Genomic DNA, 57671 nt, shown 5'->3' with positions numbered 1-57671 from the left:
AATCGGTCGCGCGCCTGTGCGCCGACGAGTCCTGCCATGTCAGCGCCGACCTGCCGCGCCTGCGTTCGCGCTACCAGGTGGTCAACATCAAGCTCGACAAGACCGGTGGTCTGACCGAAGCGCTGGCGCTGCTGGACGCCGCGCGCGCGCAGGACTTCGACATCATGGTCGGCTGCATGATCTGCACGTCGCTGGGGATCGCCCCGGCGCTGCATGTCGCGCGCCATGCGTCCTTCATCGACCTCGACGGCCCGCTGTGGCTGAAGCAGGACCATGTCGGCGGCGTGGCCCTGGTCGACGGCCTGCTGCAACCGACGACCGCCGCGCTATGGGGCGGTGGTCCGCGTACGTCCGACACGCGTGCACTGGCCGGCACCGCCGCGTGACCGCGCGTCGCCTGCGCAAAGCCGGTCTGCATAAAGTGGGGCTGAGCAAGACCGGCCTACGCACGGCGGGCTTGCTCGCCGCGCTGCTGACCGCCGCCTGCGCGCAGACGCGCACGGCGGCAGATACATTGCGGGCCGATGTGTTGCAGGCCGACGCCACGCAGGTCGACGTGTTGATCACCGGCGGGCTGGTGTTCGACGGCAGCGACAGTCCCGGTCGCATCGCCGATGTCGCGATCGCCGGCGACCGCATCGTCGCGGTCGGTGCGGATCTGGACCGGCGCTATCACGCCACACGCACGCTGGCCGCCGACGGCCGCATCGTCGCACCGGGCTTCATCGATCCGCATACGCATCCCGAGACCTACATCCGCGCCGACGATGCCGGGGCGCGACGCAATGCGCCGTGGTTGTTCCAGGGCGTGACCACGATCTTCATCGGCATCGATGGCGGCGGCACGCCGGAGATCGCGCAGGACCGTGCCTGGTTCGAGGCGCAGGGCGTGGGCACCAACATCGCCAGCTACGTCGGCCTGGGCCCGGTGCGCATGCGCGTGCTCGGCCAGGATGCGCGTGCCCCCGATGCCGGCGAGCTGCGGCAGATGCAGCAGCTGGTGGCCAAGGCGATGTGCGAGGGCGCGTTCGGTCTGTCGACCGGCCTGTTCTACGCGCCGCAGAGTTTCACCAGCACCGACGAGGTGGTCGCGCTGGCCACCGAGGCGGCCAGGCGCGGCGGACGCTACGACACCCACCAGCGCGACGAGTCCTCGTATTCGCTGGGCCTGATGGGCTCGATCGACGAAGTGCTGGACATCGGCCGGCGCGCCGGCATGCCGGTGCACATTGCACACATCAAGGCGCTGGGCGTCGACGTGCATGGCCAGGCCGGCGCGATCGTCGCGCGGATCGAACAGGCACGTGCCGCCGGCCAGCAGGTCACCGCCGACCAGTATCCGTGGCTGGCCTCGGGCACCAGCCTGGGTGCGTCGCTGCTGCCGCACTGGGCCGTCGATGGCGGCCGCAAAGCGCTGTTCGCGCACCTGGACACGCCGGCCGATGCCGCAAAGATCCGCAGCGCGATGCGCGAGAACCTGCGTCGCCGTGGCGGCGCCGACGCGCTGCTGCTGACCGGGGCCGGCTGGCCCTGGACCGGGCAGACCTTGCAGGCGGTCGCCGACGGCTGGGCCATCGATCCGATCGAAGCCGCGCTGCGCATCATCGGCGAGGGCGGCATCGACAACGTGGGATCGCAGTCCGCAGCGAATCTGGCCTCGTTCAATATGGCGCGCGCCGACGTCGACCTGCTGATGCAGCAGCCCTGGGTGGTCACCGCCTCCGATGGCGGCGACGGCCATCCGCGCCAGTACGCGACGTTCCCGGAGAAGTACGCGCGCTTCGTGCGGCAGGACAAGATCATCGACCTACAGGCCTTCATCCACCGCTCCAGCGGGCTCACCGCCACGACGATGGGGTTGCAGGACCGCGGCTTCCTGCGCGCGGGCCAATTTGCCGATGTTGTCGTGTTCGACCCGGAACGCTTCGCAGCCAGGGCCGACTACGTCCATCCCAAGGTATTGTCCGAAGGCGTGGTGCATCTGTTCGTCAACGGCACGCAGATGATCGATGATGGGCAGCTGGCGCAGGCCCTGCCCGGACGCGTGCTGCAGCATCGTCCTCCGGCGGGCACCTGCCCCTGAGCACCTGTTCAAGGTCTTGCTGCGCTTGCCATCCGGCGCGCGTGCGACAGACGTCGAGCAGGTGCTGACCACCCGGCCGAGATCCGGTCGCGACCCCGAGGCGCTTGTCCGCTGGCGTACATGGGGATCCGCGACGGATCCTGAGCAGGTGCCGAGCCAGGCCCGCGCTTGTCGTTGTACGTGGGACCGGGTCTTCTGCTACACATGACCGCGACACAGGATCGCGATACAGGACACTCCAATCCCATGCTGCAACTCGACGCCGTACAAACCCTCGCGTTCGCCGGCCTGGCGCTGTTCCTGGGCTATGCCCTGTGCCGGGCGATCCCGGTACTGGGCCGCTACAACCTGCCGCCACCGGTCATCGGTGGACTGGTGTTCGCACTGGCGGCCTGGGCCGCGCACAGCCGCGACACCACGCTGTTCACGCTCGACACCGGGCTGCAGAGCCCGCTGATGATCGCGTTTTTCACCACCATCGGCGTCAATGCCAGCCTGAAGCTGCTGCGGATCAGCGGCAAGCAGGTCATCGTCTTCCTGGCGCTGGCGACGGCCTTCGCGGTCGCGCAGAACCTGCTGGGCATGGCGGTCGCGATCGGCTTCGACCTGCATCCGCTGTTCGGCGTGCTGGCCGGCTCGACGACGCTGACCGGCGGACCGGCGACGGGCCTTGCATTCGCGCCGCTGTTCGAGGAGGCCGGCGTGGTCGGCGCGGAATCGATCGCGGTGGCGTCGGCGATGGCCGGCATCGTCATGGGCGGCCTGGTCGGCGGCCCGGTGATCACCGTGCTGATCCGCCGCTTCGGCCTGACCTCGGCGCACCCCCACCAGCACCGGGTGCCGGGCGAAGCACATATCGGGCCGATCCCGACCGAGTCCGAGCGCGAGTTCGGTGCGCTCAAGAGCATCGTCGTGATCCTGGTCGCGATGTGGGCCGGTGCCTGGGTCAGCGAATGGATCTCGGCGACCGGGCTGACGCTGCCGGCTTATGTCGGCGCGATGCTGGTCGGCGCGGTGATCCGCAACCTCGACGACCGCACCGGCTGGATCGGCATGTCGGTGCCGACGACCGACCTGATCGGCAACGTCTGCCTGGCGCTGTTCCTGTCGGTGGCGCTGATGAACCTCAAACTGTGGGAACTGGCCGGCCTGGCGCTGCCGCTGCTGGTCAACCTGGGCCTGCAGGTGGCGATGGTGTCGCTGTTCTGCGTGGTGGTGTTCCGGGTCATGGGCCGCGACTACGATGCCGCGGTCATGGGCGGCGGCTTCATCGGCTTCATGCTCGGCACCACCGCGAACGCGATGGCGGTGATGCGCACCCTGGTCGAGCGCTACGGCATGGCGCCGCGTGCGTTCCTGGTGGCGCCTTTGGTGGGCGCGTTCTTCATCGACTTCACCAATGCGCTGATCATCACCGGCTTCATCAACTTCTGGAAATGATGCGGCGTCTGACGATGGACACCCCGCCGATGGCGCGCCGCGCCGGCCTGTCCCCCGAGCAAGGACCCAGCGATGCGCTTCCGCCAGATTGAAGTCTTCCACGCGGTCTACACCACCGGCTCGATCAGCGCGGCGGCGCGTGCGCTGCATGTTTCGCAGCCGTCGGTCAGCAAGGTGCTGCAGCACACCCAGTACCAGCTGGGGCTGGAACTGTTCAAGCTGGTGCGTGGACGACTGGTCGCGACCGACGAGGCGCATGCACTGTTCATCGAGGTCGCCGATATCTTCAAGCGCCTGACCTCGCTGCAGAAGACCGTCGGCAACATCCGCAACATGGCCGGCAGCCATATCCGCTTGGCCGTGGTGCCGTCGCTGGGCCTGCACCTGGCGCCGCTGGCGATCACCCGCTTCCGCCAGCGCCATCCCGATGTCACCTTCGACGTACAGACGCTGCACCACGACGATCTGTTCGAGGCGCTGTACGAACGCAGCTGCGACATCGCGATCGCCTACGATCCGCCGGCGCATCCGCGCATGCAGCAGCGCGAACTCGCCAGCGCCGAACTGATGCTGCTGTTCCAGACCCAAAGCCTGCCCGACGTCGGCGACAGCGTGTCGCTGCAGATGCTCGACGGCCAGGACATGGTCGGGCTGACCACCGGCGGGCCGGTCGGCGACCTGCTGAACCGCGAACTGCAACGCCACGACATCGCGATCCGCGAGGTGGTCTCCAACCAGACGTTCTACATCGCCGCGGCCCTGACCCGCTGCGGCGCCGGCATGGCCGTCGTCGACGAGTTCACCGCGCGTGCCAGCATCGATGCGGCCACCGACTTCCGCCCGTTCTCGCCGCCGATCCGCTTCAAGCTGCATTGCGTGTCGCTGGAAGACCGGCCGCCGTCGAAGGCCGCCGAGGCCTTCATCCAGATGCTGTCGGCGACCCTGCAGGAGCAGCGCGGCGTGGACGCGGAGCGCGATGCGCTGCCGGTGCCCGGCACGGCGCAGGCCTGACATGAGTCTGCCGTGGGCATGACCTGCGCCGGCCACATCGACTAGGCTGGCGGCTTCCGTCCCTGCCGCAGCACGCCCGCGTCCATGCGCCTTCGCCATATCGAGATGTTCCAGGCCATCCAGCAAGCGGGCACGCTGACCGGTGCCGCGCACCTGCTCGGCATCTCGCAGCCGGCGGCCAGCAAGCTGCTGCAGCAGGCCGAACGCGAGGCCGGATTCCCGCTGTTCACGCGCGAAAAGGGACGCCTGCAACTGAGCCAGCAGAGCGCGCTGCTGCGTGAGCACATCGACCGTATCGCCGACCAGATGCGCGACCTGCAGCGCCTGTCGGACAACGTGCGCACGTCGGAGCTGGCGCCGCTGCGCGTGGCCGCGACGCTGACGTTGGCCAGCGCCCTGCTGCCGGACGCCATCACCCGCTTCCATCGCGAGTTGCCCGAGGTCGGCATGGACCTGCTGGCGATGCATTCGCGCGAGATGCTCGACTACCTGCTGCTGCGCGACATCGACATCGGCCTGACACTGCAGGAGGTCAACCACCCCGGCCTGCAGATGGAGATCATCGGCCAGGGCTGGCTGCAGGTGATCGCGCCGCCCGGCTGGTGGAGCGAGGAACAACTGCAGACGCCGCAGCAGCTGTCGGCGCTGGCCGGCGCACCGATGATCGGCATCACCGTCAAGGACGACCTCGGCCGGCGCATCCACATCCACCTGGAATCGCTGACCCCGGAACCGAACATCCAGATGTGGGTACAGACCTACCAGCTCGCGCGTGCGCTGGTCCGCGACGGCCACGGGCTGGCGCTGGTGGATTCGTTCACCGCGCGCGGGCATGGCAACGATGCGCTGCAGTTCCGCACGCTGGAGCCGGTGCTTCCGATCCCGTTGTATGCCGTGTATCGCAAGGGCGAGCCGCTCGACCATGCGCAGAAGCGTTTCCTGGCGCATGTGCGCGAGCACGCAAGCCTGGGCGAGCATGCCGGCCATGGCCAGCGGAAAGATCAGGCCGATCCACCAGGGCTGACCCCCACGCGCTGAGCCTTGCGCTGGCGGACTGCCTGCAACGCGCGGGCCTGCCGCGCATCGATAGACCGCGGTTATGCACGACCCCCTGTTTTTCAGTGGTCAGGCCGGGGTTTCCTTCCTACCATCGATGCGGCCCCCACCCCATACCGATCCTGGCTTGCCTGTGTACATCGGCAGCCCCTTGCGCGGAGAGACACCCATGAAGATTGCCGTCCTGAGCGCTGCATTGGCCTCCCTGCTTGCCATGGGCACGGCCACCGCAGCGGATGCCAGCACAGCGCGCGCGGCCCTGGATGCATTGGCCGCCGACACCGGCGGTGCCGATGCACCGGGCTGCGCGATCGCGGTCTATCGCGACGGCAAGCTCGACAGCCTGCACGCCAGCGCGATGGCCAACCTGGAGACCTCGACGCCGCTCGATGGCGATTCGCTGTTCTATGCCGCGTCGGTGTCCAAGCAGTTCACAGCGCTGGCGGTCATGGTGCTGGCCGGGCAGGGCAAGCTGTCGCTCGACGACGACATCCGCACGCACATCCCGGAACTGCCGGCCTATGCCCAGCCGATCACCGTGCGCATGCTGCTGCAGCACAGTTCCGGGGTGCTGGACTCGCTGTCGCTGCTGGCGCTGGCCGGCCAGCCGCAGGCCTCGCAAGCGACCATGCAGGAGGCGCTTGCGCTGGTGCTGAAGCAGCCGCAGACCAACTTCACGCCGGGCACGGAAGTGACCTATTCCAACGGCGCCTACCTGCTGCTGGCCGAACTGGTGCATCGGCGCTCGGGCGAGCGCTTCGCCGATTTCGTCAAGACGCAGGTGCTGGACCCGATGGGCATGCGCGACAGCTACGTGCTCGACGGCAAGGCGCCGACGTCGGCGCACCTGGCCCAGGGTTATGTGCCGCATGGCGATGGCTACGCGATCCGCAATACCTATCCGCGCTTCGGTGGGTCGGGCGGACTGATGGTCACGTTGAACGACCTCGCCCGTTACGAGTACGACATCGAACACGGCCACCGCGTCTGGACGCCGCGCGTCCGCGCCGAGATGGAGCGTCCCGGCGTGCTCGGCGACGGCACGCCCGCGCGCGACAGCGCCGACGACCTGACCTATGCCTCCGGCCTCCAGGTCGGTCGGCGCCAGGGGCGCGACGTCGTCCAGCACGGCGGCGGTGCCGAAGCCTTCAAGCACATGTACGTGCGCGTGCCGGCGCGCAAGCTCGGCGTCGCCGCGTTCTGCAACCGTGGCGACATCGTCTCGCAGGATGTTGCCGACGACGCCCTCGATGCGCTGCTCGGGCCAGCACCGGGCTATGTGCCGCCGGCGCCTGCGGCCGGCCGCTATCGCGCGCAGAGCCTGGACGCCGACTACATCGTGTCGCGTCGCGGCGAGCGCCTGCTGATCGACATCGTGCCCGCACAGGCGCAGGCCCCGACCCACAGCATCGAACTGCGCCGCAATGCCAGCGGCGACTACAGCGGCGATGGCGCCACGCTGAAGCCACTGGACGGCGAGGACGGCTTCACTCTCGGCAACTCGCGCGCACGCGGCTTGCGGGTGCTGCCGGCGCGCTGATCGCGCCCTGACGGCACCATGACGGCACGCGGTCGGGCCGATCAGCGGCGGCGACTATACTCGGGCCACCCCGCCCTCCGCCGCCCGGTCCTTCCGCCCGCCCATGCGCCTGCGCCACATCGAGATCTTCCAGGCCGTCCTTGAAGCCGGCACGCTGACCGGCGCGGCCGCGGTGCTGAACATCTCGCAGCCGGCGGCGACCAAGCTGTTGCAGCAGGCCGAGCGCCAGGCCGGCTTCCCGTTGTTCTCGCGCGTGCTCGGGCGGCTGGAACTGACCGTCGAAGGACGCGCCCTGCGCGACCGCGTCGAGAAGGTCACCGACGACCTTCGCGACATCCAGCGCCTGGCCGCCAACCTGCGCCGCTCGACCGTGCACCCGCTGCGGGTCATGGGCACGCCGACGCTGGCCAGCGCCCTGTTCCCGCGTTCGATCACCCGCGTGCGCAAGCGCTATCCGGACGCGACGATCGAACTGGTGACCCAGCATTCGCGCGAACTGGTGGATGCGATCGTACTGCGCGAGGCCGATGTCGGGCTGACCCTCAACGAGTTCCATCATCCCGGCATCCAGCAGGCGATCATCGCCTCGGGCAAGCTGCGCGCGATCGCCCCGCCCGGCTGGTGGCAACCCTCGGAATTGCAGACGCCGCTGCCGCTGTCGGCGCTGGCGGGCGTGCCGATGATCGGCATCAGCACCACCGACGGCCTCGGCCGCGCGCTGCGCGCGCAACTGCAGTACATCGACCCGCGCCCGGAGATCGTGATCCGCGCGCATACCTACCAGCTCGCCCGCTCGATGGTCACCCGTGGGCTGGGTGTCACCGTCGTCGACCCGTTCACCGCATTCGACCACGACGACGGCGCGGTGCAGGTGCGCGAACTGGACACCGATTACGTCGTCGACCTGTGGTCGGTGATGCGCAAGGGCCACGAACCCACCCCGATCCAGCAGCATTTCCTCGAACAGGTCAGGCAGCTCGCGCTGCTGCAATCCGGAAACCCAGCGTAGGGCAAGTCTCGACCCGCGACGCGCTTCTCACACCGTGCCAGTGTCGAGCCGGATGCGGTTCGCGAACAGGGAGAAGGCGAGCATGCCGGCCAATCCGTTGGCGCGGGCGACCCACGGGGGCAGCCAACGCGGCGGGGCGATGATGCCGGCGTCGAACAAGGGTTCGAAGCGGCGCACGTCGTCGAGGGTCATCTTGCCGGCGAACAACAACCGGCACAGCCGCAGTCGCTGGTTGCGCAACGAGGTGCGGAAGAACGTATGCACGTCGACCAGGCCGCGCAGGTAGACGGTGTCCTTGGTGAAGGCATGCCCGCCGGTCAACGGGACGCCGCGGAACACGCGCTGCGCCGAGGCGAAGCTCTCGGCCACGGTCTGGCCGGCATCGGAGAAATAACCGTACACCTGCAGGAAGTCGGCACCTTCGAGCGCCATCGCGATCGCTTCGGTGCGCAGGCTGATGCGCTTCATCCGCGCGATGTCGATGCTGCCGGTGATCTGCTCGGCGAAGACGGCCAGGCCTTCCTGGGTCGCGGTGATGCGCGGCGACGACAGCGCCAGGCTCGGCAGCACCGCCTGCTCGCGGCCGTTCAATGCGGTCAGCGAATGCACCAGCGCTTCATGCTGCAGCAGCTGGTGGCGATCGTAGTCACTGTAGGCCGCGCCGGTGCGCAGACGGATACGGCGCGCGCCGGCCGCGGCCTTGGCGATCATGTCCGGATCCAGTTGCACATCGATCATCCTCGTGCCGAAGAAGCCATCGAGTTCGCGCTGGAACTGCAGCTGCAACGCGGCCGCCGAGATCTCGACCTGCTCTTCCGGCGCCAGCAGTTCGCGGTCGAGTTCGTCGGCGATCTGGATGAAATGGCCGGCGGCATCGAGCGTGCTCGGTCCGTCGGTCGACAGCGGGTCCTGCGGATGGCCGTACAGCGCGATCGCATGCGCCGACACCGCTGGGGTGCCCAGCGATTCCAGCAGCTGCGCCGCGATGTCCCATTGCTGCGCCGACTCGACGAGATAGATGCCCAGCGGATGGCCGGGATCGGCGGCAGAGGCGATTGCCTGCAGCTCGCGCCGGGCCTGGCTGAAATCGTGGCGCGGGTAGTCGATCCTGGGCAGCTCCAATCGGCCCTGCGCCTGCGCGGCGAGGAACGCATGCTGCGCCTGTGCCGGCCAGCTGGTCAGGCTGAGCACGCGCAGGCCGCGCACGGCCGAGACCAGGCGCGCATCGAGCGCGGCGTGGTGGACGATGTCCGGGGCGAGCGCGGGTGCGGATGCGGCAGGGGTGGCGGCGGCGCGTGCGGGCGCTGCAGGTGCCGCAGGTGCAGCAGGTGCAGCAGGCGCGGCATCCGCTGCGGACGCCGCCGGGGTCGTGGTCGGGGCTGCGGGGTCAGCGCTTGCCATATTTGTCGTCGAGCCGTTTATGCAGCGCCTTGACCTGCACTTTCGCCTCGCCCTTCCTGGCCAGGCGCGCTGCCAGCTGCTGGGTCGCGCCGGCGACCTCGGCACTGAGCTTGAGATAGTTGGCCACGCGCGCCGGATCCAGGCTGCCGTCCTCGATCGCCGCGCGCAGCGCGCAACCGGGTTCGGCGACGTGCTTGCAATCGCGGAAACGGCACTGCTCGGCGACCGCTTCGATGTCGGCGAAACCGCCGTCGGCGATGTCTTCCTCGCCGGTCGGTTTCAGCTCGCGCATGCCGGGGGTGTCGATCAGGCAAGCGCCCGACGGCAGCGGGATCAGCGCGCGGTGCGTGGTGGTATGCCGACCGCGCGCATCGTGTTCGCGCACGCTGTTGGTCTTCATTTTTTCGACGCCGAGCAGGGTATTGGTCAACGTCGACTTGCCGGCGCCGGAACTGCCGACCACGGTCGCGCTGGCACCGGCCGGCAGCCAGGGCAGCAGTTGCGCGACGCTGGCCGGGTCGCGGGCATTGACCGCCAGCACCGCAATGCCCTGGCCGATGATCCCGGCCAGGTTGGCGCGCGCGGCCTCGGCGTCGGCATCGGGGAGGTCGGACTTGGTCAGCACGATCACCGGCTCGACGCCATCGCCCCGCACCAGCAGCAGGTAGCGTTCGATGCGGCGCGGGTTGAAGTCGCCGTCGAGGCCACAGACCACGAACACGGTGTCGACATTGGCCGCGATCAGCTGCTGCTTGTAGTGCTCGCCGGCGGCGGCGCGCTTGATCGCGCTGCGACGGGGCAGCAAGGCAACAATCTTGTTGCCGTCCAGCAACACCCAGTCGCCGACCGCGGCACGGTCCTCGGGTTTGACCAGGCCCTTGCGGTAGCCCGAGGCGCGCAGCCACTCTGGCAGCGACTCGACTGCGAAGCCTTCCTCGCGGCCCTCGGCCAGGCCGGCGGCGACCCGCGCGTCGGCGACGATGTAGCCGCTGCGGTGCTGCTCGATGACGCGGGCCGGACGGGTGCCGGGGTGTTGGGCGATGCATTCGCGCCAGCCCGGATCGGTGATTTCACCGGCCTCCAGGTCGCCTGCCCAGGGCCAGCCGATCCTGCGCAACGCAGCCAGCGACAGTTCCGGCACGGCGGGCGGTGTGTGGCTCAAGGCAGGTGGCGGCAATGCGGCATGGCCGCGATTCTATGCCGGATCGGCGCGGGACAAGCGCTGGACGCGCAGGCAAGCGCCGCGCGACCGGCACAGCAGACCTGGACGCAGGCCGTGAACATCGCCCAATCGCGACTGAAGCGGGCTCCCCGGAGACGGCAAAACCGCTGGATTTGGGCTAGAGTGCCGAGCTCACCCAATCGCCGCGACGGCCCCCGATGTCCACCCCCAGCCTGCAGACCCGTGAACGCCTCTCCGAAGTCCGTTATGAGATTCGTGGTGAGCTGGCCCGGCGAGCGCGTGAGCTCGAGGTCCAGGGGCGGAAACTGATCAAGCTCAACATCGGCAACCCCGGCGCGTTCGGCTTCCGTGCGCCCGAGCATCTGCAGCACGCGATCGCCGACCATATCCACAATACCGATCCCTATACGCACCAGCAGGGCCTGCCGCTGGCGCGCGAAGCGATCGCCGCGTTCCACCAGGCACGCGGCACGCCCAACGTCTCGCCCGAGCGCATCTTCGTCGGCAATGGCGTCAGCGAGCTGATCGACATCTCGTTGCGTGCGCTGCTCAATCCCGGCGACGAAGTGCTGGTGCCCTCGCCCGACTATCCGCTGTGGTCGGCCGCGACGATCCTCAACGATGGCCGCCCGGTGTTCTACCGCTGCCATGCCGGCACCGGCTTCCTGCCCGATCCCGACGAGATGGAGGCGCTGGTCTCGCAGCGCACCCGCGCGATCGTGCTGATCAACCCCAACAACCCGACCGGCGCGACCTATCCGCGCGAGCTGCTCGAACGCATCGTCGCGATCGCCGCCAAGCACAACCTGCTGCTGCTGTGCGACGAGATCTACGACGGCATCCTCTACGACCAGTCGCAGTTCCACCCGATCGCGCCGATCGCCGGCGACGTGCCCTGCCTGTCGTTCGGCGGCCTGTCCAAGGTGCATCGCGCCTGCGGCTGGCGCGTCGGCTGGGCAGTGCTGTCGGGCGATCCGCAGCGCAGCCAGGATTTCCGCAACGCGCTCGACCTGCTCGGCGCACTGCGACTGTGCGCGAACGTGCCCGGCCAGTTCGCGATCGAGGCCGCGCTGACCGGCGCCGACACGATCACCCCGCTGTGCCGTCCCGGCGGTCGCCTGTACGAAGCGCGGCGCGCGGTCATCGAGGCCTGCGAAGGCAGCGAGCACCTGCACCTGACCGCCCCGGCCGGCGCGCTGTATGCGTTCCCGGGCGTCGTCGGCGATGCCGCCAAGGGCTTCGACGACCACGGCTTCGCGCTGGAGATGCTGGAGGACGAGGACGTGCTGATCGTGCCCGGCACCAGCTTCAACGTGCCCTACCGCAATCATTTCCGCGTGACCCTGCTGCCGCAGCCCGAACAGCTGCGCGAAGTGTTCTCGCGGATCGAGCGCGTGCTGCAGCGACGCGCGGAAGCGGCCGGCAAGGTCGTGCCGATCGCGCGCAAGTCGCGCTCGGCGGCCTGAGCAGGCACGGCACCCGGCATGCAGGATGCACCCGGCGCCCGCCGCGACGACACCTCACCGTCCACGCCCCTGACCGGACACCGTCCCGGCCGCTACCTGGCGCTGGGCGACAGCTACACCATCGGCGAAGGCATCGATGCCGCAGGACGCTGGCCGGTACAACTGGCCAACGCCTTGCGGGCGCAAGGCGTCGACCTTGCGGATCCGCAGATCATCGCGACCACCGGGTGGACCACCGATGAGTTGTCGGCGGCGATCGACGCTGCCGGCCCACAGGGCACACACGACCTCGTCAGCCTGCTGATCGGTGTCAACAACCAGTATCGCGGCCGCGACCTGGCCAACTACCGCGTCGAGTTCACGGCGCTGCTGCAACGCGCGATCGGCTTTGCCGGCGGTCGCAGCGCGCGCGTGCTGGTGTTGTCGATCCCCGACTGGGGCGCGACCCCGTACGGTGCCGGCGCGGGCCGCGACCTTCGACAGACCGCAGACGAGATCGACGCCTTCAATGCCGCCGCACGCGCGATCTGCGCGGCGCATGGCGTGGCCTTCGTCGACATCACGCCGATCAGCCGCGCGCAGGGCGACGGCGAGCGCGATGGCGACTTCGCCGACGATGGCCTGCATTATTCCGCGGCGATGCACGCCCGCTGGGTGCAGGCCGCATTGCCGGCCGCACGCCATGCGCTGGTGCAGGCATGAGCACGGGCCTTCCGGCCACGCGCCCGTTCAACGCCGCATCTGCACGCGCGATCGCACGCGCGTTCCTGCCGACCTGGGCGCTGGGCAACCGCTACGACTACTACTACACGCTGTCCAAGCTGCGCACCGACCCGCTGTACCCGGGCGTGCTGGAGGCGTTCCGCGGTTCGAGCGCGCCGGTGCTCGACCTCGGCTGCGGACTCGGCCTGCTGGCGCACAGCTTGCGCCACGACGCACAACGGCTGGGCTACCACGGCGTCGACATCGATGCCGCCAAGATCGAACGCGCGACCCGCATCGCCGCACGCAGCGGCCTGGACGGCGCTCGCTTCGACGTGCTCGACCTGGCCGACGGCAGTCCCGCGCACCAGGGCAGCGTCGCGATCCTCGACGTGCTGCAGTACCTCGACGAAGCCGCGCAATCGGAGTTGCTCGACGCCTCGATCGCGATGCTGACGCCGGGCGCACGCCTGGTGATGCGCGCCGCCCTCGATGACGGCAGCGAGCGTCACCGCCGCACCCGCATCACCGACCGCCTGGCCAACCTGATCGGCTGGATGCAGGCGCGCCCGAAGCACTACCCCAATGCCGAGGCCCTGCAATCGCGGCTGCGCAATGCCGGGCTCACGGTCACGATGTCGCCGCTGTACGGCAATACCCCGTTCAACCATTGGCTGATCGTCGCGCATCGAGGCGATATCGGCTGAGGGCTAGCGCGCGGTGTGGGGAGGCGGGTCCAGACCCGACGCCCTGCAATGTCGATGGTTTCTGTAGGAGCGCCCATGGGCGCGAAGTCGTCGATGCACGAGCGCGTGACGACGCGTTCATCGCCGCCTCAACGGCCGGTTCCGTCTTGCGCGGCCGCTGCAGCGTGGGTGTGTGGCCTAGGGTGGCAACACGCCGCGGTAGCCGAGGGTGTCCATGCGCTGCAGCAGGGCGGCGATCATCTCGACGTTGCGGCCGTGCGCGGCACCTTCGTGCAGCAGTACGATCGCGCCAGGCGACAGGTCGCGCTCGATCCGCTGCAGCACGCGCGTGGGATCGGCCGCCACGGCATCGAAGCCGCGTGCGCTCCAGGCCACGCGCGACAGCCCGAGTTCGCGCAGCGGCGCGGCGACGAAGGGATTGGCATGGCCGACCACGGCGCGGAACCAGCGTGGCGCCGTGCCGGTGATCGCCTGCAACTGCTGCTGGCAGCCGACGATCTCGTCGCGCATCCGGCGCGGGCCCAGCGCCCAGAACCAGGCCTGCGGGTGACTGCGGCTGTGGTTGCCAAGGTCGTGGCCGCGACGCACGATCTCGTGCACGAGGTCCGGGCGTGCCGCCGCGCGGTCGCCGACCAGGAAGAACGTGGCCCTGGCGCGGTGCCGGTCCAGCAGGTCCAGGATCTCCAGCGTCTGCGCCGACGGGCCGTCGTCGATCGTCAGCCAGACCGCGTGTTCGCCTTGCCCATCCTGTCGGGCATCCCCCTGCTGAGCATCGCCCTGTTGAGCATCACCCCGTCCGGCATCACCCCGTTGCGCCTGTGCCGGCTGAACCTCGGTGTCGTGAACTCCGGCGTCCTGCGCTTGCGGCATCCGCGTCAGCACCGGCCCGTACAGCCGCGAACCGGGCCGGAACACGCCCCACAGCAGCAGCATGTGCACCCCGAACAGCAGCGGCAGCCCCAGCTTCCAGCCGCCCCAGGCCCAGGCCGCGAGCACCGGCAGGTGCGGCAACAGCAGCAGCCAGACCCATGAACGGGAGGCCGGGGGACGGGGACGCGTGCTCATGCCGCCATGATGCCAGCCCCGGCGCCCGGGCATGCCGGCCGGGCTGCGCTGACCGCGCCCGCCGCCTTCGACAGGCGCTGCCCGCACCGCTGTGTTCCGGCCCGCACCTGACCTGCGACAGGTCCCGTCAGGGGTATCCGCGTTAACATGTGCCTCCCCCGAAACACGGACCTCGTCATGTCCCTCGACACCGCCCTGCGCGCGCGTATCGACGCGCTGCTGCAAGCCAATCACGCCGTGCTGTTCATGAAGGGCTCGCCGCAGGCGCCCCAGTGCGGCTTCTCCGCGAAGGCCATCTCCGCGCTCGACGCCGTGGGCGCCGACTACGCGCATGTCGACGTGCTCAGCGATGCCGACATCCGCGAAGGCATCAAGGCCTATGGCGACTGGCCGACGATCCCGCAGTTGTACATCGGCGGCGAGCTGGTCGGCGGCAGCGACATCATCGTGCAGATGGTCAACAGCGGCGAGCTGCATACCGCGCTCGGCCTGTCCGCGCCGGACCGCACGCCGCCCAACATCAGCATCACCCCGGCCGCGCTGCAGATGCTGCGCAAGGCGATCGACGATGCCGGCGGCGACGTCGCGCTGCAGCTCGACATCGACCGCGCCTACCGCACGCGCCTGAACCTGGTGCCGGCCGACAGCGATGCGATCGTGGTCGAGGTCGACGGCATCCGCGTGCAGTTCGACCTGGCCGGTGCGCGTCGCGCCGACGGCCTGAGCATCGACTTCGCCGACGACCTGCGCGGTCGTGGCCTGGTCATCGACAACCCGAATGCGCCCAAGCCGGTGCAGAACATCTCGCCGGCCGATGCCGACGACCGCGCCAAGGCCGGTACGCTGACGCTGGTCGACGTGCGCCCTGCCGACGAGCGCGCGATCGCATCGCTGCCGCATGCGGTCAAGCTGTTCGATGGCGATGGCGTGCAGCAGTTGCAGGCCCTGCCCAAGGACACGCCGCTGGCGTTCCTGTGCCACCACGGCGGCCGCAGCGCGCAGGCGGCGGAACAGTTCAAGGCACTGGGCTTCACCCAGGTCTACAACATCGAAGGCGGCATCGACGCCTGGTCGCAGTCGGTCGACGGCGCGATCCCGCGCTACTGATCAACACTGCATCTGGTCAGCACTGCATCTGATCAGTACACCACGATGCGTCGCCGACGCATCGTGGTGGCGACACCTGCGATACCTGCCGGCCCACGGGCGACACACGTGGCTCCGGCAGGCATGATCTGACCGGAACCGCGCGAGACACGCGCCTGCGCGTCTGCTGCTATCCCGCCTGCGCCGCACGCAGGCGTCGCAGCACCAGCAGCATCGCCGCCGCGAACAAGGCGCCGGCCCCCATCGTCGCCGATACCAGCGACAGTCCGCTGCCGGCCGCGAACAGCGCCCCGGCCACGACCGGGCCGACGGCGGAACCGCCGCGCCCGACACCGATGACGAAGCCCGTGCCGCTGGCCCGCAGCGCGGTCGGGAAGGCCTCGACCAGCACCGGATACAGGCCGACGACGCCGGCATTGGTGAACAGACCCGCGCAAGCGGCCACCAGCGACAACCAGAACAGGTCGCGTGGGGCCAGCCCATAGGCCGCGATCGTCGCGAACGACAGCAGCATCGCGGTGATGACCAGCGGCCGGAGCCGGAAGCGCTGCGACGCCAGCCCGACCGCGACCGCACCGATCAGGCAGCCGACGTTGGCCCAGACCAGCACGCCGCCGGCCTGGGCGGCATCGAAGCCCATGTCGACAACGATCTTCGGCGTCCACTTCTGGATGAAGTAGAACGCCATGATCTGCGAGAAGTAGGCCAGCGTCAGCAGCACCGTCACCACCCCATGACCCTGCGAGAACAGGCCCAGGAGCGACGGCCTGGACACCATCGTCGGCGGCGGCGGAAGCTGCGACAGGGGTGCCATGCGCAGCCTGCGCAACGTCCGGTTGATGCTGTCCAGCGCGCCGGCCGGCCTGCGCGCGAGCTGCGATTCGATCGACTCCGGCAGCAACCACCAGGCCAGCGGCAGCAGGCAGACCGTCGCGGCCGCGCCGACCAGGAAGACCGTGCGCCACTCGCCGGTCCTGGCCAGCAGCATCGACGCCAGCACGCCGCCGAGGATTGCGCCGGCCGAATAGCCGGCGATGTTGAGCACCACGTTCATCGGGCGGCGACGATCGTTGGAAAACTCCGCGACCATCGCGCTGGTCGACGACAGCATGCCGCCGATACCCAACCCGGTGAACAGCCGGATCACCGACAGCATCGCCACGCTGTTGGCCCAGGCGGCCAGCCCCATGCCGCAGGCCATCACCACCAGGCAGCCGAGGATCACCGGCCGCCGGCCGATCCTGTCGGCGAGATTGCCGATCAATACCGAACCGACCGCCATGCCCAACAGTTCCATCGACAGCACCACGCCGAGCGTGCCGCGATCGATGTTCCATTCCTCGGCGATGCCGGGCGCGGCGAAGCTGATCGCCAGCACGTCGAAGCCATCGACGGCATTCAACGCGATGCACAGCACGACGACGACCCATTGCAGGCGACGCATCGCCTGCTGCCGGATCGCATCCCGCGGATCCCTCTCCATTGTTCCCTCCCGAGGAACGCCTTCAGAACCGTTCACGATCTTGCTGCGCTTGCCAGATGACGCGCGTGCGGTGCTCGGAATGCTCATGTACCCCACCTACACTGCGCTTCCTGCTCGCCGCTCACTAATGTGTCCGCCACGCGCCATCTGGCTGCGCTCGCGACAGATCGTGAACAGGTTCTCAGCGCCCGCGCAGTGACCGGGGGCCGGCGTCAGGGCTTGTCAACGCGCGTCCAGCGCCAGGTCGCCGGATACCGGCTTGCCGCGATACAGCGTCAGCAGCACCTTGGCCTTCGAGATCTCGTTGGCCGGGATCTTGAACAGGTCGCGGTCCAGCACCACCAGGTCGGCACGCTTGCCGGCGGTGATCGAACCGGTGTCCTGGTCGATGCGGTTCACGTAGGCGACGTTGAGGGTGTAGGCCTTGATCGCGTCGGCCAGTTCGATGCGCTGCTCCGGTCCCAGCGGTGCCAGATCAGTGACGCCCGGGGCGATGCGGGTCAGCGCGACCTCGATGCCCTCGAGCGGATTGGCCGATGCCACCGGCCAGTCGGACCCGTAGGCAACCTTGCCGCCCGCCGCCATCACGCCGCGCGTGGGATAGATGAAGGGCTTGCGCTGCGGGCCGATGCGCTCGATCGACAGCCGCATGTAGGGCTCGTCGCAGGCCCACAGCGGCTGGAACACCGCGACCGCGCCGAGCTCGCCGAAGCGCGGCTGGTCGGCGGGGTCGATGACATTCAGGTGCGACACCATGTGGCGGTTGTCGCGCGGACCGTTGCGTTCGCGTGCGCCGCCGATCGCATCCAGCGCCAGCCGCACCGCGCGATCGCCGATCGAATGGATATGCGCCTGCATGCCATGGGCATCGAGCTCGGCGACGACCTGGTTCAGTACGTCCTCCGGGATCTGCGTCTGTCCGCGCTCGTCGCCGCTGTCCTGGTACGGCGCCAGCATCGCCGCGGTCTTCTGCACGATGACGCCGTCGAGGTAGAGCTTGACGCTGTGGGCATCGAGATCCAGCGCCTTGGCCTGCGCGGACGCCTTGCGGATCAGCGGCAGCTGGTCCATCGACACGCCGTTCTGCCAGCCCAGCGCCATCGTGACGTCGACGCTCAGCTCGCCGCGATCGCGCACGGCGGCATAGGCCTTGACGACATCGCTGTTGCCGTCGGCCAGCACCGCGACATTGGCGTCGTGCCAATGGGTGATGCCGAGGCTGTTGAAGTGCCGGGCAGCATAGGCGATGGCGTCTTCCATTTCCTTCTGCGTGGGTTCGGGGATCTGCGCCGCCACCAGGTCCATGGCCGACTCCTGCAGGCCGCCGACCGCTTCACCGGTCGCGGGGTCGCGATCGATGACGCCGTTCTCCGGGTTCGGGGTCTTGCGATCGATGCCCGCGACCTCGAGCGCCTTCGAGTTCAGCCACAGGCTGTGCCCGCCGACCGACATGAAGATCAGCGGACGCTCGCTGGAGATCGCGTCGAGCACCTCCTTGCGCGGCACGCCGTCCGGCGGGAACAACCCGTCCTGCCAGCCGATGCCGTAGACGGTGCCATTGCCCGGGCTCTGCGCGACGCAGTCGGTGATGATCCTGCGATAGTCCTCGATGCTCTGGCCCTTGTGCAGCGAGCAGCGCGAGAAGCTCATGCCGCCGAACACCGGATGCACGTGCGCATCGCCGAACGACGGCAACACCAGCCGGCCCTGCAGGTCGACGACGCGCGTCTGCGGGCCAGTCCAGCCCTTGACCTCGTCGGCATTGCCGACCGCCACGATGCGGCCGTCGCGGATCGCGACCGCCTCGGCCCAGGGCTGCGCGTCATCGACGGTATGGATGCGGCCATTGGTGAACACCAGTTCCGCGGCCTGCGCGGACGCAGGCGCGGCACCCGACGCCGCGGAGGCGCCGTCCGCCGCCGGCTGGCAGGCGGCCAGCAGCGCGACCAGTGCGGTCGTCCAGCCCACGCGCTGCAACCATGATGGCGTCCCTGCCGACAGTCTCCCTGCCACGTGTCTGCCCTCCGCTTCTTGGCCGTCCACTTGCCTGCCGCCTGCTTGCCTCAACCCCAACGACTGCAACCCCATCGCCTGCCCCTGCGTTCCATCCGGTTCCAACACGGCACCTGCGTGCCTGCCTTGATGACTCATGTCCGATCCTGTTGCGCCGTTGCAACGCCGTGGTGACGGTCGTTGCCGCGACAGTGTTGCCGAATAACCTGTTCGCGATCCTGCTGCGCTTGCCATCTGGCACGCGTGCGGTGCTCGGTTGCTCATGTACCTCCACGTACACTGCGCTTTCTGCGCTCCGCCGCGTGCCACCTGACTGCGCTCGCGACAGATCGTGAACAGGTTCTAAGAAGGTGCCGATGCCTGCGCCCGGCACCGGATGCGTCAGAAGCGATAGCGCACGCTGGCCAGCACCGTGCGCGGCGCGCCCGGATAGCAGGCGCCCTCTGTCGGTGCGGTCGCCAGGCAATAGGTGAAGAATTCCTTGTCGAAGATGTTGGAGACGTTGAGCGCGAACCGCCAGTCCTTGTACTCCAGGTCGATCATCGCATCGGCCACGGTCACCGAGCGCGTGGTCTGAGTCAGCGTGGAGTCGAGCTTGTCGCCGACGTAACGCGCGCCGCCGCCGAACCGGAGCCGGACCGCATCGCCCACCCACAGCGCCTTGGTCGCCCACAGCGATGCCGTCTTCTCCGGTATCGCGCTGACGCGGTTGCCGGCGACATCCTCGGCCTCGACGAAGCTGTACGCGGCACTGAGGTCGATCCCGGCGAACTGCGCGCTGGCCTCCAGCTCATAGCCCTTGGAGCTGACTTCACCGACCTGGATGAAGTTCTGCAGGAAATCCGGATCCTGCACGACGTAGTTGGACTCGACGATGTCGAACACCGAGACGCTCAACAGCGATGCCGGCGCGACCTGCCACTTGACGCCGGCCTCGTACTGGCGGCCCTCGCGCGGCTTGAACGGATTGCCGAAGTAATCGCCGCCGAAGACCGGCTGGAAGGATTCGGAATAGCTGACGTACGGCGAGACGCCGGCGCCGATCTCGCCGATGACGCCCACCCGGTAGGTGGTCGCATAGTTGTCGGGTTCCTTGGCGCCGCTGGCCTCGGACGTGGAACGGTCGCGGCGGGCACCGAGCACTACCGACAACCTGTCGCGGTACTTGATCTGGTCCTGTACGTAGACGCCGAGCTGCGTGCTGCGCGTGGTGTAGGCGTTGGTGAAACCGTAGTCGAAGTCCTCGTGGTAGTTGGGGTTGTTGATGTCCAGCGGCGGCGGGCTGCCCCCGGCAAAACAGTTGAACATGCCCTCGTACCCCGCGCACGAGAAGCCCTCGCGGCGCTCCTGCTCGAACAGCGTGTAGTCGATGCCGGCCAGCAACTGGTGCTGGAACGGACCGGTCGAAAAGCGGAAGGTCAGGTTGTTGTCCGAGCCCAGGCCCTCGTACTTGTCGTCCAGGATGTAGAACTCGCGCGGCAGCAGGTTGCCGTCGGTGCCCTGCCAGGGCTGGGCCACCGCGCCCCACAGCTCGGCGTAGTCCACGCTATGGTCGTAGCCGCGCGTGCGGCTGCCGAACGACACCGTGTCGTTGAAGGCATGGTCGATCATCAGCGTCAGCGCCTTGTAGTCGCTGTTCATGCGGTTGAAATCCTTGTCGCCGACAAAGAAATCCAACGGCAGGCGCGCCTGTCCGGTCGTGGAGTACATCGTGCGCGACTGCGGCAGGAAGCTCTGCGTGCCCAGCTCGTCCTTCTGGTACAGGCCGATCACGGTGATGCGGGTGTCTTCCGACGGGCTCCACGTCACCGCCGGCATCAGGGTCAGGCGGTCGTCGGCCTGGTCGTCCCATTGCAGTTCGCCATCGCGCCGCATCGCGACGATGCGTCCGGCGATCGTCTCGGTCAGGCCGCCGTTGACATCGACCTGCAGCTCCTTGCGTGCGTTGCTGCCGAACACCAGCCCGACTTCCCCACCGAACTGCTGCGAAGGCGTCTTGCTGACCGCGTTCATCAGGCCGCCGACCCCGCCGGCGCCGTACAGCACTGACGAAGGTCCACGCAGCACTTCGGCGCGTTCGAGGGTGAAGACTTCCATGCGTGCGCCGTAGATGCCCGACGGCATCCGGTTCAGGCCGTCGAGGTACTGGGCCGCGGGAAAGCCACGCGCGGAAATGCGGTCGACGCGTGTATCCACGCCTTCGAGCTCGGTGGCCACGCCTGCGCTGTAGCGGAAGATTTCCTGAAAGTTGGTCGCCGTGCGGTCGCGGATCTGTTCCGAGGTCACCACGCTGATCGATTGCGGGATCTCGGTCAGCTTGGTATCGGTCTTGGTACCGGTCTGGGCCCGATCAGCGGTCACCACGACGGTATCGAGATCCTCGACCTTCAATGGCTGCTGGCCGAACGCGATGCCCGGCAGGGCCATCGCACAACAGACGGGCAGGATCGCCGTCCGCAACACCAGCCTCGCGCATCCCTTCGACGTCCGCGCTCCGTGCTGGATCAGTGTTCTTGAACTGGCCACGCGCATCCCCTTGTTGGTTTTACCTCTGGTGGATTTCATCGGCAATCGCCTGCGCCCGGTGCAACGGCGCTCATTGCCTGCAAGCAAGGAACCACATGGCCGGCGCATGCATCAAGCGCCATTCGGGTAAACCTGCGCACGACGACGGGTAAGCCTTTTCGATGCCATTCGGGTCCGACGGCTTACCTGCGACGTTGCCTGTCCCGCTGCGCGTCGGCATCGCCGGGCATGCTGCGGTCGCAGCATCGGCGGGCATGCAACGGGCATCGGCGGACGGTTGGCGGGCATGCCGCATGCGTGTTCGCGGCAAGCGCGCGCGAGGGAGGGGACCTCGGTCCACGACCGGACGATGACGCGGCAGCGCGCGCGCATGCGAGCGACCCTTCGGATCGGGGTCCCACGCAGGCTCCGCGGCCATGGAGGGCAGGACCCTAGTCCAGCGAGCGCTCCAACGCCTGCTCGGGGGCCTGGATCATGCCGCGCTCGCTGGCCACGCGCACGGCATCGCGGCGTTTGCTGACGCCGATCTTGCGGAACAGCGATTTGAGCCGGTACTTCACGGTGTCAGGCGACATGCCGATCAGGCGCGCGATTTCCTTGTTCGAGTAGCCGCGGCTCAGGTGCGCCAGCACGATTTCCTCGGCGCCGCTGAGCAGGGCCTCGTCCTCGGCCTCGGACAGGCGGCCCGACAGCGATCTGGACAGCACCTTCAGGAACTGGCTGCGGAAGCGATCGACATCGCGCTCACCATCGAGACTGCGTTCGAGCATCGGCGCGGCGAAGCGGCAGGCGTCGATGAAGGGGCGATAGGCATCCTGGAACATCGCCATGCCGACGGCGCCATCGAAATGCTGCGCCCCCCGCACACGCTCGCCCGCACCGGTCCACGCATACGCGACCAGGATGTCGACATCCATCAGCAGGCGGCCGGCGCCATGGCGATTGGCCCAGTTGCGCAGGATCGCGAGCTCGTCCAGCCCCTGCGCATGCGCGCCCTGCAGCAGCGCGATGCGTACCCGGCACAGCGATGCGGCCACGGCGACATGGCGGTAGACCGCCGACTCCTGGGTCATCTCGTCGGCGAGGGCGTCCAGGCCGATCGACGCGGCGTAGCGCAACGTGCCCTGGGTGGCGCCGTCGCAGCGGATGCGCAACTGCAGCTCGCACAGCAGGGCCAGCAGTTCGAGCTGGCGCAGGCGACGACGTTGCGCCAGTCGCCGGGCACGCGCCAGCATCGGGCCGGCCTCGTCCATGCCGCCCTGTTCGAAGGCGATCCGCGCCGCGGTCAGGTAGGCGGCGGCGTAGACATCGACCCAGCCATCGGACTGCTCCATATGCGGCAACGACCAGTCCAGCAGCGCCGAGGCGCCGGCCAGGTCGTTCTGTTCGTACAGCAGTTCGGCCTGGAACGCGGCGCAGTTGGCCGCGAGGTCCGAGCGCTCGCCGAAGTTGGCCAGGATCTGGCGACCGGCGGCGTCGAGGATGGCGGCCGAATCCTTGAGCCGGCCCTGGGCGCGTCGGATGCGCGCCTCCAGGAAGCGCGTGAACAGGTCGCTGTACAGCGAGCCCAGCGCCTGGTGATGCTCGCGCGCCGCCAGCGTCGGCTCCAGTGCGCGTTCCAGCCAGCCGCCTTCGTAGTACTTGGAGCCGATCGACTCGCAGTAGTTGCCCAGCATCAGGTGGTCGTTGGCCGGCAGGGTGCGTAGCAGCGCCTCGCGCGCCAGCAGGTCATCCAGCGTGACCGGCACGTTCTCGTATTCGATCAGCACGTCGCCGACGATATGGATCTCGTTCCACAGATCGGCGGACACGCCGATGCGGTCGGCATTGGCGACCAGCCAGTCGTGCTCGGTGCGCGCCGCGCCCATCTCGCCATCCTTGATCGACAGGTAGATCCGGGCCAGCACCAATCTCGGACGGGCGCGCACCAGCGGCTCCGGCAACTGCGCCAGCGCACGCGCGACGACGCCCTTCATGCCCTTGGGGATCAGCTTCCAGGCGCCGGCATCGTCGATGATCGCGGCTAGCAGCGCGTGGTCGTCGGCGAGGATCGCGTGGTTGACGGCATCGGCGACGTCGCCGTTGTCGGCGAACCAGCGCGCCACCCGCTGCTGCAGCGCGTGGTAATGCTCGCGATCGCGCTTGGCCAGCCGCTCGCGCAGGTATTCGGCGAACAACTGGTGGTAACGGAACTCGCTGCGGTCGTCGGAGATCGCGGTCAGGAACATGCCCTGCTGTTCCAGGTGTTCCAGCACCAGCCAGCCATCCTTGCGGCCGCACAGCATGTTGACGACATCGCCGGTCAGCCGGTCCACCAGCGCGGTGCGGACGACGACTTCCTTGATCTCGTCGGGCAGGCCCATCAGCACCTGCTCGGACAGGTAGCGCGCAAGCTCGGCGCTGGAACCGTTGAAGCTGCGGATCAGCCGGCCATGGTCGGCACCGCCCCGCAGCGACAGCGCGATCAACTGCAGGGCGATCGGCCAGCCTTCGGTGCGCTCGAAGATGCGGCCGACGTCGGCGTCCTCGATACCGGCATGTTCGTTGCGTGCCAGCAGCGCCTCGGTCTCGCCGATCGAGAAGCGCAGGTCCTCGGCCGACAGTTCCAGCAGCTGGCCTTCGGCCAGCAGCACCGACTGCCCCACCGAAGGGTAGTCGCGCGATGCGATCAGCAGGTGGCAGTTCTCCGGGGCCAGCCGGATCAGCGCGCCGACGAACTCGACCAGCTCCGGGCCTTCGGCGCGATGGAAGTCGTCGAAGATCAGCACGACCGGGCACGCGATGGTCGCGATCCTGTTGACGATGACCGACAACGCCGCGCGCGGCGGCAGGCTTGCCGATGCTGCGATGTCGTCGCCCTCGGGATCGTCGCCCGGCGCGGCCGCGCTGACCGCCTGGGCGACGTAGCGCGTCAATCGCTTGAGGTCAGTGTCGTCGCGCTCCAGCGTCAGCCAGGCGATCAGCACGTCGCCATCGTGGTGGCGCTTGCGCCATTGCGACAGCAGGCTGGTCTTGCCGTAGCCGGCGGGGGCGTGGATCAGGGTCAGCCGCTTGTCGAGCGCGCCGTCGAGCCGGGCCAGCAGCACGTCGCGCCGAATCTGGTCGCCCATCCAGACCGGTGGCGCGAATTTCGTGCGAATCAGCTCATCCACCGTTGTCGGCCCCGTGCTGCGCTGTGCGTTGATCGACCGTCCGTGCCGTTGTGCCGCGGCCGTTGCACCGCGAACGGTGTCCCGTGACCAATCCAGGCGTTCGACGATAGCGAAGATGCCGGGGCGGGTCCAGATCGCGCCGTCCCGGCGGCGGTGCGTGGCCGCCCGTGGCCGTTCGATTACCCGTTTACCCGCGCCAACATACCCTTTTTTCCGATTGCGTCCCGCGACGGCGCTCCCCTAGCCTAGCCGCGGCATTGGGCCTGACGCTGGGAGTTGGAAGGTGCGACTTGGAGTCGATGTAGGGGGCACGAACACCGATGCCGTGCTGATGGAGGGCAGCACCCTGCTGGCCTGGACCAAGCAGTCCACCACCACCGATGTCAGCGCCGGCGTGGTCGCGGCGATCGCCGCCGTGCTCGACCAGGCCGGCATCGGCCCCGGCGGCGTCACCTCGGTAATGATCGGCACCACGCATTTCGCCAACGCCCTGGTCGAACGCCGCGAACTCGATCGCGTCGGCATCCTGCGGCTGGCCAGCCCCTCCGGGGAGTCGCTGCCGCCGATGACCGGCTGGCCCTCGGCGCTGTCGGCCTGCATCGGCGATGCGGTGTTCCTGCTGCCCGGCGGCTATGAGGTCGACGGCCGCGAGATCGCGCCGCTGGACGACGCCCGGGTCCGCGATGCCGCCCGCGCCTTGCGCCATGCCGGCATCGAGGCTGTCACGATCAGCAGCGCGTTCGCGCCGATGAATGCGGCGATGGAAGAGCATGCCAACGCGATCGTGCGCGCGGAGCACCCGGCCGCCCGGATCACGCTGTCCAGCCAGATCGGCCGCCTCGGCCTGGTCGAACGCGAGAACGCATCGATCCTCAACGCGGCGCTGTCGCGACTGGCCGCGCATACGATCGCGTCGTTCGATACCGCGATCCGCTCCATCGGCATCACCGCGCCGCTGTACATCAGCCAGAACGACGGCACCCTGATCTCGCATGCGCAGGCGGCCGCGTATCCGATGATGACGATTGGCTCGGGCCCGACCAACAGCATGCGCGGCGCGGCGTTCCTGACCGGCCTCAGCGACGCCATCGTCATGGATGTCGGTGGCACCACGACCGATATCGGCGTGCTCGGCAACGGCTTCCCGCGCGAGTCGTCGATCGCGGTCGACATCGGCGGCGTGCGCACCAATTCGCGGATGCCCGACATCCTGTCGATCGGGCTCGGCGGCGGCACCCGCATCCACCTCGATGCCGCGCGTTATGGCGACGACACCCTGCACGCCGACGCCTTGCGCATCGGCCCGGACTCGGTCGGCTACCGGCTGTCCCGCGAGGCGCGCGTGTTCGGCGGGCAGACGCTGACCGCCAGCGATATCGCGATCGCCGCCGGCGTGGTCCGCTTCGGCGATCCGGCGCAATTGCCCGCGCTGTCGCCCGGCGTGCTTGCGGCGGTCTCGGCGCGCCTGCGGCAGATGCTCGAAGACGGCATCGACCGTATGAAGACCTCGCGCGACGACGCCACGATCCTTGCGGTCGGCGGCGGCGGCTTCCTGATTCCCGATACGCTCAAGGGCGCCTCGCAGGTCATCCATCCGCAGCATGCCGCGGTCGCCAACGCCGTCGGCGCCGCGATCGCCCAGGTCGGCGCGCAGATCGAACAGATCGTCGACTACGACAGCGTCGCGCGCCCGATCGCGATCAACCAGCTGCGCAGCGAGGCCTATCTCCGCGTCATCGCGGCCGGCGGCGACGAGCACAGCGTGCGCGTGGTCGAGATCGAGGAAGTCTTCCTGAGCTACCTGCCCGGCCGCTCCGCGCAGCTGCGCATCAAGGCCATCGGCGATCTCGCCGGCGAATCCGCACAGGGCGCCCGCGCGCCGACACCGCATCCGAGCCAGCACGCCCATGCACATTGATCGCGAAGCCATCGACGACCTCGCCCGCGGCGCCGCGTTCCTGGGCTCCGGCGGCGGCGGCGATCCGTACTACGGCCGTTTGCTGGGCGAGGCCGAACTGGCCCAGGGCCGGCAGATCGAGATCGTCGCGCTCGACAGCCTGGCCGCCGATGCGATCGTCGCACCCTGCGGCTGGATCGGCGCGCCCACGGTGTCGATGGAAAAACTGCCCAACGGCAACGAAGCCACCGCCGGCCTGCGCAAGCTCGAACAGATCCTCGGACACAAGGTCGACGCAGTGATGCCGATCGAGATCGGTGGCGGCAACGGGCTGGCGCCGCTGATCGCGGCCGCGCAGATGGGCATCCCGGTCGTCGACGCCGACGGCATGGGGCGCGCGTTCCCGGAATCGCAGATGGCGATCCTCAACATCCGCGGCGTCTCGGCCTGCCCCTCGGTGCTGACCTCGGCCTGTGGCTCGCTGGTGGTGCTGGAGCACAGCGACAACCTGGCGCACGAGCGCATCGCGCGCGGCGTCTCGGTGGCGATGGGCGGCATCGCGCACATGGTCGAGTATCCGCTGACCGGCCAGCAGGCCCGCGACCACGCGATCTGTGGCAGTGTGTCGACGGCGATCAGCATCGGCGCGGCGATCCGCAAGGCGCGCAGCGCCGGCGAGGATCCGTTCGAGGCGATGTTCGATACATTGCGGCGCTCCGGCCTGTACCTGCATGCCGGCGTGCTGTTCGATGGCAAGATAGTCGATCTCGAGCGCGAGACCCGCAACGGCTTCACCGTCGGCGTGGTACGGATCGAGAGCTTTTCCGGCGATGCGACGATGGTGCTGGAGTTCCAGAACGAAAATCTCGTCGCGCGCATCGGCAACCACGTGCGCGCGATGGTGCCGGACCTGATCACGGTCATGGACCGCGAGACGGCCGACAGCATCACCACCGAACGCCTGAAGTACGGACAACGCGTCAAGGTGGTCGGTGCGTCGGCACCGGACATGCTGCGCGAGCAGCGCGCGCTGGCGTTCGTGGGGCCGTCGGCGTTCGGCCTGCCGGAAGCCTATGTTCCGATCGAGACACTCAACGGCTGGGGAGCGAGGTAATGGCGAACGCGGGAACCGACCAGTATGCAAATGCCCCGTTGCCGTCGCACCTGTCGGTGCCCGGCTGGCGGGTCGCGCTCATAGTGGCCAGTTTCTCGATCGCCCTGCCCTCGTTCCTCAACGGCGCCCAGACCGGCTTGGCGCTGGGCTTCCGCGAAGCCGTGCTCGCGGCGCTGCTGGCCGGCCTGGTGCTGTGCATCGGTGGCTGCCTGACCTCGGTCATCAGCGTCCGCACGCGGCTGACCACCTACCTGCTGGTGCAACGCTCGTTCGGCCGCCACGGCGCCGCGCTGGTCAACCTGGTCATCGCGGCGGTGCATTACGGCTGGTTCGGCGTCAATGTGTCGTTCTTCGGCAATGCGATGGTCGCCGCGACCGGCCAGCTGTACGGCATCGAAGGCAGCTTCGGCTGGTTCGTCGCGCTGGGCAGCGTGCTGATGACGGTATCGACGATCTTCGGTTTCCGCACGCTCGATCGTCTGGCGCTGGTCGCGGTGCCGTTGCTGGGCGCGATCCTGATCGCAGTCTGCATCGCCGCGGTGCGCCGCCACGGCATCGTGCTCGAACCCAGCGCGACGCCGCCGATCCCGATGAGCTTCGGCATCGCGCTGTCGGCGCTGGTCGGCGGCAATATCCTGACGGTCGCGGCGATGCCGGACCTGTCGCGTTACATCCGCACGTCGAAGGGCGCGGTGCTGGCGATGGCGCTGTCGTTTCCGATCGCGGCGCCGCTGCTGATGATCGCCGCGGCACTGCCGGCGCTGGCGACCGGGCAGACCGACATCATGGCGCTGATCGTCGGCTTCGGCTTCGGCGTGCCGGCGCTGGCGATGCTGGTGCTGTCGACATGGACGATCAACGCCGCCAACCTGTACTCGGCCAGCTTGTCGCTGTCGGCGACCTTCCCGTCGGTGCGCCCGCGTATCTTCACGCTGATCGGCGGTGCCATCGGCGCCTGCTTCGCGCTGCTCGGCATCATCGATGCCTTCATCCCGTTCCTGTTGTTCCTGGGCCTGATCATCCCGCCGATCGCGGCCATCTATGTCATCGACGGCTTCACCGCATTCCATGGCAGGGACGCGGCCGAGTCGATACAGCAGCTGCCGTCGATCCGCTGGCCCGCGATCTGCGTCTGGGTCGGCTCGGTCGCGGTCTCGATGCTGGCCTCGATGCGCGGCATCTCGTTGACGACGGTGCCGGCGCTGGATGCCACGATCATCGCCGCGATCGCCTACCTGATCGTGCGCCGGCTGCCGTTGCGGCAGCGCGGCGTGGCGCCGACGGCATCCTGAAAACCTGTTGCCGAGCTGTCACCAGCGCAGTCAGGCGGCGCGCGCAGCAAGATCGTCATCAACAGGCACCGTAGCGCCCGCCCGGCTCAGCCGCGCGGGCCGGGTGCGCGCAGGTGCTTGGACAACAGCAACGCGTTCAACAGCAGACGCTCGGTGCCGTGCCAGTACTTGCGGTGCGCCGGGTCGTCGGCGAACGCGACGACGGTGCCCGCACCCAGCGCATTGACCGTGGCCCAGGGCTGGCCGACGAAGCGGTTGCGCACCTGGTCGGACAGGTAGCCATTGACCACCGGGGTGTCGTCGATGCGCACGACGGTCGAGAACGGATCCGCGGCGACCGGCAGCGTGACGTCGGTTTCCTTGAACACCCACAGCGCGCGCGTCGGCACGCCGAACGCCAGCGGATGGGTGATGTCGACATCGGCACTGAGCATGTTGCCGGCGGTGCGTTGTTCCATGCGCACTTCGCTGGCACGGCCGAAGTCCGCACGCGCAGCCTTGGCATCGTCGGCAGCCTTGGGTTCGTCCTTGCCGGCGGCGATCAGCTTCTTCTCGACCGCCCAGCGCGACGCGGTACCCAGGGTCACCAGCGACCCGCCGGCCTGCACATAGCGGCGCAGCGCTTCGACCGTGGCGTCCGACAGGTCGCCGTACTGCCCACCCGACAGCACGATGCTGGTGTACCTGGACAGGTCGGCCTTGGCCAGCTGCGACGGGTCGAGCCGCGTCGGCGCCAGTTGCACGTGCTCACTGAGTACGAACCAGGTCGAGCCGATCTCGGTCGGGATCACGCCCGGGCCCATGACCAGCGCGATCTTCGGCGCCAGCAGCGGCTTGACGCTGTTGCTGCCGAGATCGACGCCCTCGATGACCTGCCCGGTGGCGACCGCCCAGGCCTGCACGCCGGCCTCGCGGCTGACCTCGTCGATCGCCGTGCGCAGGGCGGCGGCATCGAGCGTTTGTCCCGCCACCGGCACCACCAGCGTGCCGTGACCGAAGCCATGGCGGCCCTGTGTGGTCTGGCTGGTGAACGGCTGGAACGCGGCGCGGACCTTGATCCCGCGCGTCCACAACTGCTGCAGCACGCGGGTCGCGCCATGCTCGCGCCAGTCGATCAGGTAGGCATAGCCGCCATCGCCAGCGACACCGCCATCGGGCTGCACCGGCAACTGCGACAGCGCCGCGCCGCGTGCCGGCAGGCGGCCGCTGCGCGCATGGCGCAGGCCATAGGCAGCGGCGATCGCGTAGGAGGTGCTGCCGTAGACGGCCTCATTGACCGGCGGGGTCAGGTCGAAGATCGAATGCACCAACCGGAACTGCGGCTGCGCCGAGGGCACCACGAAGGCACTGCCGGGCTCGAAGCGCTTGCCGTCCAGCGTCACCGCTTCCTGCAGGGGAGAGACCTGGATGCGATGCTGCAGCAGCAGGTCGAGCAGCTTCCAGGTCAGTGTGCGGTTATCGGGATCGCCGAACACGAAGCCCGCCGCGGAATGCTTGCGGCCCTGCTCCAGCGCGGTGCGATAGAACAGGCGCTGCAGGTCGAACAGCTCGGCATGCATGCCAACGGCCCCGCGCACGGTCGCCAGGCCGATGCTGGTCTGGTTGCGGATCGTGAACGGGAAGGTGACCTCGCCGCCATCGGACTCCTGCACGCGGCCGCGCGAACTGCCCTGCTCGACGGTGACGCCGACGCCGCCGTGGAAGTCTGGGTAGGTCGAGCCGTAGACCGGCGAGAAGTTGTCGTAGACCTCGCGGGTGAAGTACAGCGAGCCCAGCCGGTCCAGCGCGGCGGCGTGGTAACGGCCCAGGGTCACGTTGGCGGCATAGGATTCACGCGGCAGCAGGGGGCTTTCCATGCTGGTCGGCGACGGCTCGAAGTAATACGTGCTGCTGGTGCCCATCTCGTGGAAATCGATCTGCACGTTGGGATACCAGCGATGGAAGAACGCCAGCTTGTCGCGGGTCTCGCGCTGGGTGATCGCCAGCCAGTCGCGGTTGAGGTCGGTGAAGTAGTGGTTGGTGCGGCCCATCGGGAACGGCTCCACATGTTCCTTGTCGAGCGGATCGGCCACCGGCGGATTGTTCCACCAGGCGTTGTGCCAGTTGGCCGCGCGGTCGCGGCCGTCGGGGTTTTGCGCCGGATTGATGACCATCACCGCGCGATCCAGCCACTGCCGGGTCTCCTCGCCGCGATGCGCGACCAGGTAGTACGCGGTCAACATCGCCGCTTCGCCGCTGGAGGTCTCGTTGCCGTGCACGCTGTAGAACAGGCCCACGGTGACCGGTTGCGTCGCCGGGTCGAGCGCGGGCGCGGATGGATCGACCACGGTGGCGCGCGCGGCCTCGATCTGCGGCAGGCGCGCGAGGTTGGCGGCCGAGGTGATGATCACGCCGATCTGCGGCCGCTGCTCGTAGCTGCGGCCCAGCTCCTGCACGCGCACCTTGTCGCTGATGCGCGCCAGCTCGTTGAAGTAATCGACCAGGCGGTCGTGGCGGGTGTAGTGCTCGCCGATCGGATAGCCGAGGAACTGCTCGGGCGTCGGCACGGCCGGATCGAAATCCGCGGCCTTGGCATCCGGGAAGTAGTAGGTGCTTTGTGCGAAGGCGGGCAAGCACGACAACAGCAACAGCGTGGCCAGCACCACGCGCGAACGGCAGGACAACAACGACATCAGGAATCCCCGGGAAGCGGCAGGCCGAGCCGGAGGGTCCGGACGCGGCGATGGTCGATCAGGATGGTGCGATCGCGGGATGCGCGGGCGGGCGCGCGGTCAGAAGCGGTAGTCGAATCCGACCTGGAAGTAGCGCCCGCGCAGATCGTACTGGCTGAAATCGTACGGTGCGCGCACGCCCGGGAACGAGGCGTCGTACGGCGGCGCTTCGTCCAGCAGGTTCTCGACCTTGGCATACAGCGTCAGGCCTTCGATGCCCTTCCAGCCCAGGTACAGGTCGAACTGCTCGTAGGCATCGACGCGCGACTGCGCGGCGCGGACCACGGCCGAGCTGCTCAACTGGTCGTAGCCGCTGGTGTGCAGCCATGCCAGGCGGGTATCGAAATCGCCGAAGGTCCATGCCAGCTGCGTCGTACCCTTGTTGCGCGGCAGCGACGGTCCACGGTTGCTGCCGGCGTACTCGACCAGCGCGCCGCCGGTGGTCACCGGGCGACGGTACTCGAGCACGTGAGTCCAGGCCGACGAGAGCACGAAGTCGCCCACGCTGTCGGTCGACCAGGCCTGGCGCAGCTCGGCATCGATGCCCGAGGTCTTGAGCTCGCTGAGGTTCTGGTAACGGTTGTAGACCGCCAGCAGCTTGCCGCGCGCGTCACGCAGCACATTGGCCGCGTCGCCATTGGCGACCAGGTCGGTGGTGTTGGCGGTGCCGATCAGGTTGTCGAGCTCGATGCGGTACCAGTCCAGTGTCAGGTTGCCGCCCTGCCACGGCGACAGCACTGCGCCCAGGTTGAAGCTGCGGGTGCGCTCGGGTTCGAGCGCGGTGTTGCCGATCGTGAAGAAGGTCGGCGACTGGCGTGAACCGGGCTGATCCGGATCGAACGGATCGACGACGGTACCGTAGGAGATGTTGGTGCTGGACGAGTTCTCCGACAGCGACGGGGCGCGGAAACCGCGACCGGCAGAGGCGCGCAGCAGCAGCTTCTCGCTGAGCTGCCAGCGCAGGCCGGCCTTCGGCGAGAACGCGCTGCCGAAGTCGCTGTAGTGATCGAAGCGGCCGGCGGCATTGAACTCGAGGGTGTCGGTCAACGGCAGGCTCAGCTCGGCATAGGTCGCCGCGACTTCGCGCGAGCCGTTGACTTCGGCGATCGCCGGGCGGATCTGCAGGCCGGCATCGATCTGCCAGGGGTTCAGCGACACCAGCGATTCGCTGCGCCATTCGACGCCGGTCGCGAAGCCGACCGAACGGCCACGGAACTGCGCGATCTCGCCGCTGAGCTTGAAGTCCAGGCCCTGCAGCTTGGAGTCGGCCGGGCGCAGCGTCGACAGCGCGATCGAGTCGATGACCGCCTGCGGCGTCGACGACGGATCGTGCAGGTTGTAGGTGCCATTCTGCAGCGCCGCGAACAGGCCGAAGCGATTGGCAAAACCACCGGCGACGAGCTCGCGTTCCTTGCTGCGCGCCGCGAAGCCGGCGAACTCCCAATCCCAGCGCTCACCGCTGCCGCGCAGGCCGGTCAGGACGCGCCAGGCATCGGAGCGGTTGGTCTTCAGGGACTGGCCGAGGTCGAAGAACGTGTATTGCAGTTCGACATCGCGGCCATAGGGGTTGTAGGGGTTGGCAGCCGGCAGGATCGACGGCACGCCTTCGGCCAGGCCGGTGTCGGCGTTCAGGGCGAAGCGGCCCGACTCCAGCGTGAAGTACGGACTGCTGCCGAAGATCGACTCGCCACGCATGCGGCTGTACAGCGCCTCGGCGAAGGCCTCGACGTTGTCGGTCAGCCGGAACGTGCCGCGCGCGAACGCCTGGTAGCGCTCGGTGCCGGGGATCAACGTGGTGTACGGCGCCAGGTTGATGGCGCAGGTGTTGCCGGCCAGTCCGTCGATCGGCGCGCTGGCGGTCAGGGTCATGCCATCGGGGCAGTTGCCGTTGCCATCAAGCACCGGCACCGAGGCACCGTTGATGAGGAAGCGCGCGCCACGTGCGCTCCAGCCGTTCCACTGTCCGTTCGGCTGGCCGGTGTAGATGCCCGAGCGGGTCAGGTCGCGTTCGTCCTGGTCCAGGCGTTCGCGGTTGTAGCCTTCGAGGCTGAAGAACACGTTGTAGCGATCGGTGTCGAGGTCGCCGAAGCCGCCGACGACGCGGGCACGCTGCGTCTGCAGGCCGCCCTGGTCGGCGATGCCGGCGCTGCCACCGACTTCAAGCCCTTCGAAGTTCTGCCGGGTGATGATGTTGATGACGCCGGCGATGGCATCGGAGCCATAGATGGCCGATGCACCGTCCTTCAGCACTTCGATGCGCTCGACGGCGACCAGCGGCAGGGCATTGATGTTGACGAAGGTGTCGGACAGGCCGCCATTCGGGAAGCCGTAGTTGGCCAGGCGCCGGCCATTGAGCAGCACCAGCGTGTTCTTCTGCGACAGGCCACGCAGGCCGATGCCGGCGGCGCCGGACGACCAGCCGCTGTTCTGGGTTTCGTTGCTGGCGTTGCCGGTGTTGGCCGACAGCGAGCGCAGGTAGTCGCCGACGGTGGCCTTGGCGGTGGTGGCCAGTTCTTCGCGCGAGATCACCTGGACCGGATTGGAGGCTTCGGCCTCGGCGCGGCGGATATTGGAGCCGGTCACGACGACGGTCGACAGGGTCTTGCTGTCGGAGGCGTCACTGCCGGCCTGGCCTGGGCCGGCCTGCCCCAATGTGTCCTGGGCGGATGCGGTGACGGGGAGGGCAAGCGCAGTCGCGATGGCGAGCGCGATCGGTGACACGGAACGATTGAAAGACATCGGATGCACGGCGAGGCGGGCGGGGTAGTGAGCCATCCCGCACCGCAGCACAGAAATGTTCTTTGGTCATGTCGTGATGACATTCGTTCCCGTCGCGACGGGTTGACAGCCTCATCAACGACGGCAGGCCGCGGGCTCGCGGACATCGCAGCGCCAGGAGTGCGGCGTCGACAGGTCGCGCGCGCGCCTGTCTGTCGAAGACATCGCCCCATCCGACATCAGTGCGTCGTCTCGGCTGGGGATTGCGGAGAGCGGGCCATGGATGGCCCGCGGCGGCGAGTCAGCCATGGGTGAGCAGGGGCTGCTTGCGCGGCACTGCCGCGCAGCCCCTGCGAACGCCCGGCGTGCTGCGCCGGGCCGGACCGGGCCGCGTAGCGGCACGGGCTGACCGAGCCGAGCAGCAAGCCCTGGACGGGGGCGACGCAGCTTCCGAAGCCGAAAATGTGTCTGCTTCGCGTCGCTTTGAAGAGCAAAAGGGCGAAAGCCGGATCACAGGTGTCAGATGTGCAGCGGCGTGTCGGGCTACAGCTGCTCTTCCCTCGGTCAGGGCATCCTGCCCTGACTCGGGCGCACGCCATCCATCGCGTGCTCGGCGCAGCCTTCGCCCGACCCGCCACTACTGCGAGCGTCAGGATTGCAGCTTCGGCAGGTTATCGGCGCATACCCACCATCGAAGACCTCGGCCCATCCAACACCAGTGCGTCGCCTCGGCCGGAAATTGCGGAGAGCGGGCCATGGATGGCCCGCGGCGGCGAGTCAGCCATGGGTGAGCAGGGGCTGCTTGCGCGGCACTGCCGCGCAGCCCATGCGAACGCCCGGCGTGCTTCGCCGGGCCGGACCGGGCCGCACTAGCGGCACGGGCTGACCGAGCCGAGGAGCAATTCCTGGACGGGGCGATGTGGCTTCCGAAGCCGACGAACCCAAGCCATTGCCCTCAACTCCGAGCAAACAGAACTCAAAAGCAGATTCGTCGAACCCGGACTTGCAGCGCCGGGTCGGGCTGCGGTTGCTCTTCCCTCGGTCAGGGCATCCTGCCCTGACTCGGGCGCACACCATCCATGGCGTGCTCGGCGCAACCTCCGCCCAACCCGCCACTGCCGCGAGCTTCAGGAATGCGGCCTCGGTAGGTCTGGCACGTCCTCGCCTTCGAAGACCTCGGCCCATCCGACACCAGTGCGTCGCCTCGGCCGGGGATTGCGGAGAGCGGGCCATGGATGGCCCGCGGCGGCGAGTCAGCCAAGGATGGCTGACCGAGCCGAGGAGTAATCCCTGGACGGGGCGATGCAGCTTCCGAAGCCAACAATGTGTCTGCTTTGCTTCGCTTAGAAGAGGAAAAAGCAAACGCCGGATCGCCGGTGCTGGATTTGTAGCGGAGTGTCGGGCTGCGGCTGCTCTTCCCTCGGTCAGGGCATCCTGCCCTGACTCGGGTGCACGCCATCCATGGCGTGCTCGGCGCAACCTCCGCCCAACCCGCCACTGCCGCCAGCGTCGTGAGTGCGGCCTCAGCAGGCCTGTCGCGTCCTCGCCTTAGAAGACCTCGGCCCATGCGAACGCCCGGCGTGCTTCACCGAGCCGGAGAGGGCAGCGTAGCGGCACGGGCTGACCGCACCGAGCAGCAAGCCCTGGACGGGGAGACGCAGCTTCCGAAGCCGACCAAGCCCATCCTTTGATAAAAGAAGAAAAACCCTCAGAAGCCGCCGCCCGCGTCCAGCCAGGCTTGTTCATCCGGCGTATTGACCCGCCCCAACACATGGTTGCGGTGCGGGAAGCGGCCGAAGGTCTCGATGACCTTCAGATGCTGGTGCGCGTAATCCTGGTATTGGCGATTGCCAAGCGTCGCGAACAGCGCGACCGAGCGCTGCTGGTCGGCGAGCGCCTCGGAATGCTCGAACGGCAAGTAGACAAAGGCACGCAGTTCCGGATCGACCTGGGCATCGAGCCCCGCGTCGACCGCAACACCCGCGACATGCAGCGCCAGCGGATCGGTCGCGAAGGCATGCGCACTGCCACGGAAGATGTTGCGCGGAATCTGGTCGAGCAACAGCAACAACGCCAGAATGCCATCGGCATCGCCCCGCCAGCCGTCCAGTTCCCGGCGCGCGGCAGCGTGGTGCGCGTCACGGAACTGTTCGCGGCACTCGACATCGAAAGCGTCGCCGCCGTTGAACCACTTGGCCAACCCCGCGCTGCGCCAGAACCCGATGATGTCCTGCGGCTTGATCGACGGGGCTACAGACGTGAGGGAGGCGGATGCTTGCGCTGAGGATGTGTTCATGGCGCCAGCATACCCAATGCCAGCGCTACCGCTGACCACGCCTCGTTCACGCTGCGTGCGCGTGCCGACGCGGATGGCGCACGACTACTCGTCGAAACGCAGGTGGCGCACCGATTTGCCGTGGCGGCGGATCAGCTTCAGGGCCTCGATGCCGATGTGGATGTGGCGCTCCACGAAATCCGCGCTGACCTTCGCATCGGAGGCCTCGGTCTTGACACCTTCCGGCACCATCGGCTGGTCGCTGACCAGCAGCAGCGCCCCGGCAGGAATACGGTTGGCGAAACCCGCCGCGAAGATCGTCGCGGTTTCCATGTCCACGCCCATGCAGCGCATCAGCCGCAGGCGCTCCTTGAACGCATCGTCGTGTTCCCAGACGCGGCGGTTGGTGGTGTAGACCGTGCCGGTCCAGTAGTCGTGGCCGAGGTCACGGATCATCGTCGACACCGCACGCTGCAATGCAAAGGCAGGCAGCGCAGGCACCTCCGGCAACAGGTAATCGTTGGACGTGCCCTCGCCCCGGATCGCCGCGATCGGCAGCACCAGGTCGCCGAGCTGGTTCTTCTTCTTCAGTCCGCCGCATTTGCCGAGGAACAGCACGGCCTTGGGCATGATGGCCGACAACAGGTCCATCATCGTCGCAGCGTTTGGGCTGCCCATGCCGAAATTGATCATCGTGATGCCATCGATGGTGGCACTGGGCATCGGACGGTCCAGGCCCACGACCTCGGCACCGGTCAAGCGGCTGAAATGCCCCAGGTAACCGCCGAAGTTGGTCAGCAGGATGTGTTCGCCGAACTGGTCGAGCGGCACGCCGGTGTAGCGCGGCAACCAGTTGCCAACGATCTGTTCCTTGTCCTTCATGACGCCTCCATTGCCCTCGCACGCGCCTGCCCGTGCCTGCGGCGGCCATTCTGTCACAGGCCGCGCGGACCCAAGCCGAGGACCCCAAGCCCTGATCGCAGGCCGGCACCGAGGGCACCGCCCCGGCTTGGCCCGCGCCGCCATCGCGGCTACTGTGTCGGGATCATCCGGGGAGACCACCATGCTACGACCCTCTTTCCAGCCACTGGCCGCGGCATTGGCCGTCGTGCTGCTGGCCGGCTGCGCGCATACCCGCAGCCAGGACGCCGCGCCCGCGTCCACGTCATCGTCCACCTCGACGGCGCAGGACGCCCCCTACCCCAGCCAGTACCGCGTCATCGCATCGCCGCCGGTGCTGATCAGCGGCGCGACCGTGCTGGTCGGCAATGGCCAGCGGCTCGAAGGCGCGGACGTACTGCTGCAGGATGGCAGGATCGTCGCCGTCGGCACCGGTCTCAGCGCACCGGCCAATGCCACCCGCGTCGACGGCACCGGCAAGTGGGTCACGCCCGGCCTGATCGACGTGCACTCGCACCTGGGTGTCTACCCCAGCCCCGGCGCAAACGCGCACAGCGACGGCAACGAAGCCACCGCGCCGGTGACCGCACAGGTCTGGGCCGAGCATTCCGTGTGGCCGCAGGATCCCGGCTTCGCCGCGGCGCTGGCCGGCGGCATCACCTCGCTGCAGATCCTGCCCGGCTCGGCCAACCTGGTCGGCGGACGCGGCGTCACCTTGAAGAACGTTTACGCGACGTCCGTGCAGGCGATGAAATTCCCCGATGCGCCGCATGGCCTGAAGATGGCCTGCGGCGAGAACCCCAAGCGCGTCTACGGCCAGAAGGGCGGCCCGGCGACGCGCATGGGCAATGTCGCCGGCTACCGCGCGGCCTTCATCGACGCCGCCGAATACGCACGCAAGCGCGACGGCAAGGATCCCGGCAAGCGCGACCTCAAACTGGACACGCTGTCCGGCGCGATGAACGGCGACGTGCTGGTGCACATCCACTGCTACCGCGCCGACGAGATGGCGGTGATGATCGACCTGGCCAAGGAATTCAATTTCCGCATCGCCGCTTTCCATCATGGCGTCGAGGCCTACAAGCTGTCCGACCGCTTGGCCGCCGAAGGCATCTGCGGCGCGCTGTGGGCCGACTGGTGGGGCTTCAAGATGGAAGCCTGGGACGGCATCCAGGAAAACATCGCGATGGTCGACCGTCCGGCCGGCAGCTGCGCGATCGTGCATTCCGATTCCGAGGAAGGCATCCAGCGGCTCAACCAGGAAGCGGCCAAGGTCATTGCCAATGCGCGCCGCGTCGGCATCGAGATCGCGCCGGAACGCGCGATCCGCTGGCTGACCGAGAACGCAGCGAAGTCGCTGGGCGTGCTGGAACGCACCGGCACGCTGGAGGCCGGCAAGATGGGCGACGTGGTGCTTTGGAACGGCAATCCCTTCAGCGTCTACGCACAGGCAGAACAGGTCTGGATCGACGGCGCGCATGTCTACGACCGCAAGGACCGCTCACGCCAGCCGGTATCCGACTTCCTGCTTGGCCAGCCGCTGGCCGGAGGTGCGAAATGAACGGCCGCCTCTCCACCCGCGTGCTGACGCTCGCGCTGCTCGCCTGCACCAGTCTGGCCGCGTCCGCGCAGGACGTGCTGATCCGCAACGCCACCGTGCACACCGCCAGCGCGCGCGGCACGCTGGAAGGCAGCGACGTGCTGGTCCGCAACGGCCGCATCGCGGCGATCGGCCAGGGTCTGTCCGCCGACGGCGTGCAGGTCGTCGATGCCCAGGGCCAGCCGCTGACGCCGACGTTCTTCGGCGGCATCACCGGCATCGGCGTCGAGGAAGTCACCGGCGAGGATGCGACCACCGACGCCCGCCTCGCGCTCGGCAATGGCGCCAAGGACATCACGGTGCGGCCGGAGTTCGACGTGACCCTGGCCTACAACCCGGACTCGATCCTGGTGCCGATCACGCGCGTCGAAGGTATCGGCTTCACCCTGCTCAGCGCGGCCAGCGTACCCGGCGGTTCGATTATCGGCGGCCAGGGCGCGGTGCTGCGCCTCGATGGCAGCCCCGACCCGGCCGGCCCGAAGGCGCTGTTCCTGTCGCTGGGCAGCAGCGCGGCCAACCTCAGCGGCAGCTCGCGCGCAGGCCAGTGGCTGTTGCTGGACCAGCTGGTCGACGAACTGCGCGGACGCATCACATCGGACTCACAGTTCGCGCTGCTGACGCCGGCCGGACGCACCGCGCTGGCGCGCTATGTCGATGGCGGCGGTCGCATCGTGGTCTACGTGCATCGCGCCTCCGACATCCGCCAGCTGCTGCGCTGGTCGCAGAAGCACAAGCTGCGCATCGCCATCGCCGGCGGCGCCGAAGCCTGGAAGCTCGCACCGCAACTGGCCGCCGCCAACGTGCCGGTCTTCGTCGATCCGCTGGTCAACCTGCCCTCCGACTTCGATCAGCTGGGCGCCACGCTGGAGAATGCCGCGCGCCTGCAGGCGGCCGGTGTCAGCGTCGGCTTCTCGCAGTCCAACGACGCCTCACACAACGCGCGCAAGGTGCGCCAGCTCGCCGGCAACGCGGTCGCCAACGGCCTGCCGTGGCAGGACGGTCTGGCCGGACTGACGCGGATCCCCGCCGAGACCTTCGGCGTCGGCGACCAGTTGGGCAGCATCGCCGTCGGCAAGACCGCGGACCTGGTGTTGTGGACCGGCGATCCGCTGGACGTCGCCAACACCGCACGCCAGGTCTGGTTCAACGGTCGCGCGATCGACATGCGCTCGCGCCAGACCGAACTGCGCGACCGCTACCTGCGCGGCACGCCGTCGGCGGAATCGGGCCAGTTGCCATTGGCCTATCCGGCCCGCGTGCAGTAAGCGGCACTGCCGGCAGCCTGACTGCCGGCCATTTGAGGGAGCGCCCACGGGCGCGAAAAGAAGCGTCGCAACGATCGAAGACCGTTCGCGGCCATGGCCGCTCCACACGCACAAGGGAGCGGCACTCAACGCAGATCAGGGTGTTGGCGCGGCCGTCGCCTGTGTCGGCAATGCATCGTAGAAGCCGCCGACCAGTTCGATGAAGCGCGCCGGCTGTTCGGTATGCAGGAAATGCGCACTGTCGTCGAAAGTGACCTGGCGCGCACCATAGCGTTCGGCCAGTCCGTACTGGCTCTGGTGCCAGACCTTCAGGAAATCATTGCCATCGCCACGCTTGAGGATGCCCGCCGACAGCACCAGCGCGGGAACGCGCGGCGTCACCTGCAGGTCGCGGACCTGGGCTTCGGTCGCTTCCAGCGCGGAGAACTCACGCGCCTGCGGACGCGCCAGCACCAGCACGTACTTCACCCACCAGGGGTCGGCACAGTGCTCGGCTCCCAGCGTCGCGATGCAACGCAACTGGAAGTCGGATGCGCGGGCATCGTCGAACACCAGCCCGGCGACGTCCTGCGGATACTGCGCCGCGTAGTACTCGGCAATCAGTCCGCCCAGCGAATGGCCGACCAGGACATACGGGCCGGGCACGCCGGTTTCGCGCAGCAGGCCATGCAACTCGGCAGCCATCGTCGCGGCATCGCGCGGACCCTCGGGCGCGGCGTCGCTGCCGCAATACCCCAGCCGGCTGTAGGTGATGACCTGGCCGTGTTCCGCCAGTCCGGCCAGGACCGACGCGAACGTCATCTGGCTGTTGCCAAGGCCGGTGATCAACACCATCGTCGGGCGACCTTCGCCGGCCTCGCCGCTCAGCGACCAGGCCACGCGCTTGCCATCGACCATCGCGGTTCGGACCTCTGCCGGGAACGGAGGATCGGATGAGCAGCCACTGCGCTTGATCATCACGAACAGGCCAATCACCGCGACCACCAGCAGCAGCGCCACCGTGATCAGCGCAATCTTCAGCCAGCGCGGTACGCGCAACGGCGTCATCGTCGGCAACATCAGTTCTGCTCCCGCAGCAGGCGCAGAGTATTGGTGCCGGCGATCGAGGCCTTGATGGCCATGCCGCCGGGCTCGAATTCGATCCGCAACGGGCGCCGGGACCCGACGTCGCTGTCGAACGCGCCCTTGGCACCCCGCTTGAGCACCACCTGTTCACCGCCCTCGGGCGTGAACGGCGAGGTGATCGTCACGCGCAGGCGCTCGCCCTCGACCGGGGCAAGCTGGTACTGCGTGTCCTGCTCGGCGGCGACGAAGCGGCCCGCCACTTCCGGCATCGGCGCACCGTCCTTCCACAGCGACGTACCGGTGACCAGATCGGCGATCGCGTCGGCCCGCACGTTCGGATTCCAGTCGCCACGGTTGCACAGCACGACGACCGCGAGGCGATGTTCGGGCAGGCGCAGGAACTGGGTGCGGAACGCTTCCGCGCCACCCGCGTGTTCGACCACCGTCTGGCCGTCGCGGACACCCACCAGCAGGCCACCGGCATAGGCCAGCCCCGGTAGGCGATCGGCCGGCTTGCCATCGGACAGGACGCCCGGCTGCAACATGATCTTGCGGACCGCATCGGTCCAGACCTTGTGGCCCACGGCAATGTCGTATTCGTACTTGGCAAAATCGTCGGCACTGATCATCAGGCCGCCGGAACCGCCGATCGCCGGATAGGTATCGCGCAGCACGTAGCCATCGCCTTCGGGCACGTAGCCGTGCGCGATGCCCGCGCCCTGCCGGCGCTTGCCGGCGAGGAAGTCCCCATCGCGCATGCCCATCGGGCGCAGGATGTTCGCCGACACGTACTCGGGAAATGCCGTCCCCGACACCCGCTCGACCAGTTCCGCCAGCAGCAGGTAGCCCCCATTGGAATAGCTGAAACGCGTACCCGGCGTAAAGGCGGTGGCGGGCTGCGCGTAGATCATCCCCAGCGCCTGGCGCTTCTCCAGCGAACCCCAGTCGGACACGCCCAGCAGGCCTGCAACGCCCAACCAGTCGGCGATGCCCGAGGTATGGTTGAGCAGCATCCGCGGGGTGATCGTCGCCTCGTACTGCGGCAGCTCCGGCAGATAGCGGCGCACGTCGCCGTCGAGATCGATCTTGCCTGCGACAGCCAGTTGCGCGACCGCGAGCGCGGTGAACTGCTTGGAGACCGACGCCGCGTAGAACAGCGTGCGCTGGTCGAGCGGCTTGCCACTGGCCAGGTCCGCCGCGCCGGACGCGACCGCGAACAGCTGGCGACCATCGCGGAATGCCGACGCGGTACAACCGGGCGCCGCCAGGCCAGCCGGATCGGCGATGACGCGCCTGACAGCATCGAGATCGATGGCCGCATCGGGCGCCACCGGTTTCGGGTCCGCCGCCATCCCCTGCCCGGCGTACAGACACAGGGACATCGCCAGCATCAACATCGACTTCATCGGTTTTGCCTTTCTGGAGTCATCAGAAAACAGTAGGGGTCAAGCAACTGCGGCGCCTGCCGGAGCAGGCGCCGCAGCGTCATTGCAAAGCAGGCGCGGCGTTGGCCGCGCGGTCACGCACGCTCATCCAGCGGTCAGAACCGGTAGTCGAACGACACACCGACCGTGCGCGGTTGCAGCATCACGCCGTTCCAGCGGGTCAGCACCGCCGAACCATACATGGTCCGGCTGGCGGCAGTGAAGGTGTCCTCGTTGGTGGCATTGGTGACGAAGAAGCGCCACGTCGTGTTCTGGCTGCTCACCTGGGCCGTCAGATCCAGGAGGCTGTAGCTGTCCAGATCGACCGACTGCGCCGCCGCCACCGAGAGCGGACGTTCGCCGTAGTAGCGCAGCGCGCCGCCCACGCCCCAGACCCATTCGCCGGACGTCGGGAACTCATAGAACGCCTGCAGACTGCCCGTCCATTCCGGCACCTGCGGCAGCGGGGTACCCGCCGGCGCCTGGCCGGGAATCGGCGAGGTCAACTCGGCGTCTGTATATGCCAGGCTGGCACTCAGGCGCAGACCGTCCACCGGCATCAGCGAGCCGGTGAATTCCACGCCCTGGCTGCGGGCGCCACCACCATTGAGGCCATAGGAAATGCCCTGCGCCGTGGCCAGATTCAGGCGGATGTCCTCCCAGTTGATCCGGAACGCTGCCACTTCCACCAGGGCGCGACGCTCCCACAGATGGGTCTTCAGGCCCAACTCGTAGTTGGTCAGGGTGTCCGAATCGACCTGCCGCGGAACCTCGGAGGCGTTCGCGATCAACGGGTTCGGACTGCCGGCGCGATAGCCGGTCGCAGCCCGCAGGTACAGCATGCTGTCCTTGCCGAAGAAGTAGCGCGGGCTGACGCTCCACGTGGTCACGCTCTCCGACGAGTTGCCCACGTAGGCCTGTCCACCGCCCAGCAGGCCGCCCAGGCGCTGGTCGAAGACCTGGTCGTTCTGGGCATAGCGCAGACCCAACGCGAGGTCGAACTTGTCGTTGAACTTCCACGTCGTGTTGCCGAACAGTGCCTTTTCGCGATAGTTGGTCAACACGCTGGCGGTGAAAATCGAAGCCACCGGGTTCCAGGTCGGATTCAATGCATCTCCGAACTCGATGTAATCGGCGTCTTCATCGGTGTAGAACGCGCCGACCTGCCATTCCAGGCGGCCGCCACCCTTGGACGTCAGACGGAACTCCTGGGTCAACTTGGTCAGGCTGATGTCGGTATCGAGCGCCGCATACGCCACGACCGGGCCGACGCCGGGGACGCCGCCCAGCAACGGCACGTATTCGGCCGACAGGTCCTGCAGGCGCCAGGTGTTGGAATCCATCCAACTGGTGGACGAGCTGAAATCGGCCCAACCCAGGTCCCAGTCCACGCTCAACCCGTAGATGTCCGTGTCGATCGTGCTCGGCTGCATGAACAGGAACTCGTTGGCGTGACCCGGCAGCTTGGGCTCCAGGGTGACCCGATCAAGCGCGATGGTGGCGATGTTGTCGCCCTTGTTCTTCTGGGTCAGGGCGGACAGCATCACCTCGACCGTCTCGCTCGGCTTCCACAGCAAAGCCAGACGACCAGCGTTCTGGCTCACGTCGTTGGTGTCGCGACGGCGCAGCACAGTGTTGTCGACCCAGCCCGGCGTGGTCTGTTCGGCATAGCTGACACGCAGGGCCAGCTTGCCGTCGATCAGCGGCGCATTGATGGCCGCGCGGCCGGCATAGCCGACTTCGCCACCATCATCGATGACGCTGACGGTGCCACCGGCACGACCTTCGAAGTTCTCGAGATCAGGCCGCTTGGCCACGTACTTGACCAGGCCGCCGAGCGCGCTGGCGCCGTAGAGGGTGCCCTGCGGACCGCGCAGCACTTCAACGCTCTGCAGATCGTAGGGCAGCATGTCGAAGATGCCGGAGGTGCCGCCCGACAGCGAGCCATTGGGCGTCAACGGGATGTCGTCGACATAGATCGCGGTCGATGCCGTGTTGCCCATCGGCATGATGCCGCGGATCGCAACCAGCGTGCGCCCGGGCCAACCCAGGCTGGACACCTGCAGACCGGGAACCAGACCCGCGAGATTGTTGACGTTGTTGACCTGCAGGCGATCGAGCTGCTCTTCGCCGATGACGCTGATCGACATCGGAATCTCGGTCACCACCTGCACGCGCTTCTGCGCGGTCGCGGTCACGGTCTCGAGCGTCTGCACACCCTCGCGACTGGTCGGGGCGGTCGCATCCTGCGCCAATGCCGTCGCACTGCAGGCCAGGGCCAGGACGCCTGCGGCGCAGGCCAACGACAACGTGGTGATTCGGGGCGAGCGGTTACTCATGGTGGTGGCGTCTCGATATCGGAGGTGGAAGCCCGGGGTCGGGGGCAGGAAGGCGGTCGTCGTGCGGGGGAATCGGTCGTAACAAGGCGGAACAAGGCGCGAGGCATCCAGACGGGTGGTCGCGCAAAAGCGGTGACGAATTCTGCGGTGCCCGGCCGTCCGGGACTGGACGCTGTGGTCAGCGGCCCCGGTAGCCGATGCCGTGACTGTCTGTCATCCGCAGCTGCCATCCTGGGCGCCGCGGTGCGCGGTCGTTCAGGACCGTCGCGGGCAGGTGCCAAGGATCTGATGGGTTCGTGACACTGGCTGCTCCTGAAGAAGGTGGCTGTGCAAACCTATTTAGGCTAAAATAGTCCCAATCAGAGAATTGTCAATCTCTCGCCTGCACGCTGCTGATGACCGGCGAAGCGGGAGAGGATGTGCCGAGCCGGAAAAGCTGAAGGACTGACCGCATCCAAGCGATCGGATCGTGCCGGGACACGGCGGAACCCTTGATGCCCCTGCAACCCAGGCGCGCCGCTTACGTTCGTCCCGAGCATAGGCACGCCCCCGGAAGCGCTCCAATGAATATCGTCGAAGGAGGCATAACCCCAGGTTATGCCCTGTGGCGCCCCACGCTTGCGTCAGGACGCGCGCAGCCCACCGCCGCGCCGGAACCTCACGACGCGACCCGGGGCCGCAGGCCGCCAGACCTGGGCCTGGAGCGGGGAGAATCGGGGCGGGGTCGAGGCGACCCCGCGGCCTTGCCGGAGCGTCAGAAGCGCGCCTTCAAGCGGAGGTAGTAATAGCCACCATTGAAGCCGAACGGGCTCGACGGGCTGTACTTGATCGATCCCCAGGGATTGTTGGCGGCGCTGACTTCATCGGGATAGGTGTCGAAGACGTTGTTGGCTCCGATCGTGACTTCATAGCGCTCGCCGATACGCCGCGTCGCACTGACATCGGTGATCCACTTCGCGCCATAGGCCTGATCGAAGATCGGATTGGCGCTGGCGATGGCGTACTGGCCGTGGCGCATGGTGCGGGCGAACAGCGACCAGTCACCCAGGCTGTAGTTGGCCGACAGATTGATATTGCGACGCGGCAGCGAGTTGGCATACGACAGCAGAGGAGCTCGGTTGATCAGCGGGATGTCGGTGATCTCCTTGAGCGCATCCGGGCTGTCGGTGACGCGGGTGATCTTGCGGTTGTTGAGATTGATCGCCGTGGTCAGGGTCAGCTTGCCACCGTGGTCGAACTCGACGTTGTAGCGACCGGTCAAATCCAGACCACGGACCCGTGAATCGAGCGCATTGGTCATGAAGCTGGCGCCCTGCACATTCGGAAAGCCATTGGCCGCAAAGAACGCCCGGGCCTTGGCATCGTTGAAGATGCTCGACGCGGTCAGCTGGTCCTTGACGTCGACCTGGTACAGATCCGCGGTGAAGTCGAACCTGTCCCCGAGCTGGAAGGTCGCACCGAAGCTGACGCTGACCGACTCTTCCGGCGACAGGTCCGCCGCTCCCATCAAACGACCGACCGCACTGGTCGGCGGGAAGCGGCGGGTCACGAAGGACTGACCGTCGAAGAAGTTCGACTCGGTGCTGGTGTAGTAGCTGTCGACCAGGGTGGGCGCGCGGAATCCGGTGCTGGCGCTACCACGCAAGGCGAACTGCGGATTGATTTCGTAGCGGAACGACAGCTTACCGTCGAGGGTGTTGCCGAAGTCGCTGTAGCGCTCGAAGCGCGCAGCGCCGGACACGGTCAGGCGATCGAAGAACAAAGCTTCAGCGTCGACGTACAGCGCATAGTTGCTGCGATCGACATCGACCACGTCCTCCGGACGGATGCCGCCGAAGCCCTGCGATCCACCCGCAGCCACGCCGCCGGCGTTCGGTCCGTCGAGAATCGGCACGCCCCCATGCTGGTAACTGGCCAGCGAACCGGCCTCGGTCTTGAACGCATCCCAGCGGTACTCGGCACCCATCGCCAGGTACAGGGGCGACTGCCAGCCCAGATCCACGGCGCGGCTCAGATCGAAGTTGGTCACGGCTTGCTGCACGGCGTACTTGCCGGCGTAGAACTCGGTCGGGCTCGCGGTGCCCATCGAGGCATTGACGGTGTTCTTCGGATACGGACGGGTGTTGTTGGTACCCCAGCCCTGACTGGCGTCGAGGTTCCACTCGCCGAGCATGCCCTTGATGCCGACAAACAGCGACGCATCGGACACGATACCCAGCATGCTCGGCTGGAAGCCGTCGGGATGGATCTCGCGGACGTTGTTGTTGTCCTTCGGAGTACGGAACACGAACGGCGTCTCGACCTCGCGGCGCGATCCGCCGCCGAAGGCGTACAGATCAAAATCCCCGACCGGCAGCTCGGCATTGAAGAACACACCGGCCTCTTCGCTCTTCGGGTCGCCAATACGGTAGGTGCGCTTGCGGTCGATGGTCGCCTCACGCGGATCCAGCATATCGCCAGGCAGCAGCACCGGGGTGTGATCGGTGGCGCTGACGGTCGGGAAGATGATCGGCTGGCCATTGCGCTGACCGAAGTACATCTGCCGCTTGTCATAGCCCTGCCGGTTGGTGGTGTCACGGTGCCGGTAGTACAGCGAGGTGTGCAGAAAGCCGCCATCGCCGATCTCGAAGCCATGGTCGAGATTGGTCTCGACCGTGGATCCGTCACCCTTGTAGGTCTGACCGACGGTCGTGCTGACCTCGGTACCCAGGTCCTTGCGCAGGATCACGTTGACCACGCCGGCGATCGCGTCCGACCCATACTGCGCCGCCGCGCCGTCGCGCAGCACCTCGATACGGCTGATCGCGGTGGGCGGCAGGGCATTGAAGTCGACTGCCGCATTGGACGCATTGACGCCGAAATGCCGGCGCTTGCCATTGACCAGCACTAACACCTGCGAGGCATTGAGGCCGCGCATCGTCAGACGGCGCTGGAAGGCGTTGCTCGAGGACGTGTTGGTCGGCGGGAAGTTCACCGACGGGACCAGTGCGGCCAGCGCCGAAGGCGTGTCGCTGTAGCCGCCACTGCGCAGGTCTTCCTGCGAGAGGACGTCGATCGGCACGGGCGACTCGAGCACGGTGCGATTGTTGAAACGCGTACCGGTGGCCACCACGGTATCCAGCGTGGCCGGCTCGCCAGATGTGGGCGTCGCGGCCGGCGCAACCTGTGCATCGACCTGCTTGTCATCGAGCACGTCAGCCGGAATGGCGACGTCATTGCCCAACGCCACGCCCGACAGACCGGACAACAACACCGCCGACACCAGCCAGGCCAGAGGATTGACGCGACAGCGCAAGCGCGCGCCGTTGGATGATGTAGCAAAGAGTGCGGCGTGGTCGTGGTGGTGGCGTGGCACGGGCTTCTCCAGAAGACGGAACATGGCGTTGTGCAGACGTATCCAGGCGCTGATGATTCGCACATGTTTCGAATACGTTCATTTCGAGCATAGGTAGCCATTTCCAGGGCTTCCAATGAATATCCACCGAGTTGCCATAACGCCAGGTTATCCATACCGATGCGAACGTCGCACTGCGCGATGCGTTGTACGCGCGTGCGTATACACGGCTCTCTCGCCCGTTCGCAATATGGAAAAATCGGGCGTTGCGCAGGACATCGTGTTTGTTTTCAGCCATGCGATTGCATCACGCTACATACGGCGACATCGGCATCAACGAATGCCTCGTGGACGCCTCGCAGTAGAACGGCACGGTCTTCGTCTCCGATCGCGATCGGACAGGCTTGATGCATCTTCCGAGTGGTGCCACCGCATGCACTTGTTGGGCATTCGCATGCCCTCCCACTGCCTCGATCACTTGCGCGCCACCAATGGTGGAACGTCGTGACGCATTGTTGACGCCGGACTGATACGCTGACTACGAACGCCCATCCATAGAAGACCTCCATGGCAACCCGTTATTTCATTACGCTCCCAGATGCCAGCAAGGCGCGCGCAGCCGGGGAACTCCCGTTTCATTCGCAAGGCGCCGAAGGACTTGCGCAGGAGCTGCAACAAGCCCTCGCCAGCGACGGCCTGTTCCAGCAGTGGCGCGACAGACAGCCCGAGCCCGACGAAGTCGACCCCGGCCTTGGCGTCACCGATCCCGGCGCAAGCGTGCAGGGGCGACAGCAGGACCTGCAGATCGAACTGACGGTGATCACGTCGATCCCCGGCGACATCCTGAAGCATCGCCTGCGCCTGCTGGCGGGTCATACCTGGCAGCTGCGCGACGTCACCTCGGCCTGACGACCAGGACTCACCCGCGGCGCGCGGCGATCAGCAGCGCCATCGCTACGCCTGCCCCCGCCACCGCGGCGCACGCCGCCATCGCGAACACTGCCGAATAGCCGAGGCCGGCCGCAATCAACCCGGCCAACGGCCCGGTCAACGCATAGGCGATGTCCTGGAACGCGGCATAGCCGCCCAGCGCGGTCGCACGCACCTGCGGTTGCACGCGCTGCACGACAACGACACCCAGCGCCGGAAACACCAGCGAGCACCCCATGCCGGCCAGCGCCGCACCGACCAGGCCGGTGGTCGGCGCGTCCGCCCCTGCCAGCAGTGCCAGTCCGATGCCTTCGACCAGCATCGACACTGCGGCCACGCGCGCGCCCCCAAAGCGGTCGGGCAATCGCGCCAACGTCAGGCGCACCAGCACGAAGCCCACACCAAACGCGGTCAACAGCCAGCCGGCGCCCTGCCAACCCCGCGACTGGAAGTACAACACTGCGAACGCACCGATCGCGGCAAAACCGATCCCCTGCAACGCCAGTGCCACAGCAGGCCACGCGATTCGCGCGAGCACCTCGCGCAGCGGCGGACGCACGCCGGCAAACGGTGTCGTCGCGGGCACGCCCGCCACCAGCGCGAATGCCAACAGCGGCAGCAATGCCGACACGATCGCGACACCGATGAACCCCGTGCGCGCCGACAGCGCCACGCCCAACGGCGCGCCGGCCGCCAACGCGCTGTAGATCGCCATGCCGACCCAGGTCATGACCTGGCCCGCGCGCGCGCCACCGACCGTCGCGATCCCCCAGGCCAGCATGCTGGTGATCGCCAGGCTTTCGCCGGCGCCCGCAAGCACCCGCCCCAATGCCAGCCAGGCCAGCGCACTGCCGGCCTGCAGCGACGCCGCCACATAGGCAAGGCCGGAACCGGCCAACAGCCACAAGCCCAGGCGCATCGCGCGCGCAGGTCCGGAAAGATCGCCGATGCGACCGGCATAGCCGCGCGTCAGCACGGTGGAGACGAACTGCAGGCCGACGATGCCGCGACCACGACATCGCCGAACCCCAGCACATGGCGGACATGCACCGGCAGGACCGGCAATACGAGCGTGATGGTCAGGCAGGCGACGAAGGTCGCCAGGCATAACCGCACCAGGCGGAACGTCGCGCCGGGAACGGGAAGGGAAGCAGAAGAAGAACTGGACATGGACAACGGCCTCGAAAGTCCACCGGCAACGCCGGGTCGGGCAGAAGTCCATCTGCGCGCGACCTGCGCCACGACCGGAACGACCGGTGGACGGGGTGCGCGTTGATTGACGTAAACGCTTACGTGGTACGCGGAACCGCGGACCAGACGGGCGGCACTATAGGCGCGCCTCGCGCGGATCGCAAGCAGGGCACAAACGCCTCATTCCGACGCCGTAACGCGGCCAGGTCGTCCGGCGCACAATGCGCCACCGGACGCCTGACACCTCAGCGCGCAGCCAGCGCGGCTGCGTGATGGGCGATGTGCTCACCGATGAAACTGGCGATGAAGTAATAACTGTGGTCGTAGCCCGGTTGCAGCCGCAATGTCAGCGGATGCCCGGCCGCAGCGCAGGCCTCGCGTAGCAGCCCGGGTTTCAACTGGCCTTCGAGGAACTCGTCGGCATCGCCCTGGTCGACCAGCAGCGGCAACCGCTCGACGGCATCGGCCACCAGCGCGGTCGCATCGTAGGCACGCCATGCCGTGCGGTCATCGCCGAGATACGCCGAGAACGCCTTCTCGCCCCACGGCACCTGGCTCGGCGCGACGATCGGCGAGAACGCCGACACGCTGCGATAGCGCCCCGGATTCCTCAACGCGATGACCAGCGCGCCATGCCCGCCCATCGAATGCCCGCTGATGCCGCGCGCATCGGTGGCCGGGAACTGGGCCTCGATCAGCGCCGGAAGTTCTTCGACGATGTAGTCGTACATGCGGTAATGCGCGGCCCACGGTGCCTGCGTGGCATTGACGTAGAAGCCCGCGCCCTTGCCGAGGTCGTAACCCTCGGCATCGGCCACGTCGTCGCCGCGCGGACTGGTATCGGGCGCCACCAGGATCACGCCGTGCTCGGCGGCGTAACGCTGCGCGCCGGCCTTGGTGATGAAATTCTGCTCGTTGCAGGTCAGGCCGCTGAGCCAGTACAGCACCGGCAGCTTTCGCGTGGCCGCCTGCGGTGGCAGGTAGATCGCAAAGCGCATCGTGCAGCCGAGCGTACTCGACACATGTTCGTAGACGTCCTGCCAGCCGCCGGAGGCGGCACGGTGTTCAATGCGTTGCATGGGAATCAAGGCCGGTAAGAGAGAACGGAAACATGCTGGGGCATCGGCTCAGAAATGCACGACCGAGCGGATCGACTTCCCTTCGTGCATCAGGTCGAAGGCCTCGTTGATCTCGTCCAGGCCCATCGTATGGGTCACGAACGGCGCCAGCTGGATATCGCCCTTCATCGCGTCCTCGACCATGCCCGGCAACTGCGTGCGGCCCTTGACGCCACCGAACGCGGTGCCCAACCACTTGCGCCCGGTCACCAGCTGGAACGGTCGCGTCGAGATTTCCTGGCCGGCACCGGCCACGCCGATGATCACCGACTGTCCCCAGCCGCGATGCGCGCATTCCAGCGCCGCACGCATCACGTTGACGTTGCCGATGCATTCGAACGAGTGATCCACGCCCCAGCCCGTCATCTCGACGATGACCTGCTGGATCGGCTTGTCGTGGTCCTTCGGATTGACGCAGTCGGTCGCGCCCATCTCGCGTGCCATCTCGAACTTGGACGGATTGGTGTCGATGGCGATGATGCGGCCGGCCTTGGCCTGGCGCGCGCCCTGGATCACCGCGAGACCGATGCCGCCGAGCCCGAAGACCGCGACCGAATCGCCGGCCTGCACCTTCGCCGTGTTGTGCACCGCACCGATGCCCGTGGTCACGCCGCAACCGAGCAGGCAGACCTGCTCAGGATTGGCGTCCGGGTTGATCTTGGCCAGCGACACCTCGGCGACCACCGTGTACTCGCTGAAGGTCGAACAACCCATGTAGTGGTAGATCGGCTCGCCGTTGTACGAGAACCGCGTCGTGCCATCGGGCATCACGCCCTTGCCCTGGGTCGCACGGATCGCGACGCACAGGTTGGTCTTGCCGGACTTGCAGAACTCGCACTCGCGGCATTCGGCCGTATACAGCGGGATCACGTGGTCGCCCGGCTGCACGCTGGTTACGCCCTCGCCCACTTCGACGACGATGCCCGCACCCTCGTGCCCCAACACCGCCGGGAACAGGCCCTCGGGATCATCGCCCGACAGCGTGAACGCATCGGTATGACAGACGCCGGTGTGCGTGATCCGGACCAGCACCTCGCCCTTTTGTGGCGGCGCGACGTCGATCTCGACGATCTTCAGGGGTTCGCCTGCGGCGAAAGCGACAGCGGCGCGGGATTTCATCGGTGGAGTCTCCTGGGTGGACGGCGCGCGATGCCGGTGGAGCAGCGGCGCGGAGGATGGATTGAGCGCAGGGGATTATTTCAGGTAGGAACGCAGCAGCGCGATCGCGTCATCGATGCCGGCGGTACGCGCCTCCGGCGTTGCGGCCACCGGCGCCAGCGTCTCGCGCAGATGGCTTTCGAGCACGCCCGTGGTTAGGCCATTGACCGCACCACGGATCGCGGCAATCTGCTGCAGTACCGGACCGCACTCGCTGCCCGCCTCCAGCGCCCGCTCAAGCGCATCCAGTTGGCCGCGGATGCGCCGCACCCGGGACAGCACACGCTTTTTCTCTTCGGGGGAATGCGGCATGGAGGGAGGCCGGGCGCGCCGGAACGATACTGGGGAGGAGTATCTTAACAGAGGATCGCACCGTGCGTTGGAGACACGCAGCGGATCGCCGGTTTGCGTCAACCCGTTGATGGAGAACGGTTGTTTATCCGGCTACGGCAAGTAGCGCGGCACCCTGACCTTGAGCAGCTGAATCAAATCAGGAGCCATGTACTCGAATTCATCGGGGATCTCCAGGCAGATGACCCGCGTGCTCCCAAGATGCTGCTTGAACTTCCTGGACAGTTTGGAGCGGTGCGTGCGCTCCATGACGAAGATCATATCTGCCCAGTCCAGAAGCTCTGGCGTGACGGGATTCTCTGCGTCGTTGTTGAGCCCGGCGGATGAAGTCTCCAGCCCGGGCCAAGTCGCAAACACCTGCTCCGCGGTCGGGCTGCGAAGGCGGTTCTGGCTACAGATGAAAAGAACCTTGCGAGCCACGATCACTCTCCCTGCGGCTGAATGCCTGAATTAAGCCGGCCGCGAACGGGTTCGACTTGAATGAATTGTGAGACCAAGGCTAGGGGCGCGAAGCCGCATGCAGCTTTAGCGCCGTGTCTTTGTCTGTCAGCGACCTAAGGAACACGCCGGGCTTGATCCCGACGAAATCTGTGCCTTTTAGCAGCACAAGGTGTGCTTCCTCGTCACCTTGATGCGCCTCTTGAATCTGACCAAGTGTGTAATGAAGGTGAGAAGCCAAAGGAACGGGGATGACATCCAGAACCTTTGCGGCATTTGACACAAGCACTTGATCCACTTGAATGAGCAGTCTGATGGTGTTGTCAAGGCCGGTCCCGGTCCGGGCCTGCGGATCTTCAACAGGCTTTCCCTTCCGATCCATCATGTCCACACCAGCGACGCGACCCACCAGAATGTGATCCGCTTCGTGCGCCATCTCTTCCAGAGTCTCCTCAAAAGGGAAGCCGGCCATCGCAATGGCTGGGAGGAAAGCAACCAAGAACAACAAGACGCGACGCATGCAACCTCCCCGGTCCAACGCCTGAATCAATCCGAGCTACGAAGCGCCAGTCAAGCCGACCCACAAAGCGGGTTCGACTTGAATGAATGGTTGGACCCGGCTGCCGCGAGATGACGCTCTCGCAGGAAAAGGAAAAGCGGCAGTGTCAACGAAGGCCCAACGACGAGGCAGGAGAGCGGCAGCCACAGCCGGCACATTGCAAGCCTGCGCCCCTCCACAAGTACGAATACAACGACCACGACGCCAGAAATGACAACATCAGCCCAGGCGAATGCCGCGATGTGGCCGGAGGTTGCCTGTTGCAACAGGAGGGGCACGTTGAGGCCGTGCGCAGAAAGCCACGGAACAAACTGAGAGAGAGGCAAGGCCGCCCCTGCAATACAGAGAAGAAAGTAGATGATCTGCATATTTCCTCCCGCGAGGCTTAAATCCTGAGTTAAGCCGCCCCTTGAAGCAGGTTCCGTTTGAATGAACTGTTAGGTCCCTGCTAGACGCTCGGCGCAACTGATTCTATTGCATGCCACGCGAGAGCCAGAGTAGGCAGTGCCGCAATCCTAGCACCAAGATCGGTCCACCCAAGCTTTGGCCTTGGGCTTCTCAGAACTGCGAACACTGCCACTCCGAAAGCAATCGGAACGGCAATAGACAGGCTAAGCACTACCAAAATGCCAATCGCCATGTGTTCGGATGGCGATGACAATGAACTTTGGAGAGATGCAATCAGCAGGAGCGCTACCGCTGGCAGCGAGGAAGAAGCAGACAACTGAAGTCCCGTGTTCTCCGAGCCATTACATGCCTGGGAACCTTTCGATAGAGCTGCCCATGTCAATGCAGCTTGCGTTGCAAGCGATATCAACAGTTCTGCAAGCGACCACGTTGCTGACATGAGGCTTAATGCCTGAATTAAGCCGAGCCGCGAAGCGGCATCGGCTTGGATGAATTGTTAGCCCGCTTATCGATGAAGTTGAGAATTTTGCACATGCGGCTGAATGCCGTAGAAGCGGAAGTGCTCGACCACGCGATCGCCAAGCTCATCGTAGAGATCATCCTCCAGGCATGGAAAGTCGTAGTCTCGTAGCCGGCCCAAGGTTGACCTCGTCTGAGCGACCGTATCCTGGGAATAGACGGATACATCGGTCAGGTGCTGCTCTAGGTAGCTAATCAGAAGATCAAAACCATCGTCCCAATTGCAGTTCCCGTTGCGGATAGCCTCATCGCGCAGCTTTTCCACTGCCCTGAGCAGCTCGCCTTGCACAGTCTCCGCTTGGCCGCGCTTTGGAACATACATCTGCCAGATTTGCTTTGCTTCTTCGAAGAAGTGCATGCGTGCTCCAAAGCGGGCTAACGCCTGAGTTAAGCCGAACCCGCCGCGGGGTGGCGACTGGGTGCAATATAGCCGAAGGCCTGCAGTCAGGCGCCGCCCCGATGCGGGTTCGGCTTGAATGAATTGTTGGGCTGCGGTGCGATGCTACGCACGGCAAGCCAGAAGGTCGACGCAACCAAAAGCATGAGCAGGCTTGGCATCAGAATCTCCGATGAAATCACCAGCCAGTTGGCTAGCTGACCAGGATCGCCTGGATTGCTGTAAGTGAGTACAAAAAAGGTAACGAGGGAGGAGATTGGCAGCCAAGCGACAAGCGCGACCATTGACAAAAGAAAGCGGAAGCTTTGTCGGTTGCGCAGGCGCCTGTGAAGTAACCAGCTCCCTGCGCTAAAGATAGCGAGTCCGAGGAGCGCGGCAATATCTAACCAACTATTTGGATCAGCCACCTGACTCTCTCCCCGCAGCCTAACGCCTGAGTTAAGCCGCGCCGCGAAGTGGCATCGGCTTGAATGAATTGTTAGGGCTCAACCAGCTTGAAGTCAGTGCCCGCCGTTGCGAACGTTTGGCCGAGCTGGAAAGCGCCATTCTTGTCGCGAGAGTACGGTACAAACACCTCCATTGTCTCTCCGGACACATGCGCCAGCCGAATACAAACTGCATCGGATTTCTGCTCTTGTCCGGGAGGTACTACGTACATGTCCAAACACACACCTCCAGCCCGGATATAGCCAAGGGAGGCAGACTGAGCGAAAGATGATTGAAGGAAGGAAACCATGTCAGCTGACTTTGGCTGCTCGGTGCCGAGGCTCCCGGCTACTTGAGCAGTTTTCCCTTCAAGACTCATCGAGACGCCAAATGGAATGAATTCGCCATGTTTGAGCAGCATGTACTCAGCGAAGCCAAGAGCCTCATTGAAAAGCGCGTTGATATCTTCGGAAGCCACAATCTAGCCCCTAACACCTGAATTAGGCCGCGCCGCGAAGCGGTGTCGGTTCGAATGAATTGTTAGGCCGCGCAACTAGTACAGCCCAATGTCCGAGTCCACTACAACGGAGAAGTCGCGGCCGACTGTAGCGGTTACGTTGTACATGCCGCCGGCCTCAAAGTAGCCTTGTGGCTCAAACCTGTAACTTTGACCATCCGAGACGAAGCTAACGGACAAGCCAGAATCGCCGGAGGGATAGACTTTTATTGTGCAGGATTCTCCTGGATCTATCTCTCCAAGGCTTGCTTCAAACCCACTCCCAGAGAGCCTTACCGTCTCAATCTTATGGTCGCTTTGATTCTTAAATTTGACTGGCACCCCAGATCCGCAAGCGCTCAAGGAAGCGATGAATAAAAGAAAAATTACGAGTCGTTTCATAGCGGCCTAACACCTGAGTTAAGCCGCGCCGCGAAGCGTCGTCGGCTTGGACGAATTGTTAGGCCGCGCCACGCGACCTCCATGAGTGCAGCCCGAAACCCACAGCAAACAGGAGTGCAGCCCAGCCGCCCCAGAAGCCTACGCGGTTGTCTGCGCGCCACGCTGCTGCCACCTGATCATATGACCGGACTGATTGGTCGTCGACGACCACCTCGAACACTGTGAAGTACTGCCGATCTGAGTAGACAGGCCCGCCCAAGGACTGCGGGTCGTACAAAACCTTCACGGTCTTTCCCGACGACGAGGCAATGGCCGCTGCTACTTGATCCGAGGCGTTACCTTTTGACAGGTAATTGAAACCCGTGGGGTGGCTGTCGAGCGAGAAGCGAACGCCATACCT

The 57671-nt window shown here is 66.9% G+C and carries 44 protein-coding genes (2 of these 44 running past the window's edge); 17 read left to right on the top strand and 27 right to left on the bottom strand.

Going from position 1 to position 57671, the window contains the following annotated elements:
- The 7 genes from dgcA to ACYX7E_RS04300 all read left to right on the top strand — a co-directional run.
- On the top strand, positions 1-386 hold the 3' portion of the coding sequence (gene dgcA / locus ACYX7E_RS04330) for an N-acetyl-D-Glu racemase DgcA (protein WP_462079331.1). Its footprint begins 646 nt before the window's first position; the window shows 386 of its 1032 coding nt (coding positions 647-1032); its start codon lies beyond the left edge, outside the window; the stop codon is at positions 384-386.
- Positions 383-2083 (top strand): N-acyl-D-amino-acid deacylase family protein, encoded by a 1701-nt coding sequence (locus ACYX7E_RS04325; protein WP_462079330.1) that lies wholly within the window; start codon positions 383-385, stop codon positions 2081-2083. The genes dgcA and ACYX7E_RS04325 overlap by 4 nt, the downstream gene beginning before the upstream one ends.
- A 246-nt stretch (positions 2084-2329) precedes the next feature.
- Entirely contained in the window at positions 2330-3523 is a 1194-nt protein-coding gene (gltS, locus tag ACYX7E_RS04320) for a sodium/glutamate symporter (RefSeq protein WP_462079329.1), read from the top strand.
- 72 nt (positions 3524-3595) lie between these two features.
- Positions 3596-4534: a LysR family transcriptional regulator gene (locus tag ACYX7E_RS04315; RefSeq protein ID WP_462079328.1), complete on the top strand. Its 939-nt coding sequence runs from the start codon at positions 3596-3598 to the stop codon at positions 4532-4534.
- A gap of 84 nt (positions 4535-4618) precedes the next feature.
- The gene (locus ACYX7E_RS04310; RefSeq protein WP_462079327.1) at positions 4619-5572 is read left to right on the top strand and encodes a LysR family transcriptional regulator; all 954 of its coding nucleotides are present in this window, start codon (positions 4619-4621) and stop codon (positions 5570-5572) included.
- Positions 5573-5759: 187 nt separating this feature from the next.
- On the top strand, positions 5760-7130 hold the full coding sequence (locus tag ACYX7E_RS04305; protein WP_462079326.1) for a serine hydrolase domain-containing protein: 1371 nt from the start codon (positions 5760-5762) through the stop codon (positions 7128-7130).
- Between the two features lie 103 nt (positions 7131-7233).
- Entirely contained in the window at positions 7234-8139 is a 906-nt protein-coding gene (locus tag ACYX7E_RS04300) for a LysR family transcriptional regulator (protein WP_462079325.1), read from the top strand.
- Between the two features lie 27 nt (positions 8140-8166).
- Here ACYX7E_RS04300 and ACYX7E_RS04295 read toward each other — a convergent pair whose 3' ends face one another.
- Complete coding sequence (locus tag ACYX7E_RS04295; RefSeq protein WP_462079324.1) at positions 8167-9540, bottom strand: flavohemoglobin expression-modulating QEGLA motif protein; 1374 nt, start codon at positions 9538-9540, stop codon at positions 8167-8169.
- On the bottom strand, positions 9527-10702 hold the full coding sequence (rsgA, locus tag ACYX7E_RS04290) for a ribosome small subunit-dependent GTPase A (RefSeq protein WP_462079323.1): 1176 nt from the start codon (positions 10700-10702) through the stop codon (positions 9527-9529). Before rsgA ends, ACYX7E_RS04295 begins: the two co-directional genes overlap by 14 nt.
- 218 nt (positions 10703-10920) lie before the next feature.
- Here rsgA and ACYX7E_RS04285 point away from each other — a divergent pair, with 218 nt between their 5' ends.
- Genes ACYX7E_RS04285 through ACYX7E_RS04275 form a run of 3 tightly spaced genes read left to right on the top strand, consistent with a single transcriptional unit; the run spans position 10921 to position 13598 of the window.
- A complete protein-coding gene (locus ACYX7E_RS04285; RefSeq protein ID WP_462079322.1) occupies positions 10921-12189 on the top strand; it encodes a pyridoxal phosphate-dependent aminotransferase in 1269 nt (422 codons plus the stop codon).
- An 18-nt stretch (positions 12190-12207) separates the two neighbouring features.
- A complete protein-coding gene (locus ACYX7E_RS04280) occupies positions 12208-12891 on the top strand; it encodes an SGNH/GDSL hydrolase family protein (protein ID WP_462079321.1) in 684 nt (227 codons plus the stop codon).
- Positions 12888-13598 (top strand): class I SAM-dependent methyltransferase, encoded by a 711-nt coding sequence (locus ACYX7E_RS04275; protein WP_462079320.1) that lies wholly within the window; start codon positions 12888-12890, stop codon positions 13596-13598. Before ACYX7E_RS04280 ends, ACYX7E_RS04275 begins: the two co-directional genes overlap by 4 nt.
- A 177-nt stretch (positions 13599-13775) precedes the next feature.
- Here the strand turns inward: ACYX7E_RS04275 and ACYX7E_RS04270 are convergent, their stop codons facing one another.
- Positions 13776-14663, bottom strand: a complete 888-nt coding sequence (locus ACYX7E_RS04270) for a polysaccharide deacetylase family protein (RefSeq protein ID WP_462079319.1) — start codon at positions 14661-14663, stop codon at positions 13776-13778.
- A 177-nt stretch (positions 14664-14840) separates the two neighbouring features.
- Here ACYX7E_RS04270 and grxD point away from each other — a divergent pair, with 177 nt between their 5' ends.
- A complete protein-coding gene (grxD, locus tag ACYX7E_RS04265; protein ID WP_462079318.1) occupies positions 14841-15770 on the top strand; it encodes a Grx4 family monothiol glutaredoxin in 930 nt (309 codons plus the stop codon).
- 169 nt (positions 15771-15939) lie between these two features.
- On the opposite strand, the gene ACYX7E_RS04260 is transcribed toward grxD, so the two are convergent.
- The 4 genes from ACYX7E_RS04260 to ACYX7E_RS04245 all read right to left on the bottom strand — a co-directional run bounded on the left by ACYX7E_RS04260 (position 15940) and on the right by ACYX7E_RS04245 (position 24944).
- Positions 15940-17253: an MFS transporter gene (locus ACYX7E_RS04260; protein WP_462079317.1), complete on the bottom strand. Its 1314-nt coding sequence runs from the start codon at positions 17251-17253 to the stop codon at positions 15940-15942.
- A gap of 222 nt (positions 17254-17475) precedes the next feature.
- Entirely contained in the window at positions 17476-19266 is a 1791-nt protein-coding gene (locus ACYX7E_RS04255; RefSeq protein WP_462079316.1) for an amidohydrolase, read from the bottom strand.
- 381 nt (positions 19267-19647) lie between these two features.
- Positions 19648-21831: a TonB-dependent siderophore receptor gene (locus ACYX7E_RS04250; protein ID WP_462079315.1), complete on the bottom strand. Its 2184-nt coding sequence runs from the start codon at positions 21829-21831 to the stop codon at positions 19648-19650.
- A gap of 392 nt (positions 21832-22223) precedes the next feature.
- On the bottom strand, positions 22224-24944 hold the full coding sequence (locus ACYX7E_RS04245; RefSeq protein WP_462079314.1) for a helix-turn-helix transcriptional regulator: 2721 nt from the start codon (positions 24942-24944) through the stop codon (positions 22224-22226).
- Between the two features lie 283 nt (positions 24945-25227).
- Between ACYX7E_RS04245 and ACYX7E_RS04240 the strand changes: the two genes are divergently transcribed.
- From ACYX7E_RS04240 to ACYX7E_RS04230, 3 genes are read left to right on the top strand one after another with little or no spacing between them, the layout of a single operon-like run.
- Entirely contained in the window at positions 25228-26862 is a 1635-nt protein-coding gene (locus tag ACYX7E_RS04240; RefSeq protein WP_462079313.1) for a hydantoinase/oxoprolinase N-terminal domain-containing protein, read from the top strand.
- A complete protein-coding gene (locus ACYX7E_RS04235; RefSeq protein WP_462079312.1) occupies positions 26852-27955 on the top strand; it encodes a DUF917 domain-containing protein in 1104 nt (367 codons plus the stop codon). Before ACYX7E_RS04240 ends, ACYX7E_RS04235 begins: the two co-directional genes overlap by 11 nt.
- Positions 27955-29247: a cytosine permease gene (locus ACYX7E_RS04230; protein WP_462079311.1), complete on the top strand. Its 1293-nt coding sequence runs from the start codon at positions 27955-27957 to the stop codon at positions 29245-29247. Before ACYX7E_RS04235 ends, ACYX7E_RS04230 begins: the two co-directional genes overlap by 1 nt.
- 86 nt (positions 29248-29333) lie before the next feature.
- Here ACYX7E_RS04230 and ACYX7E_RS04225 read toward each other — a convergent pair whose 3' ends face one another.
- From ACYX7E_RS04225 to ACYX7E_RS04210, 4 genes are all read right to left on the bottom strand, one after another.
- Entirely contained in the window at positions 29334-31919 is a 2586-nt protein-coding gene (locus tag ACYX7E_RS04225) for a M14 family zinc carboxypeptidase (protein ID WP_462079310.1), read from the bottom strand.
- Positions 31920-32018: 99 nt separating this feature from the next.
- Positions 32019-34679 (bottom strand): TonB-dependent receptor plug domain-containing protein, encoded by a 2661-nt coding sequence (locus ACYX7E_RS04220; protein ID WP_462079309.1) that lies wholly within the window; start codon positions 34677-34679, stop codon positions 32019-32021.
- A gap of 1705 nt (positions 34680-36384) precedes the next feature.
- On the bottom strand, positions 36385-36972 hold the full coding sequence (locus tag ACYX7E_RS04215) for a DUF924 family protein (RefSeq protein WP_462079308.1): 588 nt from the start codon (positions 36970-36972) through the stop codon (positions 36385-36387).
- Between the two features lie 84 nt (positions 36973-37056).
- Complete coding sequence (locus ACYX7E_RS04210; RefSeq protein ID WP_462079307.1) at positions 37057-37833, bottom strand: AMP nucleosidase; 777 nt, start codon at positions 37831-37833, stop codon at positions 37057-37059.
- Positions 37834-38014: 181 nt separating this feature from the next.
- Here ACYX7E_RS04210 and ACYX7E_RS04205 point away from each other — a divergent pair, with 181 nt between their 5' ends.
- Both ACYX7E_RS04205 and ACYX7E_RS04200 read left to right on the top strand, forming a co-directional pair.
- Complete coding sequence (locus ACYX7E_RS04205; RefSeq protein ID WP_462079306.1) at positions 38015-39412, top strand: amidohydrolase; 1398 nt, start codon at positions 38015-38017, stop codon at positions 39410-39412.
- Positions 39409-40716: an amidohydrolase family protein gene (locus ACYX7E_RS04200; protein ID WP_462079305.1), complete on the top strand. Its 1308-nt coding sequence runs from the start codon at positions 39409-39411 to the stop codon at positions 40714-40716. Before ACYX7E_RS04205 ends, ACYX7E_RS04200 begins: the two co-directional genes overlap by 4 nt.
- Before the next feature lie 135 nt (positions 40717-40851).
- Here ACYX7E_RS04200 and ACYX7E_RS04195 read toward each other — a convergent pair whose 3' ends face one another.
- The 4 genes from ACYX7E_RS04195 to ACYX7E_RS04180 form a co-directional block, all read right to left on the bottom strand.
- Positions 40852-41775 carry an alpha/beta fold hydrolase gene (locus ACYX7E_RS04195; protein WP_462079304.1) on the bottom strand — a complete coding sequence of 308 codons (924 nt, stop codon included), beginning with the start codon at positions 41773-41775 and terminating at the stop codon, positions 40852-40854.
- On the bottom strand, positions 41775-43187 hold the full coding sequence (locus ACYX7E_RS04190) for a serine hydrolase domain-containing protein (protein WP_462079303.1): 1413 nt from the start codon (positions 43185-43187) through the stop codon (positions 41775-41777). The genes ACYX7E_RS04195 and ACYX7E_RS04190 overlap by 1 nt, the downstream gene beginning before the upstream one ends.
- Positions 43188-43321: 134 nt before the next feature.
- A complete protein-coding gene (locus tag ACYX7E_RS04185) occupies positions 43322-45544 on the bottom strand; it encodes a TonB-dependent receptor (RefSeq protein ID WP_462079302.1) in 2223 nt (740 codons plus the stop codon).
- A 754-nt stretch (positions 45545-46298) separates the two neighbouring features.
- Positions 46299-48899, bottom strand: a complete 2601-nt coding sequence (locus ACYX7E_RS04180) for a TonB-dependent receptor plug domain-containing protein (protein ID WP_462079301.1) — start codon at positions 48897-48899, stop codon at positions 46299-46301.
- Positions 48900-49445: 546 nt separating this feature from the next.
- Here ACYX7E_RS04180 and ACYX7E_RS04175 point away from each other — a divergent pair.
- On the top strand, positions 49446-49787 hold the full coding sequence (locus ACYX7E_RS04175; protein ID WP_462079300.1) for a hypothetical protein: 342 nt from the start codon (positions 49446-49448) through the stop codon (positions 49785-49787).
- A gap of 10 nt (positions 49788-49797) precedes the next feature.
- Here ACYX7E_RS04175 and ACYX7E_RS04170 read toward each other — a convergent pair whose 3' ends face one another.
- The 12 genes from ACYX7E_RS04170 to ACYX7E_RS04115 form a co-directional block, all read right to left on the bottom strand.
- The gene (locus ACYX7E_RS04170) at positions 49798-50784 is read right to left on the bottom strand and encodes an MFS transporter (protein ID WP_462079299.1); all 987 of its coding nucleotides are present in this window, start codon (positions 50782-50784) and stop codon (positions 49798-49800) included.
- Positions 50778-50978: a hypothetical protein gene (locus ACYX7E_RS04165; protein WP_462079298.1), complete on the bottom strand. Its 201-nt coding sequence runs from the start codon at positions 50976-50978 to the stop codon at positions 50778-50780. The genes ACYX7E_RS04170 and ACYX7E_RS04165 overlap by 7 nt, the downstream gene beginning before the upstream one ends.
- A 266-nt stretch (positions 50979-51244) precedes the next feature.
- Positions 51245-52078: an S-formylglutathione hydrolase gene (gene fghA, locus ACYX7E_RS04160; protein ID WP_462079297.1), complete on the bottom strand. Its 834-nt coding sequence runs from the start codon at positions 52076-52078 to the stop codon at positions 51245-51247.
- Between the two features lie 48 nt (positions 52079-52126).
- Complete coding sequence (locus ACYX7E_RS04155; protein WP_462079296.1) at positions 52127-53236, bottom strand: S-(hydroxymethyl)glutathione dehydrogenase/class III alcohol dehydrogenase; 1110 nt, start codon at positions 53234-53236, stop codon at positions 52127-52129.
- Positions 53237-53311: 75 nt separating this feature from the next.
- Entirely contained in the window at positions 53312-53587 is a 276-nt protein-coding gene (frmR, locus tag ACYX7E_RS04150) for a formaldehyde-responsive transcriptional repressor FrmR (RefSeq protein ID WP_462079295.1), read from the bottom strand.
- Positions 53588-53719: 132 nt separating this feature from the next.
- On the bottom strand, positions 53720-54046 hold the full coding sequence (locus ACYX7E_RS04145; protein ID WP_462079294.1) for a low molecular weight protein tyrosine phosphatase family protein: 327 nt from the start codon (positions 54044-54046) through the stop codon (positions 53720-53722).
- Positions 54047-54125: 79 nt separating this feature from the next.
- A complete protein-coding gene (locus tag ACYX7E_RS04140) occupies positions 54126-54584 on the bottom strand; it encodes a hypothetical protein (RefSeq protein ID WP_462079293.1) in 459 nt (152 codons plus the stop codon).
- A gap of 50 nt (positions 54585-54634) precedes the next feature.
- Complete coding sequence (locus ACYX7E_RS04135; protein WP_462079292.1) at positions 54635-54991, bottom strand: DUF2834 domain-containing protein; 357 nt, start codon at positions 54989-54991, stop codon at positions 54635-54637.
- 545 nt (positions 54992-55536) lie between these two features.
- The gene (locus ACYX7E_RS04130; RefSeq protein WP_462079291.1) at positions 55537-55908 is read right to left on the bottom strand and encodes a hypothetical protein; all 372 of its coding nucleotides are present in this window, start codon (positions 55906-55908) and stop codon (positions 55537-55539) included.
- 86 nt (positions 55909-55994) lie between these two features.
- Positions 55995-56354 carry a hypothetical protein gene (locus tag ACYX7E_RS04125; RefSeq protein WP_462079290.1) on the bottom strand — a complete coding sequence of 120 codons (360 nt, stop codon included), beginning with the start codon at positions 56352-56354 and terminating at the stop codon, positions 55995-55997.
- 71 nt (positions 56355-56425) lie between these two features.
- The gene (locus tag ACYX7E_RS04120) at positions 56426-56851 is read right to left on the bottom strand and encodes a hypothetical protein (RefSeq protein ID WP_462079289.1); all 426 of its coding nucleotides are present in this window, start codon (positions 56849-56851) and stop codon (positions 56426-56428) included.
- 478 nt (positions 56852-57329) lie between these two features.
- Positions 57330-57671 carry the 3' portion of a hypothetical protein gene (locus ACYX7E_RS04115; RefSeq protein WP_462079288.1) on the bottom strand. It continues 162 nt past the right edge of the window, so 342 of the gene's 504 nt are visible here — the last part of the coding sequence; its start codon lies off the right edge, out of view; it ends in the stop codon at positions 57330-57332.

The sequence above is a fragment of the Luteimonas sp. RIT-PG2_3 genome (genome assembly GCF_054902115.1).
Note: the sequence above shows the minus strand (reverse complement) of the source record. Positions and strands in the feature narration are given on the sequence as shown.

What these genes read in the sequence shown, in the direction of transcription:
- gltS (WP_462079329.1), top strand. Translation starts at nt 2,330, where the DNA reads ATGCTGCAACTCGACGCCGTACAAACCCTCGCGTTCGCCGGCCTGGCG.
- ACYX7E_RS04315 (WP_462079328.1), top strand. Translation starts at nt 3,596, where the DNA reads ATGCGCTTCCGCCAGATTGAAGTCTTCCACGCGGTCTACACCACCGGC.
- ACYX7E_RS04310 (WP_462079327.1), top strand. Translation starts at nt 4,619, where the DNA reads ATGCGCCTTCGCCATATCGAGATGTTCCAGGCCATCCAGCAAGCGGGC.
- ACYX7E_RS04305 (WP_462079326.1), top strand. Translation starts at nt 5,760, where the DNA reads ATGAAGATTGCCGTCCTGAGCGCTGCATTGGCCTCCCTGCTTGCCATG.
- ACYX7E_RS04300 (WP_462079325.1), top strand. Translation starts at nt 7,234, where the DNA reads ATGCGCCTGCGCCACATCGAGATCTTCCAGGCCGTCCTTGAAGCCGGC.
- ACYX7E_RS04295 (WP_462079324.1), bottom strand. Translation starts at nt 9,540, where the DNA reads ATGGCAAGCGCTGACCCCGCAGCCCCGACCACGACCCCGGCGGCGTCC.
- ACYX7E_RS04285 (WP_462079322.1), top strand. Translation starts at nt 10,921, where the DNA reads ATGTCCACCCCCAGCCTGCAGACCCGTGAACGCCTCTCCGAAGTCCGT.
- ACYX7E_RS04280 (WP_462079321.1), top strand. Translation starts at nt 12,208, where the DNA reads ATGCAGGATGCACCCGGCGCCCGCCGCGACGACACCTCACCGTCCACG.
- ACYX7E_RS04275 (WP_462079320.1), top strand. Translation starts at nt 12,888, where the DNA reads ATGAGCACGGGCCTTCCGGCCACGCGCCCGTTCAACGCCGCATCTGCA.
- ACYX7E_RS04270 (WP_462079319.1), bottom strand. Translation starts at nt 14,663, where the DNA reads ATGAGCACGCGTCCCCGTCCCCCGGCCTCCCGTTCATGGGTCTGGCTG.
- grxD (WP_462079318.1), top strand. Translation starts at nt 14,841, where the DNA reads ATGTCCCTCGACACCGCCCTGCGCGCGCGTATCGACGCGCTGCTGCAA.
- ACYX7E_RS04260 (WP_462079317.1), bottom strand. Translation starts at nt 17,253, where the DNA reads ATGGAGAGGGATCCGCGGGATGCGATCCGGCAGCAGGCGATGCGTCGC.
- ACYX7E_RS04250 (WP_462079315.1), bottom strand. Translation starts at nt 21,831, where the DNA reads ATGAAATCCACCAGAGGTAAAACCAACAAGGGGATGCGCGTGGCCAGT.
- ACYX7E_RS04235 (WP_462079312.1), top strand. Translation starts at nt 26,852, where the DNA reads ATGCACATTGATCGCGAAGCCATCGACGACCTCGCCCGCGGCGCCGCG.
- ACYX7E_RS04230 (WP_462079311.1), top strand. Translation starts at nt 27,955, where the DNA reads ATGGCGAACGCGGGAACCGACCAGTATGCAAATGCCCCGTTGCCGTCG.
- ACYX7E_RS04225 (WP_462079310.1), bottom strand. Translation starts at nt 31,919, where the DNA reads ATGTCGTTGTTGTCCTGCCGTTCGCGCGTGGTGCTGGCCACGCTGTTG.
- ACYX7E_RS04215 (WP_462079308.1), bottom strand. Translation starts at nt 36,972, where the DNA reads ATGAACACATCCTCAGCGCAAGCATCCGCCTCCCTCACGTCTGTAGCC.
- ACYX7E_RS04210 (WP_462079307.1), bottom strand. Translation starts at nt 37,833, where the DNA reads ATGAAGGACAAGGAACAGATCGTTGGCAACTGGTTGCCGCGCTACACC.
- ACYX7E_RS04205 (WP_462079306.1), top strand. Translation starts at nt 38,015, where the DNA reads ATGCTACGACCCTCTTTCCAGCCACTGGCCGCGGCATTGGCCGTCGTG.
- ACYX7E_RS04200 (WP_462079305.1), top strand. Translation starts at nt 39,409, where the DNA reads ATGAACGGCCGCCTCTCCACCCGCGTGCTGACGCTCGCGCTGCTCGCC.
- ACYX7E_RS04195 (WP_462079304.1), bottom strand. Translation starts at nt 41,775, where the DNA reads ATGTTGCCGACGATGACGCCGTTGCGCGTACCGCGCTGGCTGAAGATT.
- ACYX7E_RS04190 (WP_462079303.1), bottom strand. Translation starts at nt 43,187, where the DNA reads ATGAAGTCGATGTTGATGCTGGCGATGTCCCTGTGTCTGTACGCCGGG.
- ACYX7E_RS04185 (WP_462079302.1), bottom strand. Translation starts at nt 45,544, where the DNA reads ATGAGTAACCGCTCGCCCCGAATCACCACGTTGTCGTTGGCCTGCGCC.
- ACYX7E_RS04175 (WP_462079300.1), top strand. Translation starts at nt 49,446, where the DNA reads ATGGCAACCCGTTATTTCATTACGCTCCCAGATGCCAGCAAGGCGCGC.
- ACYX7E_RS04165 (WP_462079298.1), bottom strand. Translation starts at nt 50,978, where the DNA reads ATGTCCAGTTCTTCTTCTGCTTCCCTTCCCGTTCCCGGCGCGACGTTC.
- fghA (WP_462079297.1), bottom strand. Translation starts at nt 52,078, where the DNA reads ATGCAACGCATTGAACACCGTGCCGCCTCCGGCGGCTGGCAGGACGTC.
- ACYX7E_RS04155 (WP_462079296.1), bottom strand. Translation starts at nt 53,236, where the DNA reads ATGAAATCCCGCGCCGCTGTCGCTTTCGCCGCAGGCGAACCCCTGAAG.
- frmR (WP_462079295.1), bottom strand. Translation starts at nt 53,587, where the DNA reads ATGCCGCATTCCCCCGAAGAGAAAAAGCGTGTGCTGTCCCGGGTGCGG.
- ACYX7E_RS04140 (WP_462079293.1), bottom strand. Translation starts at nt 54,584, where the DNA reads ATGCGTCGCGTCTTGTTGTTCTTGGTTGCTTTCCTCCCAGCCATTGCG.
- ACYX7E_RS04135 (WP_462079292.1), bottom strand. Translation starts at nt 54,991, where the DNA reads ATGCAGATCATCTACTTTCTTCTCTGTATTGCAGGGGCGGCCTTGCCT.
- ACYX7E_RS04130 (WP_462079291.1), bottom strand. Translation starts at nt 55,908, where the DNA reads ATGCACTTCTTCGAAGAAGCAAAGCAAATCTGGCAGATGTATGTTCCA.